The organism is Micromonospora sp. NPDC049836 (genome assembly GCF_044465125.1).
Classification (GTDB): domain Bacteria; phylum Actinomycetota; class Actinomycetes; order Mycobacteriales; family Micromonosporaceae; genus Micromonospora.
Genome location: NZ_JBITLH010000017.1, coordinates 56,665 through 113,452 on the forward strand (window position 1 = coordinate 56,665; position 56,788 = coordinate 113,452).

Consider the following 56,788-nt stretch of genomic DNA (forward strand, 5'->3'; position numbering starts at 1 on the left):
GTGGGCGGCCGTGCCGGTGGCCAGGCAGATCATCCGGCCCTCCGCGGTCGCCCGGTCGACGATCCGGTCCAGCAGCGTGAAGTCGTAGACGTCCGGGGCGGGCTGGGTCTGCGCCCAGGCGAAGACGCCCAGGGTGACCAGGTCGATCCGGGCCCGGTCGAAGAGCCGGTAGTCCTGCTGCCACACCGGTTCGGGCCACTGCTCGGGGTTGTAGTCCCCACCGAAGGGCACCTTGCCGGTGCGGGGCAGCCTCACGCCGTGAAGTCCTTCCGGATCAGGGCGATCATCGGCTCGCTGCCGCGCAGCAGCGCGAAGACCAGCACCGCGCCCAGGGCGGCGAGCACCGCCTCGGAGGTCACCAGCACCAGGGCGGTCGCCGCGGCCAGCAGGCCCGCCGTGCCCAGCGTGCCGACCGGGGTGCGCACGACGAAGAACCGGGCCAGCCGCAGCACGTCGCGGAGGCGGAAGCTGAACAACGAGGTGATCACCAGCGCGTTCACCCCGATCAGGGTGACCCCCGCGCCGACCAGGACCAACGGCACCGCCCACCAGCCGGACAGGCCCGTGGCCGACAGGTGGGCGAGGTTTATCGCGATGACGGTCAGCCAGACCAGCAACGGCACCCAGACCAGCAGGGCGTCGCGCAGGTTGGTCCGGTAGCCGCGCCAGAAGACCCGCGCCGGGTGCAGGTCGGTCAGGTCGGGGCGCTGGTGGTGCAGCGCGTAGCAGGCGGCGGAGAACGCCGGGCCGAGCGGGATCGCACACGCCGCGGCCAACGGAAGGTTGCTGATGTCCCGGTCCAGCAGGGTGAGCGCGACGAGGCCGGGCGCGGCGGCGACCAGCAGCAGCAGCTCGACCACGAGCAGGGTGTAGATCAGCGCCGCGGCGCGGGACAGCGGCCCCTCGCCGAACTGGCGGTGGACGCCGGCGTCGCTCATGCGGGTTCCTCTCCGGTGGGCTGGCCGAGCAGCCGCTCGTCGTGCCACCACGGCGGGGTCTCGTCGGCGACCGCGGTGAGCTCGACCAGGGTGACCTCGTGCCGGGACAGGTGCAAGTCGAGCGCGACGCGGCCGGCCACGACGGGCAGGCTGGTGTGCCGCCGGACCGGCTCGGCGGCCTCCCGCAGGGCGTCCAGCTGGCGGGCGTGCGGGGAGGCGGGCCGGCCCATCTCGCCCCACGCCCGCCACGCGTTGCCCGCCTCCTCGCTGACCGACGAGCGCAGCAGGAAGGCGGTGCTCGCCCCGGGCGACGCCAGGGGCAGGGACAGCTGCACGGTGTGCCGGTCGGGGACCGGCTCGCGACCGGTGACGTCCACCGGCGCCCAGGCCAGCACGGTGATCCGGCCGGTGCCGTCCCGGGTGACCAGGTGGTCCGCGCCGCGGGCGAGGACCTGGTCACCGAGGCGGGCCAGGAAGGCGTACAGATGGTAGGTCGGCTTCTTGATCTGGCGGTGGGTGAGCAGGCCGAAGCCGCCGTGGAACAGCGTGGTGGGCACCCCCTCCTCCTCGAACATGTCGCTGAAGGTCCAGTAGGAGAAGGAGTCGACCAGGTCGCCGCCGCCGGCCACCACGGGAGCCAGGTACGCGGCGTGGAAGGCGGTGTCGTGGATCGGGTTGTCGGGCCGGTAGGACGAGTTGAACTCGGTGATGTGCACCGGCAGCCCGGCCAGGGCGGTGTCCCGCAGCAGTGCGGCCGGGGTGGCGAACTGCGCCAGCAGCCCGGCCGCCGGGGTCAGCGTCTGGTGTACGCCGAACGGCACGTGCTGGGCCGGCCCGGAGGAGTAGGCGTGCTTGCTGACGAAGTCGACCGGCACCGACCGGGCGGCGACGAAGTCGGCGAAGCGGGGCAGCCAGTCGTCGGCGCCGGGGGAGAGGGCCGGGCCGCCGACCTGCAACCCGGCGTCGACCTCCTTCACGGCGTGCGCGGTGACCTCGTAGAGCCGGTGGTAGGCGGCCTCGTCCGCGCCCTGCCAGAAGTTGGTGAGGTTCGGTTCGTTCCACACCTCGATCGGCCAGCCGCGCACCTCGTCTAGGCCGTACCGGTCGACGAGGTGGGCGACGGTGGCCCGGACCAGGTCGGCCCATTCGGTCCAGGACGCGGGCGGGGTGACGTTGCCGCGCCACCAGAACACCGTCTGGTCGCCGGAGGCGAGGGCCGCGGGCATGAAGCCCAGCTCCACGAACGGGCGGATGCCGAGGTCGAGGTAGGCGTCGATCACCTGGTCGACGTAGGTGAAGGCGTGCCGGACGTGGCGCGAGCCCCGGTACTCGTAGGGCCGGTGCACGCCGACGCCGTCGCTGAGCAGCCCGTGCCCGCGGATGTGCCGGAAGCCGATCTCCCGCTGGATCAGGGCCAGCGAGTCCTGGTAGTCGCGTCGCAGCGCCAGTTCGAACCGGCCGGTGCCGACGCAGGCGCGCCACGCCTCGGTCAGCCGGCCGGTGGCCTGCTCCGGTACGACGACCCGCATGTCAGTCCTCTCCTCTGCCCTACGCCTGGCGGCCCGCAGCGGCGCCGCCGGACGGAGGGCCGCCCGAGGGCGTGCCGGCCGGGCGCCGCGTGCGGGCCCGGCCGGCGGCCTCCGGTCAGCCGTGGTTCTTCTGGTACCGGTCGTAGGCCTTGTTGATGACGTCCAGGTAGGAGCTCATGTGCTTGCCGTTGAGCTCGTTCACGTAGGCGTCCCACTCGCTGAGGTTGCGCTGGCCCAGGATGAACTTCAGCGTGTTCCCGTAGACGAAGTCCTTCAGCGGCGTCTCCCAGAGGGTCACCTGCTCGCGCTCGGCGTCGCTGAGCGGGTGCGGCGGCGCGACCGGGACGGGCGGCCGGGCGTTGAGCACCTTCTGGAACTCCACCTCCTCCGGCGAGAAGAACGCCTGCACCAGCTCCGGCTTGCCGCCGTAGGCGAAGATGCCGTTGTAGAAGCCGAAGTCCTTCTGCAGATGCTTCGTGCCCTTCGGGTTCAGCCCGAGGACGTCGACGTCGGGGGCGAGGGTGTGCTTGCCGGACGAGTCCTTGGTGTAGGTGACCCCCTCGACACCCCACTTGGCGAACTCCTTGCCGGCCTCCGAGTACCAGAGCCAGTCGATGAACTGCATCATCGCCACGAAGTTCTTGCTGTCCCGAGCCTTCGTGGAGATCATGACGCCGTTCTCGAGCCGGGGCGCCGGGTTCATCGGTCCGGCCGGCCCGATCGGGAAGGGGATCTTCGCCATCCGCGCGTTCGGCAACGTCTTCGCCATGTCGGGCCGGTAGTCGTTGACCAGGCTCTGCGCATTGGCGCTGATCACGAAGGACTTGCCGCTGGCGAGCTTCTGGCGGGCCTGGTCGTCGGTCTGGGTGAAGGTCTCCGGGTCGAGCAGCCCCTCGGCGACCAGCTTGTGCAGGTACTCCAGGATCGCCTTGTACTGCTCCGACGAGCCGTTGTAGATGAACTTCTTGGCGTTCGCGTCCCAGCTGGTGTGCTGGAAGTTCCAGCCGGCCCCCGACAGCCCGTACGACACGGCCAGCATGTTCAGCAGGTTGCCGGCCGGGTTGGGCTTGCCGAACCGGTCGGAGAGCGGGTAGACGTTCGGGTACTTCGCCTTCATTGCCTTGAGCATGGTGTACACGTCGTCCCAGGTCTGCGGGACCGGGATCTTGAGCTCCTCGAGGATGTCCATCCGGACCGCGAGGGTGTAGTCCTGCCAGGGCTTCTCGTGCAGGCCGGGCAGCAGGTAGAACTTGCCGTCCTCCTGCCGGAGCGCGTCGATCTCCGCCTGCAGGTTCCACTTCTCGATGCTGTCCTTGAAGTTCGGCATCAGGTCGAGGTAGTCGCTGACCGGGAGAATGGCGCCCGAGGAGACGTACGCCTCCTCCTGCGGGTGGTAGGTCTTGGGAATGATGAACGGGGCGTCACCGGCGCCGATCAGGACGCTGCGCTTCTGCTCGTAGTCGCTCAGCGGCACGGCGACCGGCTCGATCTTGACACCGGTCCGCTTGGTCAGCTCCGACCAGAACAGCCAGTCGTTCTTCAGCGGATAGTTCGGGTGGTTGTTGTAGAGCATCGAGAACGACACCGACGTGGTGGCCTTGAACTGGTCGCCGACGCCGTACTTGTCCATGGCGCCGACCCGGTTGTCGGCGAGGTCCTTCTTGTCGGCCGCGTCGTCGCCGCAGCCGGCCACCGACACGACGGCGGCCGCGCCGGCGGCGAACAGCAGATGGCGCCGGGATAGCTGAACCATGGGGATTCCTCTCGGGTGGGGGTGGTGTGCGGGTGGTTGCGCTTGCGGCTATCCCTTGACCGCCCCGAGCATGACGCCGGAGACGAAGTACCGCTGGATGAAGGGGTAGACCGTCAGGATGGGCAGGACCGTGAGCACGATGGTCACGGCCTGGATGGTGGCGGCGGACTGCACGACGTCGGTGGCGCTGCCGAGACCCCCGCCGGTCGAGGTCGCGTCGGTCGCGCCGGCGATGAGATTGCGCAGGTACACCGTCACCGGGAGCAGGTCCATCTGATCCATGTAGAGGAACGCGGAGAACCAGGAGTTCCAGAAGGAGACGGTGTAGAAGAGCAACATCGTGGCGACCACCGCCTTCGACAGCGGCAGCACGATGCGCAGCAGGGTTCCGTACGTGTTCAGCCCGTCGACGGCGGCGGCCTCCTCCAACTCGACCGGCAGGCTCTCGAAGAACGCCTTCATGACGAGGAGGTTGAACACGCTGATCGCGTTGGGCAGCGCGATGGCCCACACGGTGTTCTTCAACCCGAGGCTGGTGACCAGGACGTAGTTGGGGATCAGCCCGCCGCTGAAGAACATGGTGAACACGGCGATCCCGACCAGCGCGTTGCGGCCCTTGAGGTGCTTCTTGGACAGCACGTAGGCGTAGCAGGTGGTCAGCACCAACGAGACAGCCGTGGCGACCGCCGTGTAGAAGATCGTGTTGCGATAGTTCGTCCAGAACAGCGGATCGGACATCACCGCCTTGTACGCGGCGATGTTGAATCCGCGCGGGACCAGGTTCACCTGCCCGGCAACGATGTACGCGTTGTCGCTGAGCGACCGCGCCACGATGTTGACGAAGGGGTACAACGTCACCACCACGATGCCGGTCAGGACGATCGCGTTGACCACCTGGAAGACCCGGAAGCCCCGGCTCGGCCGGATGCCGGTCCGGCCGCTGGCCGCCCGGCGGGACGTGGTCCGGTCGACGATCACCACAGGCTCGCTCCCACCGCTCGCCGGGAGATCGCGTTGGCCGACAGCACCAGCGTCAACCCGATCGCGGACTCGAACAGGCCGATCGCGGCCGCGTAGCTGAAGTTGTTGGAGACGATGCCGACCCGGAACAGGTAGGTGGAGATTACGTCGGCGGTCGGATAGGTCAACGGGTTGTACAACAACAGGATCTTCTCGAACCCGACCGCCATGAAGGTGCCGATGTTGAGGATCAGCAGGGTCACCATCGTCGGCCGGATCCCGGGCAGGGTCACGTGCCAGGTCTGCCGCCACCGGTTGGCCCCGTCGATCCGGGCCGCCTCGTACAGGTCCTCGTCGATGGTGGTCAGCGCGGCCAGGTAGAGGATCGTGCCCCAGCCGACGGTCTGCCAGACCTCCGAGGAGACGTAGATGCTCCGGAACCACCCGGCCTGCTGCAGGAACGGCACCGCCTCGCCGCCGACCGCCCGGACCAGCTGGTTCACCGCCCCGTCGACGGACAACAGCTGCATGACCATGGCCGCCACGATCACGATCGACAGGAAGTGCGGCAGGTACGACACGGACTGGACGAACCGCTTGAGCCGGGTGCTGCGCAGCTCGTTGAGGAGCAGCGCCAGCACGATCGGCAGGGGAAAGCAGAACAGCAGGGTCAGCGCGCCCAGCACCAGGGTGTTGGTGAAGACGTCCCAGAACGTCGGGTCGCTCAGGAACATCCGGATGTACCGCAGGCCCACCCACTGCTCGCCGAAGATGCTGCCGCCCGGCCGGAACCGGCGGAAGGCGATCACGTTGCCGAGCATCGGCAGGTACCGGAAGACCAGGAAGAACAGCAGCGGCAGGACGGCCAGCGAGTAGAGCTGCCAGTCCCGGCGCAGCGCCCGCCGCCAGGTGCGCCGGCGCTTGCGCCGCACCGGCGTGGCACCGGACGGCACCGGCGGCGGGCTCGCTGTCGGTGGTGGGCGCAGGGCTCCGGGGCTGCTCATCGCTACCTCTCCTCGGCGGTGTGCGGCAGGGTGGCGGCCGGCTCGACGCGCACCGACGGCTCGAGCCGCCGGTGTGGGCCGGTGTCCCGTTCGGCGCCCACCAGGCGCAGCGGCAGGGCGGCCACCAGCTCGGCGCTCGACCGGCCGAACCGCAGCTCCACGTCGCCGGGCTCGACGATCCGCCGGCCGTGCCGGCCCGGGAACGACGCGAGGTCGGCGGGGACCGTGAAGCTGACCCGGGCGGCCTCGCCGGCCGCCAGCGGCACCCGGGCGTAACCGATCAGGCGCACCGTCGGGCGGGTGGTCTGCGCGACGGGATCGTGCAGGTAGAGCTGGACGACCTCGGCACCGGCGCGCGACCCGGTGTTGTGGACCGTGATCTCGACGGTCACCTCGCCGTCGACCGCCCAGGGCGCCGGCGCGTCGGGTCGGGCCGCCGCCCCGGACACGGCGGCCGCGCTCCACTCGAACGTGGTGTAGCTGAGCCCGTGGCCGAACGGGAAGGCCGGCGTCGGGTCGACCGAGGACACCTTCGATCGGTGCGTCAGCGTCGGGCCGAGGTAGGTGCCGGGCAGGCCGCCGGCGTCGCGGGGGACGCTGACCGGCAGCCGGCCGGACGGATTCACCAGGCCGGCGAGCACCTCGGCCAGCGCCCGGGACCCGCGCTGGCCGGGGAAGAAGGCCTGCACGACGGCGGCGGCCCGGTCGTATTCCGCCCCGAGGGCGTACGGCCGGCCGGTCAGCAGCACGAGGACGACCGGGGTGCCGGTGTCCAGGACGGCCCGGACCAGGTCGGCCTGCACGCCGGGCAGCCGCAGGTCGACCGCGTCGCAGCCCTCGCCGGAGGTGCCCCGCCCGAACAGCCCGGCCCGGTCGCCGACGGCCAGCACGCAGACGTCCGCGGCCGCCGCGGCCGACACGGCGGCGGCGAAGCCGCTGGTGTCGTCGCCGGTCACCGCGCAGCCCGGCGCGTAGCTGAGCTTCGGGAACAGCCGGTCGAGGGCGGCGCGCAGGGAGGCGATCTCCACCCCGGTCTCGTGGTCGGGGTGGTGGACGCCGACGTGCAGCGGGAACGAGTAGCAGCCGAGCATCGCCATCGGGTCATCGGCGACCGGACCCACCAGGGCGATCCGCTGGTGCACGGTCAGCGGTAGCAGCTCCGCCCGGTTGCGCAGCAGGACGACGCACTCCCGGGCCAGCCGCAGGGCGACGTCCCGGCTGCGCTCGTCGTCGAGGCGTACCTGCTCGACCTGTGGGGGCAGCGGCTGCCAGCCGTCGTCGAGCAGGCCGAGTTCGATCTTCTGGATGAGTACCCGGCGCAGCGCCCGGTCGACCAGCGCCTCGTCGACCGCGCCGGCGCGGACCGCCGCCACCAGTTCGGGGCCGAAGGTGTCCACGGTGGGCAGTTCGACGTCGATGCCGGCGGTCAGGGCGAGCCGGGCCGCGTCCGGCGCCCCGGCGGCGACGCCGTGCAGGGTCTCCAGGAAGCGCACCGCGAAGTAGTCCGCGACGACGGTCCCGGTGAAGCCCCACTCGTCCCGCAACAGTCCGGTCAGCAGGCTCTCGTCGGCGGCCACCGGCACGCCGTCGATCTCGGCGTAGGAGTTCATCACCGAGCGCGCCCCGCCGAGGCGCAGGGCCATCTCGAACGGCGGCAGGATGACCTCGGCCAGCTCCCGGCGCCCCACCTGGGCGGGGGCGAGGTTGCGGCCGCCGCGCGAGGTCGAGTAGCCGGCGAAGTGCTTCAGGGTGGCGACCACGCCGGCCCGTTCCAGACCCCGGACGTACGCGGCGCCGACCGTGCCGACCAGGAAGGGGTCCTCGCCGATCGTCTCCTCGGTGCGGCCCCAGCGGTAGTCCCGGGTCACGTCCAGCACCGGCGCCAGGCCCTGGTGGACGCCGGCGGCCCGCATGGACCGGCCGATCCGTCCGGCCATCTCCTGCACCAGGTCCGGGTCGAAGGTGGCGCCCCAGCTCAGCGGCGCCGGATAGACCGTGGCCCGCCAGGCGGCGAACCCGGTGAGGCACTCCTCGTGCACCTGGGCCGGGATGCCGAACCGGCTCGCCGCCGCGATCTCCGCCTGGGACGCGGCCAGCGACCGGGCGCCGTGCACCGGGTCGACCGGCGCGGTCCCGAACGGGCGGGTCAGCTGGCCGAGGCCGTGCCGGATCACCTCGCCCCACTCGGGCGGGTCGGCCGCCAGGTCGGACTGGTGCGGGGCGACGCCGGCTCCGGACGCGTCGGCGCCGACCCAGACGCCGACGAGCTGGGCGATCTTCTCCTCCAGCGACATCAGCGGGAGCAACGCGTCCGCGCGCCGGTCCGGCGGCAGCGCGGCGTCCCGCCACGGCTGGGCATCGATCACCGGGCCGGGCTGGGCCGTCGGGCCGGGCTGGATTGCCGGGCCGGGCTGGGCCGCCGGTGGCTGGGCCGCCGGGTGGGTGACGGGCAACTGGTCGGTCATGCGCACCTCTCGAATCCGACCAGCAGTCCTCCCGGGGCCGAGCATCGGGAAGCCGCGGTCTCCTCCGAAATTTTCGGCGGCCACGTGGTACTTGTTGCGGGAACTTAGGGGGCCGGCCGGACCATGTCAAGAGGTGGGGGAAAGCGCTGTCCACGCTGGAGGGTATCGACGACGATGAGCCGTGCAGCCGGTTGCCCAGCCCCGACGGGTCATCGTCGACCGGCGACGCCTGTGATAATGTCCGCCGAAATTTTCGGACGCTTGGATGAGGCCCATGACGACGTCCCGCCCCGCCACCCCGCCCGGCGCCGCCACCATCGCGACCATCGCCAACGAGGTCGGCGTCTCCGTGGCCACCGTCTCGAAGGTGCTCAACGGCCGCGCCGACGTCGCCGCCGACACCCGGGCCCGGGTCGAGGCCAGCCTCGAACGGCACGGGTACCGCCGCCGGTCACGCCGCCGGTCGGCCGACGCCGGGCAGGTCCACCTGGTCTTCCACGAGTTCGACAACGAGTGGGCCATGGAGATCATCCGGGGGGTGGAGTCGGTGACCGCGCCGGCCGGGGTCAACGTGGTGCTCTCCCAGCTGGGCGGCGCGCACCGCCCCCCGCAGCAGTGGCTCGACGAGCTGCTCGCCCACCCGCCGCGCGGCGTGCTGTTCGTGCTGTGCCAGCTCGGCGAGGCGCAACAGCGCCAGCTCCAGCGCCGCAAGATCCCCTTCGTGGTGCTGGACACCGACAGCGCGACCTCGGCCTCGGTGCCCACCGTCGGCTCGAACAACTTCAACGGCGGCCTGCTCGCCGCCCGCCACCTGCTCGGCCTCGGCCACCGCCGGATCGGGATCATCTCCGGGCCGCAGGACGTGCTCTGCAGCCGGGCCCGGGCGGCCGGCTTCCGCTCCGCCCACGAGGAGGCGGGCGTCGCGGTGGAACCGGAGCTGGTGCGCTTCGGCAGCTTCTACGTCGACGCCGGCTACACGCACGGGATGGAGCTGCTGACCACGACGCAGCGTCCCACGGCGATCTTCGCGGGCTCCGACATGCAGGCCATGGGCGTGCTCCGGGCGGCGCGCCAGCTCGGCCTGGACGTCCCCGGCGACCTGTCGGTGGTCGGCTACGACAACCTGCCGGTGGCCGCCTGGATCGGCCCCGCCCTGACCACCGTCAACCAGCCGCTGCGCGACATGGCCGGCACGGCCACCCAGATGCTGCTCGACCTGGCCCGCGGGGTGGACCTGCCGGCCAGCCGGGTCGACCTGGTGACCGAGTTGATCGTGCGCGAGACCTCCGCCCCGCCCGCCCGGACCCGCTGAGTCCCGTCCCCACCCGCGAGGAGCCATGGCCCTGTTCGACCTCCCCCTCGACCACCTGCGCCGGTACGCGCCCACGGTGCCGGAGCCGGCCGACTTCGACGCCTTCTGGCGCGCGACACTGGCCGCCGAGGCGCCCCGGCCGGTGCTGCTCGACGTCCGGCCGGAGCCGACCGACCTGCGCCTGGTGCAGACCTGGGACGTGACCTTCGCCGGCTTCGGCGGCGACCCGGTCAGGGCCTGGTACACCCGACCGGCCGGAGTGGACGCACCGCTGCCCGCCGTCGTGGAGTACGTCGGCTACGGGCGCGGGCGCGGCCTGCCGCACGAGCGGTTGACCTGGCCGGTCGCCGGATACGCCCACCTGCTGATGGACGCCCGGGGGTCGGGTCAGTACGGCAGCGGGGACACCGACGACCCGCACGCCGGCCGCGCGGGCGGCCCCTGGCCGGTGACCTGGGGCATCCTCGACCCGGAGCGCTACTACTACCGCCGGCTTATCACCGACGCGGTGCGCGCCGTGCAGGCCGTGCGGGCGCTGCCCGGCGTCGACGCCGCCCGCGTGGTCGCCGCCGGGAACAGCCAGGGCGGCGGTCTCGCCCTCGCCGTGGCGGGACTCGTCCCCGACCTCGCGGCGCTGCTCACCACGGCCCCGTTCCTCTGCCACATCCAGCGGGCCATCGAGATCACCGACGCCGCGCCGTACGGCGAGATCGCGCAGTACGTCGCGGTCAACCGGGAGGCGGAGGCGCGGGTACGGGCCACCCTGTCCTACGTCGACGGCGTCGCCTTCGCCCGCCGGGCCGCCGCGCCCGCGCACTTCGGTGTCGGCCTGCGGGACCGGGTCTGCCCGCCGAGCACCGCGTTCGCCGCCTACAACCAGTACGGCGCCGACCACGGCCGGCTCGACCCCACCGACCGGGAGATCCACGTCTACCCGTTCAACCAGCACGAGGGCGGCGAGGCCGTGCAGGTGCGGCGGCAGCTGCGCTGGCTGGCGCAGCGCGTACCCCTGCCGGGGCCCGCCCCCGCCGGCGGGTGACGAGGGGCGGGGACCTTACCGCCCGGGCGCGCCCGCCGGACGCGAATGGCCGAGCAGGCAACCCGATCGTGGCGGTGTGGCTAGCGTCCGGGGACATGAGAGGCCTGCCCGCGGCGCTCGCCGTCGCCCTGCTCGTACCGGCGCTCAGCCTGCCCGGAGCGGTCCCGGCGAACGCCCGGGCCGGCGGCTCGGCCCGCGGCGGACGCCTGCCGGCCGGCCCGCCGCCCTGCCCGAACGTGCCGGCCCCGGCGACCCGGCCACCGCAGCCACCGCCGCCGGCGGACCCCGCGGCCCGGGCGATCGGCGGGGCCGCGCTGGCGACCGCCGGTCTCGTGGTGCCCGCCTCGTCGCCGGCCCCGCCACCGGTCACCGCGACCTCCTGGCTGGTCGCCGACCTGGACAGCGGCGCCGTGCTGGGTGGCTGCGGCCCGCACGAGTACGGCGTGCCGGCGAGCGTGCAGAAGCTGCTGCTGGCCGCCACCATGCTGCCCAAGCTGGACCCGGAGCGCGAGGTCACGGTGACCGCCGGGGATGTGGCCATCGAGCCGGGCAGCTCGGCGGTGGGACTGGTCGAGGACGGCCGGTACCGGATCGAGACGATCTGGCTGGGCCTGCTGCTCAAGTCCGGCAACGAGGCGGCCAACGCCCTCGCCCGCCTCGGCGGCGGCCCGGACGGGCTGGCCGGGGGCGTCCGGGCGATGAACGAGCAGGCGCGCTGGCTGGGGGCGCGGCAGACGCACGCGGTGACCTCGTCGGGCCTCGACGGACCCGGCCAGTTCACCAGCGCGTACGACCTCGCGTTGATCGCCCGGGCCTGCTTCGCCCAGCCCGCCTTCCGCCGGTACACCGCGACCCGTACCGCGGTGGTGCCCGGCCAGCCGGCGCTGCGGGTGAAGCCGTTCGAGATCCAGAACGACAACCAGTTGCTGGCGCAGTATCCGGGTGCCCTGGGCGGCAAGACGGGCTTCACCGACCTGGCCCGGCACACCTACGTCGGGGCCGCCGAGCGCGGCGGACGCCGGCTCGTGGTCACCCTGCTCGGCGCCGAGATCCCGACCCAGCGCGGCTGGCAGCAGGGCGCGGCCCTGCTCGACTGGGGGTTCGCGCTGCCCCGGGACGCGGCGGTGGGACGGCTGGTCGGGCCCGGCGAACTCAGCTCGGCCAGCCCGTCCCCGTCGGCCGGCGGGTCGGCCCTCGCCGCCGGCCGGGCCGTGGGCGCTCCCGCCGCCACGCACGCCGGCGGTTGGCCGGGCACCCGGTCGTCGGTGGCCGTCGGGGCGCTGCTGGTGGCCGGCGGCGCGGTGCTGCTGCGCCGCCGGCGCCGGCACCCGGCCGCCCTCGTCGCGCCGGCCGGGTCACCGCGCCCGCCGGACGACGGCGACCGTGGCTAGCGGGACAGGTCCGCCGGGACCCGCTCGGCGTCGTACCGGACCGAACTGTCCCGCACGACCAGCTCGGTGGCCAGCTCGACCCGCGGCGACTCGATCTCCTCGCCCTGGGACAGGCGCAGCACCGTGCGCGCGGCGAGCCGCCCCATCTCGACCAGCGGCTGCCGGACCGTGGTCAGCGGCGGCGACGCCCAGCGTGCCTCGGGCAGGTCGTCGAAGCCGACCACGCTGACGTCGTCGCCGACCCGCAGCCCGCGGCGGCGCACCGCCTCGTAGACCCCGAAGGCCATCTGGTCGCTGGCCGCGAAGACCGCGGTGGGCGGGTCGTCGAGCTCCAGCAGGGCCGTCCCCGCCGCGAAGCCGGAGGCGTGGTAGAAGTCGCCGGGCTGCACGAGCCGGTCGTCCAGCGGTATGCCGGCCCGCTCCAGGGCGGCCCGGTAGCCGTCGAGCCGGGCCCGGCTGCACAGCAGGTGCGGCGGGCCGGCGACCAGACCGATCCGGCGGTGCCCCAGCGCGAGCAGGTGCTCGGTCGCGGCGAGCCCGCCGGACCAGTTGGTGGCGCCGATAGTGGGCACGTCGGTGGCGGGCGCCCCGGCCGGGTCGACGACCACGACCGGCACGTTGAGCCGGCGCAGCTGCGCGTGCACCGGCGAGGTGAGGTGCGAGGTCACCAGGATGACGCCGTCCGAGGCGCGGGCGCGCAGGTTCTGCAGCCACTGCCGGGTCGAGGTGGACTCGCGGTGGATCGCCGAGACCACGGTGCCCACCCCGGCGGCGTGCCCGACGTCCTCCACACCGCGGATGATCTCCAGGGCCCACGGGCTGTCCAGGTCGGGGAAGAGCAGGTCGAGCAGACCCGCCCGGTGCGCGGCGCGGGTGCCGCGCCGCCGGTAGCCGTGGTGACGCAGCAGCTCCTCGACCCGTTCCCGGGTCTCCGGCGCAACGTCCGAACGCCCGTTGAGCACGCGGGAGACGGTGGGCACGGAGACCCCGGCCTCCCGCGCGATCACGGTGATGGTCACCCTGCGCTCGCCGTCCGTGCTCACCCGCGTCTCCTTCACCCGGCCGGAACACCGACGGCAACGGTGCCGACGGCGCTCGGAACGGCCTGCCGCCCCCGATCATCTTGCCGTACGGCCCGGGGGTTGACGACAACCCGGGGTCGCCCTAGCGTTCCGGGAGATCATCGCCAGGTTTCGGAAATTTCCCGGTCGGCCAGCGGAGGAGCGGCTCTTGTACACCGACCTGCCCGAGGCGGACCTGCGCGGCTACCGCAGCGCGCTCCGCGAGCCGGACGACTTCGACGCCTTCTGGGCCGAGACCCTCGCCGAGGCGCGCGAGTGCGGCGGCGACCTCGAGGTGACCCCGGTGAGCACGCCGCTGACCAGCCTCGACGTCTTCGACGTGACCTTCCCCGGCTTCGCCGGCCAGCCGGTCCGGGCGTGGCTGCGGGTGCCGCGCGGCGCCACCGGACCGCTGCCCACCGTGGTGCAGTACGTCGGCTACGGCGGCGGCCGGGGGCACGCGCTGGAGAACCTGCTCTGGGCCGCGGCCGGCTACGCGCACCTGCAGATGGACACCCGGGGCCAGGGTTCCGGGTGGAGCCGGGGCGACACCCCCGACCTGGCCGGCGCCGGCCCGCAGGCGCCCGGCGTCACCACCCGAGGCATCGAGGACCCACGCCGCTACTACTACCGGCGTTTCCTCACCGACGCGGTCCGGGCCGTCGACGCCGCCCGCCGGCTGCCGGCCGTCGACCCGGACCGGGTGGCGGTGCTCGGGCACAGCCAGGGCGGCGCCGCCGCGCTGGCCACCGCCGCGCTGGTGCCCGACCTGCGCGCGGCCGTGTCGTACGTGCCGTTCCTCTGCGACATCCCGCGCGCGGTGACCATCACCGACGCCCACCCCTACCGGGAGATCCGGGACTACCTGGCGGTGCACCGGGACCGGGAGGACGCCGCACTGCACACCCTCGGCTACGTCGACGGGGTCGCCTTCGCCCGGCGGGCCACCGTGCCGGCCCGCTTCTCGGTCGCCCTGATGGACGAGATCGTGCCGCCGTCCACGGTGTTCGCCGCGGTGCACGCCTACCGGGGGCCGGCCGAGCTGGCCGTCTGGCGGTACAACGGCCACGAGGCGGGCGGCATCGACGACGACGCCGCCGCGCTCGACTTCCTCCGGTCCGCCCTCGACGGCTGACGGCGCGCCCCCGGCGCCCACGGTTGCCGGCCCGGCGGGCCCCTGATGCTGGTAGACACGGCGGGGTGAGGACCGGTGTGCGCGTGGCGACCGCGGTGGCCGTGCTGGCCGCGGCGCTGACCGCCGCCTGCCAGCGGCCGGTGCCCGCCCCGCCGCCGACACCGCCCACCGCGCCCACCCCGTCGGCCAGCCCGCCCACCCCGTCGGCCACCCCGACCGGGCCGCGCGCCCCGGCCGACATCGTCGACCTCGCCGCCGTCGACCCCAGCGTGCGCACCGACATCCGGTACGCCGGGGCGTACCGGGGAGAGTCACAGGGGCGTATATTGCCTGGTTGAAAGGCATCAGGGCAGCTAGGGAGGAACCACAGATGAGAGTACTTGCAGCGCTACGGCTGAGCCGACAGAGAGACGAAAGCACTTCTTTCCCTAGGCAAAAAGAAGACATCAACAAAGTCTTGCCTGACTTCTCCGGAACGATTGTCGACACGGCAGAAGACATGGACGTATCAGCCGGAACGGTTGACCCCTTCTCACGTCCTGGTCTTGGACCGTATCTAACCGACCCTGAGTTAATCAGTACCTATGACGCTATTGCCTGGGCAAAGCTTGATAGGGCAATCCGAAACATGATGGACCTAAACCGACTGGCAATGTTTGCAGTCGAGAATAAGAAGGTTCTAATCTTTGCTGCTGGTCCGGGCGGTTCTCTGAAACTGGACTTCCGTAAGCGTGACCCTATCTCTAATCTCATCCTGCAATTCCTAGCTTTTGCTGCTGAGTTGGAATGGTTGGCTATCTCAGACCGGAACAAGGGTAGTTCTGATTACCTTCGGTCTGTTGGCCGATACAAGGGTGGTCCCATCCCGTACGGCTATATGAAGGCTAAGAATCCGAACGGTCCTGGCTTCATCCTGGTGCATGACCCTATTTCCGCTCCTGTAATTCAGGAGGCTGTAAGAAGAGCTATCGATGGTGAGACGTCAGAAGCTATCTGCCGAGACTTCACCGCTAGGGGAATCCACACCCCTAAGCAGCATTCAGCCATGCGGAACGGCAAGCCTGTACCGAAGGTTGGTAGCAACGGCAAGCCTATTGCTTGGGGCGCTTCTGCTCTAACGAATGACATTCTGCGTAGCAGGAACCTTCTAGGCGAGACTGAATACTTTGCCAAGGATGAAGACGGTAAGCACGTAAAGGATGAGAACGGCAAGCGGGTTAGAAGAGTCGTCAGGGACGACAAGGGGATGCCTGTACTCAGAGGAGAACCCCTAATCACCCATGAAGACTTTGACCGCTTGCAAGCTGCCCTAGACCGTAGGGGCGTAGCTACGGCACCTAGGAGGCATGACGCTAATCCCTTGCTAGGAGTTGCTAAGTGCATTAAATGCTCTGCAAACCTCTACCGGCGAGAGTGGAAAGACGACAACGGCAAGGTCTTTGCCTATTACTACTGCTCTACCAAGACCGGTAAAGACAAGTGCACACCTGGGATCAACTCAGAACTTCTAGAGGAAAGAATCTTGCAGGGCATCGTTTCTACCTTCGGTCACCTAGAGGTGATGGAGAAGCGTTACGTACCTGGGGAAGACTTCAGCCAAGAGCTAGGGCAGATTGAGCGCGCTATCTCTGGTGTACGCAGAGAGCGTGATTTGGGTTTCTATGAAGGTGACGAGAAGGGCTATGAAGAGCGCCTAGGCAACTTGATTGCCAGAAGAAAGACCTTGCTTGCTAAGCCTTCTCGTCCGGCAGGATGGGACTACGTTTCTACCGGCAAGACCTACAAGGAACTCTTTACCAACTCTTCTCTCCAAGAAAGAAGGCAACTTCTTATTAAGGCTGAAGTTATCGCTTATGTCGGTAAGCCTAAGGATGATGCAGAGAAGTTCGCCATGCTTTCTAGCGTCAAGATGATCCGTCCGGCATCTAGAGGGATTACCGATATTGCCGGGCCGCTAGCCCTTCATATGTTCTTTGATGAAGAGATTGAAAAGCGTATCCAGCAGCGCTAGATAGCTCTGTCATGCAACCGTCATAGAAGGCTGATAGTTTGCACTGTGTAAGGAGGTTAGGTACATGGCTACGGTGCATGAAGTCAGAGTTAACCGCCCAATGCTGGAAGGATTGCAGAAGCTTCTACGGTCTAAGTTCTGTCCACTCTGCAAGCAGAAGCTAGAACTTCACTCGTCCCTAACACTCACCAAAACGGCAAGGGTTGTGGATTGCTCTAACAACATCGATTGAAGGATCTTCCTAGAGACTGGCCCGGCATAGTCCGGGCCTTCTCTGTGTCTGGATAGCCTCACAGCCTCTCAGCCCATCCAGGGGTACACCTACCCAGGGTCGGCTACTGATCTTGGCTCAGATTGGCTCTCAGAGCCTCTAGCGGCTGTGCCGCCTGGTGAAGCCTCTCCCCTGCCCTGTGTCCTACACCTAACCGTAATTAGGACACTATCTCTTAGGTGAAGGTCCAAAAGATGGAAAGGAGGTGAGAACCCATGAACCACTCTTGTAGCGGTTGCGACAACCTATGGTCTGGTCTAGCTAGAGCACACTGCTCTAAGTGTCATGAGACTTTCGATACCGTAGCCCTGTTCGATAGCCACCGTAAGAACGGCAGATGCCTGAAGCCAGGAAACCTACGCATGACTTGGGACAGCGTATGGAAGGCAGGAGCGTTTCTAGAAGCTTGAAGCGTACGCATCAGAGAGCCTGAGAGCCGTTCTAAGCCACCTAGCTAGTCCTGGGGCTACTTGGGTATGGGTAGGCAGCTTCTAGGGGCTCTGACGTTATAGGGCAGCTAACCCAGGGAAAGTTTTAGCCCACAACCACATTTGAATAAGCACCGCCGGCCACGAGTCTAGGAATCATTCCTTGGCTCTTTTTTTGCGCGATTTTTAAGGAGAAACGATCATGGATGAAAAGATTATCGAATCAGCAAAGCAGAGACTTGCAGAGCTAAAAGCATCACGGAACAAGTCTTCTAGCGTCTTCAAGCCCGCTAGTTATTGGGCTTCCCTAGATGATGAGAACCCTAAGCGGTCAAAGAATCCAATCAGGGAATCAGTAAAGAAGAACCCTTGTCCCGTGTGCTTAGCCGAGCCTGGTAAACCATGCACCGGTTCTAGGGGTCAGGAAAGAAAGTCAAACCATAGAGCACGGTACGGGGGCTGAGTGAAATGAACTACGTAGTTGCTGAATGGAGGTTCCCTAAGTATTTCGATACCGGGGTTAGAACCAACACTTATCCAGAAGCAGAAAAAGAAACGGCAAGACTTCACAGAGAGAACGGCATTAACTCACGCTTCCTCCCCTTCTCGGTAGATAGAGCCAATGGGTTAGGCATTATCGGCAGGGGAAGATGATTTATGGGAAAGAAAGAAACGTATTGGGAGTCAGGAGAACAATTTACGATGCTTGGCACTGATCTTTGTCTAGAGATTGGTACGGACACCAGCATTAAGCCGTTGCATGTAAGGCTGATGTTCATTGCGTTTGCTCGGGTTAACTCAGTCAACCATGCAGAGTTTGCGCCAGGAGAGCTAGAGAGAGCGTTAGGGGACGTTGGTCCGGAGGGTGAGGTTATCCCTGCTAGCCGTTCCAGCGTCACTACGGCAATCAGAAAGCTAGCAGACATGGGGATTGTTCTTCCCAGCGTGGCTGATGAGTACGGGGTTATGAAGAGTGGTGAGCGTTGTCTGATCCTTCATCCGAAGATTAAGCACGGGAAGACCACCGACTTCTGTACTTGGCACAAGCTGAACACCGACAAGCGCCGTAAGCGTCAGAGCCTAGAACCCCATAACCCTGCTGCTGTCTGGTCTGTACGTACAAATTGCTGATTTTGTACGGTCTGCACGTACAACTGATGTACGGAAGTACGGGGAAATTGGACAACCCAACTCTCTGACCTGCAACATTGCCTCTTGCTCTGGATCTACTCTCTTAGGGCACACCTAAAGGTGTGCAGGGTACGGCAAGAAGAATTAGGAGGGGTTTTGATTGTTTAAGAAACCCCGACCAACCCTCGCCTTAAGGGCGAGATATTCGGTATGAAAATTAGTTGATAGTTATTTGATGATAATTGCGCCGCGGAGCGCCTAGATAATTCTTTTAGTTAGAAGATTATTTCCCCTCGCAAGCTCGGATAACCGCTGTCTTGCGACCGCCGGCCGCAACCATTTTTAAGGAGAAATGAATCATGAAGTTATGTGGATTCCATGAATGTACTAAAGAACCAACGGCCGTACGTTACGGCCTAGATGTATGTGATGAACATACTTCCAATATCTACAACCGATTAAAAGACACCTTCTTTAACCGCAAATTAGCAACCATGTTTGAAAAGGGAGAGTTAACCTCTCACTCCGTAGGAGTGACCTACCTAGTAGAGCTACCTAACGGCAATGTCAAAATCGGCTATAGCCGGGACCATGAAACCCTAGCTATCAGGCTTACAAGCCTCTCTAGCCAGTTCTCAGGCAAGGTGCATCTTCTAGCTACCGTAGCTGCCGGTGAAACCTATGAAGCCGTTCTTCACGCAAGGTTCTCTGACTATAGACACTGGAACGCTCCTTTAGAGCAGTTCTATGGGGTTGATGAGCTTTACGACTATGCGGAAGAGATCGGTCTAGAGGCTAACGGCATTCTTGCCAAGAAGGCTTTTGAAGGCGATATCTACCCTAGGTTCCTGGCAACTCCTAATGCCGAACTACCCACCTGGGTTAGCTGCCCTACGTGCAGCGCTTCTAAGGGTGCTGAATGCACTTGGAGAGTTAGAGCTACCGGCAGGTTTCATAAGAACAGGGTTAGGTCTTGTAAGTCTCTCTTCCCTAGCTATCAGACTGATTAGGAATCTTTCTGAGGCTCCGTATCCTGATTCCCTATCAAGGCTGCTATTAGATATATGAGAGACAGAAAAATCCCACCACTTCCCCTAACACAGACTCCCAGCAGGGTTGAGTAGAAATAGATTGTCTTGGGGAAGCGATCAGCCTTTACTCCCCTGCTGGGTTTATTCCCCAAGCGGGCTGAAAGCCCTTATGACGTATGTCAGGAGATTCCCCATGAACGAAAAGCGTTGGAACATCTATGAACTAGTTTGCCTATTCCGCATTGCTTTTGCCGAACTAGAGCACGCTTTAGATGATGCCATTAAGACAACCCACCACACTTAAACCCAGGAGGTGACCATGCCAGCAGGAAGACCAAGAGCCTATGTTCCTGAGCCTGGTCAGATGTTCGGCATGTCCAAGTTCATTTCTGAAGAGCTTCAGCCGTACAACGATACGACCAACCCAGGTCACGCAAACGTCCGTTACGCCGTGCTGGAATGCTTCTGTGGTAATACCTACAGGGCTCAGATTAGACGGCTGTATCGGGGTTTAAGTACCGACTGCGGTTGCGTCCGTAGGACCGAAAGAGCTAAGCGCCTTAAGTCTCAGCTAGACGCAATCAAGGAACAGGGTGTACTACCCGACTCCATCTAGCGCTTTGCTCTCTTAGGGCTTTTAGCCCGTCTAGGTTCCTCTCCCTTGCCGGTAGAGGTTTGCTGATTCATTTCTCCTACGAACATGGCACATGGGAGGTGGGGCTATTAGTGGCTAGTCCTACCTCCCCCACAGTCCCCTAGCTCTGGTAGCTGGGTTTTTGGATTAGTTGGTTCCTCCATCTTGCTAGCTAATTCCTTCCTCTGGTTTCACCTCGTAATGGGGTCGGTTGCTCATGCTTCCGGCCCCCACAAGTTTCCCTAGCAAGCGCTAGCGGGTTTGTCTTCTGGCTATTAGCACCAGTCAGAAGTTATGTCATTAGTTGGCATATACCTTTCAAAGAAGTTGGTATCGGGGATTGGGGTTAGGTTACCTTGAGGACGTATGTCCTCAGATTCACTCATTGCCTAGCCCCTTTTCCTAACAAACTCCCGACTCCCCTAAGGAGAAATTATGAATAGCCGTAAGAAGAGCTTTGATCTAGCAAGACTTCCCGGTGAAGGAAACTGGAATTACCTCTTTTTTGTGGACCTAGGTAATGCCACTACCGAAATCACCCACAATAACAATCCCCGAGCGCTGTATCACCGCTACCTGACTACCGAAGAAAGCTGTGCAGGTATTTGGTCGTCTAGACCTTTCGGTAGGGGGGTTCAGAAGGGAAACACCGATTCTCCGTTCATCGGATATGAGGCAGAGGATTGGGAAATGAGCTATCACTCTTGTCTTGAGTTCGCCAACCGTACTGCCGTAGGCAAGCTATCCGAAATCCGTTTCCAGGTCTTACCAATCAAGGTAATGATTGCCTGGGGAATCTACATCGGGCTTGGTCCCGGTATTCACAACATCTTTTAAGGAGGTGACCCTATGGGTACCCCGAACTATCCAAGAGACTTAGCTAGTGAATGGCAAAAGCTCAGACGAGACGTTAAAGGCGCTTACACCTCTGCCAACATGAGAACCGGTATGGCAAAGATTGGCGCGAGGGTTATCGAGATTACTGGTGAGCTTATTCTGAATGCCGGTGCGAAGCTTGCTGCGAAGTACGAAAACGGAGTCGAAGCGTTTACCGTTAGAAAGGCTTATCTAGGTGAAGAGCCGGTAGGCGAAGTAGTCATCAGACGCTACGACGGTACGGCAGCTCTAGAGGTGTTTGGTGGACCTAATGAACCTGGCTATTTCGCAATCAACGACCAGTCAGGGAACATCATTCTTTCCGATGATGGAGCTACCAGGCAGGGTCTAGCTAGGCCGTATCTTTCTTATACGTTCGCTCGTACTTCCATCCTTACCGTCCCGCAGGATCTAACGACTTCATCTAGCTTCGTTCCTCACGCAACCATCATGAACATCATGCAGCACCCCAAGCTAAGAGTGATGGTTTATGTGACTACGAACGGTTCTGATGTTGCTCAGGTGAGAATCAAGGCTGGAAGTGGTGTTGTAGCTACTAGCGGAAACGTCACTAATGGTTGGTTGGAGCTGACCGGTAGTCATATGAACTACAACTTTGGAGACACCTTCCAATACGACGTTGAAATCCGCAGGGTGTCAGGATCTAGTGCACAGGGGGTTGGGTTCACTCCGGTGTATGCAATGGGAGTCCAGTCATAACCCCTCCTGGTGCTGTTGCTAGTCCTGTAGCTAACCCACCAACCCACCATGCAAGCCTCTCAGAGCCTTTCTAACGGCATAGGGGTTAGGGCTGGTACCTCTGCCTACCCTCGCTACTCCCAGGACGGCAGTGGTTATGGGACAGGAGATCACGCAAGAAGATCACACAAGAACCATCATGCTCTAACAATCATGCAGTCTTTATCTGCTGATGATTATTGTTGATAGTTCTTAGCTTCTGTCTTCTCTCATGTATCTTGGTTGCTTTGGTTGGTAGTTATAAGAAGCAATCATCATTCTTTGAATGCATGTATGTGTAGCTGAATATATGTGTGTGTTCTATCTGCCATTCATTTATGTGCATGGGCATAGGGGAGGGACCTCTTCTCGCTTTGGGGTCGCCCGGTGAAGGGGCTGCGGATAACCTTGCGAACGAATTTCCCGTACCCCCAGTTCCCATCCATTCCAAGCCTTATAGGAGGTGAAATATGAGGATTGAAGACCGATTCAAAAGACCAGACGATAAGAAGCTTTACGTTCCTGCCAGAAAGCCTGGTGATCCCCTACCGGGGCCGGAAATCCCAGCAAACGTCAACCTCCACCCTGAGGCTGTGATTTGGTACCAGGCTGTCAGAGAAGAGCCAGTAGCCCAGGCTTTCAGCAAGACTGATTGGATTCAGGTAATCGACATTGCCAAGCTCCGTACGGAAGTAGAGAGCCCTGATCTACCTCACAGAGAGAAGGCTCAGAAGCAGGCTGAGATTAGACAGAGAGAAGACCGGCTGTTCCTGTCACTCTCAACCAGAACCAAGAACGTTGCTGTAGTCGATCCTGCGGAGAATCCGCTACCTAGAACTTCTCCGGTAAACATGTCTGGTGTCGATTACGGGGCATGGTTTAAAGATGCAGAAGAGCCGCCGGCCGGTGATTCCTGATGAAGTATGTAGCCTTCAGGGATGCCGATTCGGGCTATCTCGTTTCCATGGTTCTGATCGATGATGGGAACACCACAGATACGACTCCGGATGGAGTCGGCTACGTAGACATTCTCCAGACTCAGCTAAGACGAGCTAGAGCAGCAGGACTCTTAGACGGAGTTTCCTCAGTACAGGTTGCTGAGGTTGAAGACGTTCTAGCCGACCCTGACGAGTTGGAATGGACTAACCTCTTTTCTTCTTAGACTTCCCGCAATCAAGCGGGTTTTTATGGGTGGCTTGAAGCCGCCCCTTTTTTATGACCTTTTAGCGTCGGGTCTTTTCGGATCAGTCAACCCGCCTCGCTATTTCTGGTCAAACACATGTGCTCAGAGATTGAATCTCGCATGAGCAAATCCCTGGTGGATTCGATGCGCCGTGCGCATTTAGCCGTATGGCGTGTTCTTCATTAATCGAATCTAACTAAGGAACTAATAATGCCTACTTACAATGATATTCTTAGCCGTTCTGATAACGGCGCAATTGAAGTACCGGAGCAGGTTGCACAGCAGATTATCTCAGCCGCTAATGGTGAGTCTGTTGTTCTACAGCTTGCCCGTAAGGTACGTATGCCTAGCAAGTCTTACCGTCAGCCTGTTCTGTCGGTGCTCCCTAATGCTTATTGGGTTAACGGAGATACCGGACTAAAGCAGACTACTAAGGCTCAGTGGGATGACGCGGTTATTACTGCGGAGCCTCTTGCAGCACTGGTAGTTATTCCTGACGACTTCATCGATGACGCAACCGTTCCGATCTGGTCAGAGCTACAGCCGCTTATGTCTCAGGCAATGGGCCGTGCGATCGACAATGCCGCTCTTTGGGGCGTAAACAAGCCTGCCTCTTGGAGTGAGTCTGTTTACCAGCAGGCAGCAGGAGCCGGTAACTTTGTCGAGCTGGGTCAGGGTGGAGCCGGTAAGACTGATATCGAGTTCGACATTGCCCAGATGGGTCTACAGCTTGCCGGTGACGGCTTCCAGCTTCGCCAGATTGCTACTGAGCCTGGTTTCCGTTGGAAGCTTGCTTCTCAGCGTACTTCTGCCGGTGAGCCTGTTTACACCAATCTTGCCGCTTCGACTGGTCTAGAGTTTGTCGAAAGCACTAACGGTGCATGGAACAGCGAAGTAAAGGCGATCGGTGGAGACTGGAACAATGCTGTTGTTGGTATCCGTACCGACATGACCTTTACTCTTCACACCGACGCAGTTATTACCGATGATGCCGGTAACGTTGTATTCAACGCAATGCAGCAGGATGCCAAGATCGGACGTTTCGTAATGCGTGTTGGATTTGTTGTAGCTAACCCGGCTACCCACAACAACACCGTTGCTGCCGCTCGTTCTCCGTTCTCTCTGCTGGTTGACAACGACACTGTTGGTAGCTAAGGGCTATGCCCTTCTAAGGATCTCCGATCCTGCTTAAAGGCTTCTGACTTCTCCTAGATACGACTTCATCGAAGATGAGTCGGCTGGTCAGGAACATTGCAGTACCCAATATAGAAAAAACCCCTCTAGGGTTCCTTGATTCCTAATAGCTAGGTTTCTTGGATTTCCCTAGAGGGGTTTTTTTGTCTAGATCAGTCCCAGCATTCAACCGGCCTCTTTAGGGATGCTCCGAAAACCTCTAGCCAGAACGATTGGAAGTGATCCCAGGAGGACTGAACTACTTCCCTACCGTCATACCGAACGGCAATAACGTTGTCACCGATGATCATTGCATATCCGATAGGTACGTCATCAACAGTCATGACAAGCGCTTTGGGCGCGCTGCTGACAAGGATTGTGTCTAGCTCTTCCACCTCAGTACGAATCATCAGCCGTAGCTCCGTTCGTTGATTGGGTTTCCGTCTTTCCGTAGGTATCTGGTGGCCGGACCGATGTAGAGGGTTGGTTGGTTCTTCTGTCTGCGGACCAGGGCCAGGAGGTTTCGGAGGGCTTTCAAGATCAATCCTTCCTCGCAAGGGTTTACCTCTTGTCTACCCTACTTGCCTACCCCACAAGGGCTACGTCACTTGATAACTAAGACATGCCCACCTAAACCACTCCTAGCCTGTGATCTATGGCTAGAGGGGTTGAGCTTTACGGAGCGGCTGAGATTCAGGAGCGGCTAGGCATCAGCCGACAACGTGCCTACGTCTTGATCAGCCGTCGTGACTTCCCTGCCCCGATTGCCAGCCTGAAGATGGGCAACGTGTGGCTGAAGGATGATGTTGAGCGCTGGATAGCCGAGAAGCGGCCACACCTTCTAGCGCAAGAAGACCTGTGAGATAACCAGGGAAGCCCTAACAGCCTCTCTCCCATATCCCAGGTACCCCAGGGATTTCTAGCCGCTTAGAACGGCTCTCAGCAGGCTAGGGGCTAGGTGATCTTCTGGCACCAACGATCAAGGTGGTTGATGGCTCTCTATCTCGCCTGGTCAGAGCCTTCTAGCTTCACCTGTAAGTCTCAGTTGTGCGGCGGGGCGCACAACTTCGTCGGCCGGCCGATCGCCGGCTACGCCGAGCCGCGCTGCCTGCTCACCCGCCCGGCGGCCGAGGCGCTGCACCGGGTGCAGACCGCCGCACTCGCCCAGGGGCGCAGCCTCAAGGTGTACGACTGCTACCGCCCGCAGCGGGCCGTGGACGACTTCGTCGCCTGGGCGAAGCGCCCCGGCGAGCAGCAGATGAAGGGCGAGTTCTATCCCGCCGAGCCGAAGGACCGGCTCTTCGCCGACGGCTACGTCGGCGCGCCGACCGCGCACAGCCGGGGCAGCACGGTCGACCTCACGCTCGTCCCGGTGCCCACCCCCGACCAGCCCGGGTACGCGCCCGGGCAGCCGCTGGTGGCCTGCACCGCGCCCGCCGGCCGGCGCTTCGCCGACAACTCCGTCGACATGGGCACCGGCTACGACTGCTTCGACCCGCGCGCGCACACCGCCGACGCCCGGATCACCGGGACCGCCCGGGACAACCGGCAGTTGCTCAAGCGGCTGATGACCGCGCAGGGCTTCGAGAACTACCCCCGCGAGTGGTGGCACTACCGCTACCTCGACGAGCCGTACCCGAAGACGTACTTCGACTTTCCGGTGGCCCGGTCGTCGCTGCGGTGAGCGGCGGGGCTGCGGCTAGCGCCGTGACCACAAACGCTCGCCGGGTTGGGTGCCGTCGAGCCGGACGACACCTCCCCGGTGCCGGCCAGTCCCGACGTGACCCCCTCCGCCCACACCGGGCGGCGCGAGGATCAGTTGGCCCGCGGAGGCCCGCCCCCACCAGTCGGTGGCAAGTCGCTCGCCCAGAAGGCGAGGATCCACAACCCCCACCGGACACCCGGTGAACGTTCGTGGGCACCGCACTAGGCTCTCCGGTCGGAACACGGGACGGGCCGGCCGTCGGCCGGTCGGAGGGGAGCGTCGTGGAGACCGAACGGATCGGGCCGCCGCTGGTGGCCGGGGAGCGGGAGATGCTGCGCGCCTTCCTCGACTTCCACCGGGCCACCCTGGCCCTCAAGTGCGAGGGGCTGACCGACGAGCAGTTGCGCCAGCAGTCCTCGCCGCCGTCCACCCTGTCGTTGCTCGGCCTGGTCCGGCACATGGCCGAGGTGGAACGCCAGTGGTTCCGCCGGGTGATCAACGGGGAGGACCTCCCGCTGGTCTGGTCGGACAGCGGCGACTACCAGGAGGCGTACGACGCCAGCACGGCCGACCGGTCGGCGGCGTTCGAGGCGTGGCGGCGCGAGGTCGAGCACGCCCGCCGCATCGAGCGGGAGGCCGAGTCGCTCGACGTCACCGCGTACAACGCCCGCTGGGCGGAGGACGTCTCGTTGCGCCTGGTGATGCTGCACATGATGCACGAGTACGCCCGGCACAACGGCCACGCCGACTTCCTCCGGGAGGCCCTCGACGGAGCCGTCGGCGTCTGACCGGTCCCCGCCGGTACGCCCGCCCCGTCGCCCGCCCGCCGCGCCGCCCGGCCCCCGGCGGCCCCGTCCGGCGTCCGCCCGCGCGGCCGGCCCGTCGCCCGGGGCGGAGGTCCCTCCGGCCGGTCCGTTCGGCCCTGCCCGCCGCCCCGCTGGCGGGGAAGCGTGGCAGGGAGAAACGGCGTGAGGAGGAGCCATGAAGGCACTCGTGTACGGCGGGCCGGGCGACAAGTCCTGGTCCGACATTCCGGACCCCACCATCGCCGGCCCCCGGGACGCGATCGTCCGGGTCGACGCGGTCACCATCTGCGGGACCGACCTGCACATCCTCGGCGGTGACGTGCCCGAGGTGCCGGCCGGCCACGTGCTCGGCCACGAGGCGGTCGGCACCGTCGTCGCGGTCGGCGACGGCGTCGGCAACCTCAAGGAGGGCGACCGGGTCCTCGCCTCCTGCATCTCCGCGTGCGGCGTGTGCCGCTACTGCCGCGAGGGCGCCTACGGGCAGTGCCTCGGCGGTGGCGGCTGGGTCCTCGGCCACACGGTCGACGGCGTGCAGGCCGAGTACGCCCGCATCCCGTTCGCCGACCTGTCCACCTACCACCTGCCCGAGCAGGTCTCCGACGAGGCGGCCGTGCTGCTGGCCGACATCCTGCCCACCTCCTACGAGGTCGGCGTGCTCAACGGACAGGTAAGCCCCGGCGACACCGTGGCGGTGGTGGGCACCGGACCGATCGGGCTGGCCGCCATCCAGACCGCGAAGCTCTACTCGCCGACCCACATCGTGGCCGTCGACAAGGCGCAGAGCCGGCTCGACGCGGCCAAGCGGTTCGGCGCGGACCTGACCGTGCTCGCCGACGACGACCCGCTCGAGGCGGTCCGTTCGGTGACCGGTGGGCTCGGCGCGGACGTGGTGATCGAGGCGGTCGGCACCCCGGCCACCTTCGAGCTCTGCACCACCCTGGTCCGGGCCGGCGGCCGGATCGCCAACATCGGCGTGCACGGCAGTCCGGCGACCCTGCACCTGGAGCGACTGTGGATCCGGAACGTCACCATCACCACCGGCCTGGTCGACACGCGGACCACCCCGACGCTGTTGCGGATGCTGGTCGCCGGCCAGCTCGACACGGCGGACATGGTGACTCACCGGTTCGCGCTGGACCAGATCGTCGAGGCGTACGACGTCTTCTCCCGGCCGGCGGAGACCGGCGCGCTCAAGGTCGTGCTGACCCGCCGCTGACCCGGCGCCCCGCCGCATCCCCGACCCCGGGCCGGGGGTGCGGCCGTCACCGGTCGCGCAGCGGCAGCCAGGCCAGCACGTCCTGGATCTTCGCGTCCCAGTACGCCCAGTCGTGGTCGCCGGGGGAGAAGTCCACGGTCAGCGGCACGTTGCGCCGGCGGGCGGTCTCGACGAAGCGGACGTTGTCCGCGTAGAGGAAGTCCTCGGTGCCGCACCCGACGTAGAGCGCCGGCAGGTCGTCGCCGGCGCGTTCCAGCAGCGCCACCGTGTCGTCGTCGGTGCCGGCCACCGCGCGGTCACCCCAGACGGTGTGCCAGACCGCCGGATCCAGCGGGCGGGTCGGATGGTCGCGCCGGCGGGCGACGTCGAGCACGCCGGAGAGGCTGGCCGCCGCCGCGAACCGGCCCGGCTGCCGCAGCGCCCACTTCAACGCCCCGTAGCCGCCCATCGACAGGCCGGCCACGAAGGTGTCCGCCGGCCGGTCGGAGAGCCGGAAGAAGGACCGGCAGACCACCGGCAGTTCCTCGCTGAGGAAGGTCCAGTACCGGTTGCCGTGCGCCTCGTCGGTGTAGAAACTGCGCTGGACCTGCGGCATCACCACGGCCAGCCCGAGCGGTGCGACGTACCGCTCGATGGCGGTGCGCCGGGTCCAGATCGTGTCGTCGTCGGTCAGCCCGTGCAGCAGGTAGAGCACCGGCGGATCCGCGGTGGCCCCGCTGCCCGTCATCCCGATCTGCGTCGCGGCGCGCTCGGGCAGCAGCACGGTCATCGAGGTGCTCATGCCGAGTGTCTCGGAGAAGAAGTCGCACCGGATCCGGGCCATGGGGCGGGATCGTACCGCCGGTGGTGCCGGCCCGCCACGACGGAGGTCGAACGGACAGTTCCTATTGCCGGAAGGCGGCCGGGAGGGACAGGATGGCGATGCGCGCCGGAAACATTCCCGTAACCCGTGCGCTGCTGGTCTCTGTCACGAGGAAGTGGGAGTCAGGCATGAGCGACGTGTCGTCGGCGCTGGGTGTGCGCCTCTACCCGGACCTGGTCGAACGGGGTGGCCTCGCGGCCGCGCTCGCCGACACCGCCGCCCGGCACCGGCTCGACATCGGGGAGGTCACCGCCCCCGACCACGGGCGGGCCCGGTTCACCTGCGCCGAGCTGGCCTCGGCGCACGGCGTGGTCTGCGTCGGCCTCGGCTCCCAGGCCCGCTACTTCATGATCGACCTTCGGGTGTCCGACGAGGTCCAGGCCCGGGGCGACGCCACCGACCTGCTCCAGGTCGCCCAGGTGGCCGCCGCGTGGCGGGCCGGGACGACGCTGCCCGAGCTGACCGCCGCGTTCCCGTTCATGGAGGAGATGAAGCGGCGCCCGGTCGCGCAGGTCCGGTAGCGAACCCCGGCCCGGCCCCGCCGGGCACGCCCCGCGAGCGGCTGCTCGCGGTCCACCGACGTCCGTACCCCGGCCCACTCCGGCCGGGGTACCCGTCGTGCTCCCCCGATGTCCCGCCCCGCCCCCGTTGCCCGGCGCGGGTGCGCCGCCGCCCGGTCACCCGTGCGGGTTAACCGGTTGCCGCGCCCACCGGCCCGCTGCTGCAATGCCCGTACGACGTCCACCGAGTGAAGGAGCACCACGATGCGAGCCGCGTCCATGTCCCACCAGAAGGGAACGACCGCCTACCCGGAGGACATGACGCTTCGTGGCAACCCTCAACCTCGGCATCCTCGCCCATGTCGACGCCGGTAAGACCAGCCTGACCGAACGGCTGCTGCACAGCGCCGGCGTCATCGACGTGCCCGGCAGCGTGGACGACGGCAGCACCCGTACCGACACCATGGCGCTGGAGCGGCAGCGCGGGATCACCATCCGCTCCGCCGTGGTCTCCTTCACCGTCGCCGGTGTGACGGTCAACCTCATCGACACCCCGGGCCACCCCGACTTCATCGCCGAGGTGGAGCGGGCGCTCGGCGTGCTCGACGGCGCGGTGCTCGTCGTCTCCGCCGTCGAGGGCGTCCAGGCCCAGACCCGGGTGCTCGCCCGCACCCTGCACCGGCTCGGCATCCCCACCCTCATCTTCGTGAACAAGGTGGACCGGGCCGGCGCCGACCCGGACCGGGTGCTGCGCCAGATCACCGACCGGCTCACCCCGTCCGCGGTCGCCCTCGGCCGGGTCGAGGCCGCCGGCACCCCGGCGGCCCGCTGGCGCCCGTACCCGATCGACGACCCCGACCACACCACCCGGCTGGTCGACCTGCTCACCGCGCACGACGACGCGCTGCTCGACGCGTACCTCGCCGACGAGCGTGCGGTGACCGGCGCCCGGCTGCGGGCGGCGCTCGCCGCGCAGACCGCCCGGGCCCGGGTGCACCCCGTGCACGCCGGCTCCGCGATCACCGGCGCCGGGGTCGACGACCTGATCGGCGCCATCGCCGAGCTGCTGCCGGCCGGCGAGGGCGACGACGGGGCGCCGCTGTCCGGCACGGTGTTCAAGGTCGAACGCGGCCCGGCCGGCGAGAAGGTCGCGTACGCCCGGATCTTCGCCGGCACCCTGCGGGTCCGCGACCGGATCCGGTACCGCGGCGACCAGGAGGCCAAGGTGACCGCCCTGGCCGTCTTCGACGGCGGCGACGCGGCACCGGCCGGCTCGGTCGGCGCCGGCCGGATCGCCCGCCTGCACGGCCTCACCGACGTCCGCGTCGGCGACCCGCTCGGCGTCGCACCCGAACGCCCCGGCGGCCGGCACCACTTCTCCCCGCCCACCCTGGAGACCGTCGTCGAGCCCGCGCGGGCCACCGACCGGCCCGCGCTGCACGCCGCGCTCGCCCAGCTCGCCGAGCAGGACCCGCTGATCAATCTGCGCCAGGACGACCTGCGCCGGGAGATCGCCGTCTCCCTCTACGGCGAGGTGCAGAAGGAGGTCATCCAGGCCACCCTCGCCGACGAGTACGGCGTCCCGGTCACCTTCCGGGAGACCACCACCGTCTGCGTCGAACGGCCCATCGGCGCCGGTGCCGCGGTGGAACGGATCGGCCGGGACCCGAACCCGTTCCTCGGCACGGTCGGGCTCCGGATCGAGCCCGGGCCGGTCGACAGCGGGGTGGCCTTCCGGCTCGGCATCGAACTCGGCTCGATGCCGCCGGCCTTCCTCAAGGCCATCGAGGACACCGTGCGGGAGACCCTGCACCAGGGGCTGCACGGCTGGTCGGTGCTCGACTGCGTGGTCACCCTCACCCACGGCGGCTACTGGGCCCGGCAGAGCCACGCGCACGCCGTGTTCGACAAGAGCATGTCCAGCACCGCCGGCGACTTCCGCAACCTCACTCCGCTGGTGCTGATGGCCGCGCTGCGCCAGGCCGGCACCCGCGTCCACGAGCCGGTGCACCGGTTCCGTCTGGAGGTGCCGGCCGACCTGTTCGGCGCGGTCCTGCCGGTGCTCGCCGGCCTGGACGCGGTGCCCCGCAGCTCGCTGCTGCGCGGCGGCGCGTACCTGGTGGAGGGGGAGGTGCCGGCCGGCCGGGTGCACGCGCTGGAGCAGCGGCTGCCGTCGCTCACCCGGGGCGAGGGCAGCCTGGAGGCCGAGTTCGACCACTACCGGCCGGTGCGCGGCCCGGCACCGAGCCGACCCCGCTGGGACCACGACCCGCTCAACCGCAAGGAGTACCTGCTCGCCGTCGCCCGCCGGGTCACCGCCCGGTCCGAGCGGTGACCGGCCGGGTCCACCGGGCCCGCACCGCGTCCACGCAGGTGTCCCGGGAGGTGGGGCCGCCGAACCGGAGCCGGTCGTAGCCGGTGAACGCCGGCTCCAGCGCGTCCAGCTCGTCGACCAGCGCGTGCAGCCGGTCGAGCCAGTCCGCCGATCCGGCGTCCGGCTCGTCCGGCGCCGCCCGGATCGCCGTGGTCAGCGCGTCCTTGCGGTGGATCGTCTCCGGGCTGACCTCGTGCAGGCAGACGTAGTGCCCGCTGAGGTAGGCGTCCCACTCGGCCGCGCCCTGCGCCGGGTCCGCCCACTGCGCGACGAACCACGCCGGCAGTCGATCCACGCCGCCGGCCCGCTCGGCCAGGGCGAACAGGTCGGCCGGGACCATCTCCGCTCCGTCCGAGCGCAGATAGCCCGGCAGCGGCAGCCGCCGGTCCAGCATCAGGCGGCGTACGTCGTCCGGGTCCCGCCCGGTCGCCGCGCACAGCTCGTCGAGGACGACGAACTGCCCGCTGACGTACGCGTCGTCCGCCGCCGTCATCGGGTGCACCCCGTTGACCTCCCGGAACCGCTCGGCCACCCGCTGCCGCACACTCATCCCCGACCTCCTCGCCCGCGTCCGGTCGACAGATTAGGGGCGGGACGCTTCGGCGCCCGCCGAAACGTCCTCCAGCGGCCGCCTGGCCTGCACGTAGTGCAGGGACGGCCAGCGGTCACCGGAACCCGTCGGCGCGAATCCCGCTCGCCCGACCAGGTCGGCCAGGTCCGCCATCGGGTGGTGCTGGCGCGCGTGTCGGGTCATGCCGCCGAACAGGTTGACCAGGCGCAGGTGGCGCGGCCGGGCGCTGAAGTCGGCCACCAGCAGCCGGCCGCCCGGCCGCAGCACCCGGCGCATCTCGCGGAGCGCGGTGACCCGGTCGTCGGCGGGCAGGTGGTGGATGGCGAGGCTGGAGACCACCGCGTCGAAGGCGGCGTCCGCGTGCGGCAACGCCTGCGCGCCGGCCACCTGGAAGGTGCAGTTCGCCGGCGCCCGGGTCGCGGCGTACCCGATGACCGAGGGCGACGGGTCGATGCCGACGACCGTTCCGCCCGGGCCGACGGCCCGCGCCACCCGGCGGGTGAGGTATCCGGTGCCGCAGCCGATGTCGAGCACCCGGTCGCCGGGGCGGACCCCGCTGAGGGCGACCAGGCCGTCGTACACCTGCCGGCGGCGCCCCAGCATGCCGACCGCCGCGCTCCACTCGTAGCGGCGGGCGCCGCGGACCAGCACCCCGCCCTCGTCGCCGCCGTGCTCGTGCGGCTCGGGTGTCTGCTTCCCGTGTCTCATCGAGTCTCCCTCCGAATTTGCGATACACACTGTCTACCCCAATACGATGCGTCGCGCCAGAGGCGACCTGTATGATGAATGCCGTGCCGAAGCTGTGGAACGAGACGATCGAGGCGCACCGGCGCGCGGTGCACGACGCGATCATGGACGCGACCGTCGAGTTGGCCGGGAAGCATGGCCTGCTGACCGTGACCATGTCGCAGATCGCCGAACAAGCCGGCATCGGTCGCGCCACCCTCTACAAGTACTTCCCGGACGTTCGAGCGATCCTGCTCGCCTGGCACGACCGGCAGGTCGCCGCCCACCTCGCGCAGCTCACCCGGGCCCGCGACGGCAGCGGCGACGCCGGCGCCCGACTCGAGGCGGTGCTCGACACGTACGCCCGGATCCAACGTGAGCGGACCCGGCACCAGCAGCACGCCCGCTTCGGCGCGGAACTCGCCACCCTCCTGCACCGCGACGGGCCCGTCTCCGACGCGCATCGACAGGTCACCGCCCTGCTGACCGACCTGCTGGCCGACGCCGCCCGCGGCGGACAGGTCCGCGCCGACGTACCCCCCGCCGAACTGGCCGCGTACTGTCTGCACGCCCTGCACGCGGCCGCCGCGCTGCCGTCCGCCGCCGCGGCCCGCCGGCTCGTCGCCGTCACCCTGGCCGGGCTGCGCGCCGCCTGATCCAACCCGGCCGAATATCCATTGCGGTATCCCCGGCCGTCCGCCTACCGTTGTCGAAGCATCATCAACCGGCTTCACCACCAGGGAGCACACCGTGTCGCAGCAGAACCGCACCCAGGCCGAGCGGCCCGCGCCGCGCGGCGGTGCCCTGCTGCCGGAAGGCAACCTGGGCCCCTGCCGACGGCAGCGGTGGCAACCGGGGTGGTGGCGCGTCTAGCGCCGGCGCGACATCCGCGCAGCCGCCCGCCCCGCGACCTGGGACCGGGCGGCTTTTTCGTGGCCACCGGCGCCTGCGGGGCTCCGCGCAACGGACGAGACCCGATGCCAGACCCGACGGTTGCGGGTTCGATGCCTGCCGCCCCTGCTCCTCCTGTCCCGGCCCTCCGCCGGCGACGTCGCTCCTTCTCAACTCCACAGTGGACGGCATGAGCACGATCCCGGCCGGCGCCGCGCGCGCCGGGCCGGGCATCCGGGACGAGGGAGCTGGCTGACCCGCTCGCCTTGGGCGCGAGAGACACGCGGTTCGATTCCGCGGTCCCGGACTCCGCGTGGACGGCGCAGCGCCGTCCCGCACGGGCCGTTGGAGCAACAGGAAGCTCACCCGGTTCTCACCCGGGAGGCTGCGGGTTCGAGCCCCGCACGGCCTACGCCGGTCCCAGCCCGGGACCAGCCTCGCGGTTGTAGCGCAGTCAGGCAGCGCGTCACCTCGCCATGGTGAAGATCGCCGGTTCGAATCCGGCCAGCCGCTCGCAGATCCCTCAGGCAAGGAGACGACGATGGGTTTCACCCCGCTGGCCGGTACCCGGGCGCCGGTCCGGGTCTGGACCGACCCGTACACGATCGAGGCGCAGGCGGCCCGGCAGCTGCGCAACATCGGCGCGCTGCCGTGGGTGCAGGGCGTCGCGGTCATGCCCGACGTGCACTTCGGCAAGGGCGCCACCGTCGGCTCGGTCATCGCCATGCGGCAGGCCGTGTCGCCGGCCGCCGTCGGCGTCGACATCGGCTGCGGGATGTCCGCGGTCCGCACCTCGCTCACCGCCGCCGACCTCCCCGACGACCTCGCGGCGCTGCGCGACGCGATCGAGGCGGCCATCCCGGTCGGCTTCGCCAAGCACGACGACCCACTCGACCCGCGCCGGATCCGCGGCCTGGAGCAGGGCGGCTGGGCCGACTTCTGGCGGCGCTTCGGCACCCTCGACCGGAAGGTGGCGCAGCTGGAGACCCGGGCCCAGCGGCAGCTCGGCACCCTCGGCGGCGGCAACCACTTCATCGAGGTCTGCCTCGAGCAGGGCGGGCCCGACGACGGCCGGGTCTGGCTGATGCTGCACTCCGGCTCGCGCAACATCGGCAAGGAACTGGCCGAGCGGCACATGGCGGTGGCCCGGCGGCTGCCGCACAACGTCGACCTGCCCGACCGGGACCTCGCGGTGTTCCTCACCGGCACGCCGGAGATGGACGCCTACCGCCGGGACCTCTGGTGGGCGCAGGAGTACGCGGCGAAACCGGGTCGTCATGCTGGCCCTGCTTTACGGCGTAGTTCGCGAGACAATACCTCAGGTGACCTACGACAAGCCCATCTCGTGCTTCTCCGGGGAGACGCTGGTGATGACCGTTGATGGATCTCGGCCGATTCGGGACCTCGCCGGTGGATTGCACACTCTGTTGACTGCGGGTGGTCGGTGGGTGAAGGCGCCTGTCAAGTCCTTTGGTCAACAGCGTCTCTACGAGGTCATTATTGGCCGTTATGGTGAGCAGAAGACTATCCGGGCCACTGCGGAGCATCGGTGGCTCCTCCGACCAAAGGTTGCTCACAACCGCACCGATGCGGTCACCACTGAACTTCGGATAGGCGACCGCCTTGCCTATGCGTACCCTGCCGCAGTCGCAGACCTGGTCCCGTCAGCCAATGGCATCGCACGTGGCTTCGTTTTTGGCGATGGTTCCATCAGTGGGCAAAGCCTCGCTCACGCCAACTTCTATTGCAAGAAGGACGAGTCCCTGCTTCCCTATTTCGCCGAGAGCGGGAGGTTGCGGACGTACTACTACGTGTGCGAGCCGGGTCGGCAGGACCGCAAGCGCTATCTGCAGTTGTCCTCAATCACGGCTGAGTCGTTGGCCAGCGGGAAGGTCAAGAGCCACAAGCGGTTGGGCGGGCTCCCCCGTGAGTGGAAGCGAGACTATCCATCTCTGGACGGTCCTCAGAGCGACCTGTACGGATGGTTGGCTGGCTACTTCGCGGCAGACGGTGATGTCGGTAAGACCGGGCGTCCGTCCCTTTGGTCCGCTGAACCCCGTCATCTCCAGTTTGTTAAGGAAGCCTGCGAGGTGTTGGGGATCTGGACGCTGCCCATCCGAGAGGCGTGCCGGAAGGGGTTCGGTGAAGTTGCGTCGCTGATTTACGTCATGGGGATCTCACGAGCGGATCTGACCCCGGAATTCTTCATCCATGATGAGCACCGCGCTCGCTGGAGCCGCAACCGCAATGCAGTGGAGCGGCGAGGTTGGACCGTACGAGGTGTCCGTGAGACCGACGTGGTGGAAGAGGTTTTCTGCGCGGTAGTCGAGGAGACGCACTCCTTTGCTTTGGACGGGAACATCCTGACCGGGAACTGCCACCACAACTACGTGGCGGAGGAGACGTACGACGGGGTGGACGTGCTGGTGACCCGCAAGGGGGCGATCCGGGCCGGCAAGGGGGACCTGGGCATCATCCCCGGCTCGATGGGCACCGGCTCGTACATCGTGCGCGGCAAGGGCAACCTCGACGCGTACTGCTCGGCCTCGCACGGGGCCGGGCGGCGGATGTCGCGGGGTCAGGCGAAGCGGACGTACAGCACCGCCGACCTGGCCGCGCAGACGGCCGGCGTGGAGTGCCGCAAGGACGCCGGGGTGGTCGACGAGATCCCCGGCGCGTACAAGGACATCGCCCGGGTGATGGCCCAGCAGGAGGACCTGGTCGAGGTGGTCGCCCACCTCAAGCAGGTGGTCTGCGTGAAGGGCTGACACCCTGCGACCGGCGCCCCGGGAGGGGGTGGGGCGCCGGTCGGTACGCCCCGGTGGCGCAGCGGACAGCGCGCCGGCCTACGAAGCCGGATGCCCAGGTTCGAATCCTGGTCGGGGCACGGTCCGCGGTACGCGGATCCCATGCGAGCTGGTGCAACAGGCAGCACGTCCCTCTCTGGAAGGGAAGGTTCGAGGTTCGAGTCCTCGGCTCGCAGCTCACGCCCTCGTAGCCCAACGGCAGAGGCAGCGGTCTGAGGGGCCGCACAGTGCGCGTTCGAATCGCGCCGAGGGCACGTGATCAAGCCCGGGTAGCCCAACGGCAGAGGCACCGTCGTCAGGTGGCGGCCAGTGTGCGTTCGAATCGCACCCCGGGTACGGACGGCGGGACGCTTCCCGCCGCGCATGCCCCCGTGGCGCAGCGGAGAGCGCGTCGGATTCCGGATCCGAAGGTCGCTGGTTCGATTCCAGCCGGGGGCACCGCCGCATCCCGACCAGATGCCCGAGTGGTGAGGGAACGGTCCGCAAAACCGTGTACGCGGGTTCGATCCCCGCTCTGGTCTCCACCTGCCGTCCGCTGTGGGGGCAGCTCGACCGCCGGGTCGGGCGGTTACCGCACGGCATGTCAGGTCGAGGTGACCGCGGCCGTCACCTCGACCTCCAGCACCGCACCGTCGAGGAAGAGCCGGCTCACCTCCACCGTGGTGCTGGCCGGCCGGGTGCGCGGGAAGTACCGGCCGCGGACCGCCGCGTAGCCGGCCAGGTCGCCGAGGTCGGTCAGGAACGTCCGGACGTGCAGGACGTCGTCGAAGGTGGCCCCGTGCGCGGCGAGCAGGCCGCCGATCAGCGCGAAGATCCGCTCCGACTGGGCCCGCACATCGCCGGGCTCGACGACCACGCCGTGCTCGTCCACGCCCACCTGACCGGAGAGGACGAGCAGCGCGCCGCCCGGCAGGTCGAGCCGGGCGACGTGGGCGAACCGGTCGCCGAAGGGCGCGGGGACGGTCGCCGGGTTGTCCAGGGTGATGCTCATGCGTGCTCCTTGCCGGGATCGCGGGTGAGGGTGGCGAGGTCGAGGTCGGGATGGGGTGCGGCCGCGAGGACCGTCGCGGCGGCGCGCAGCACGGGCGCGGGCGCGCCGTCCAGGGCGTCCAGGGCGAGCCGGGCGTCCTTGGCGGCGAGGCGCACGGCGAACGCGGCGTCCGTGCTGGTCGCCCGGGCGACCGCGGCGCCGAGCGGTCCGCCGGCGAGGGCGTCGAGCGCGGTACGCCGGTCCAGCCCGACCGCCTCGGCGACCGCCAGCGCGTCGGCGACCGCCGCGACGGCGGTGACCAGGGCGGTGTTGAGCACCAGCTTCCGGGCGGCGCCGCGACCGGGACCGCCGCAACGGCGGACGGTGCCGAGCCGCTCCAGCACCGGGGCGACCCGGTCGAGCGCGGCCTGGTCGCCGCCGGCCAGCACGGTGAGCCGGCCGGCCTCGGCGGCCGGGGCGCTGCCCGCGACGGGCGCGTCGACCAGGTGCACGCCCGGCGGCAGCAGCGCGGCCAGTTCCGGCAGCGCCGCCGGGCCGACGGTGGACATCTCGACCACGTGGGCGCCGGGTCGCAGCGCGGGCCCGGCGGCGCGCAGCACGTCGCGTACGGCGGTGGCGTCGGTGAGCATGGTGATCACCACGTCGGCGTCCCGGACGGCCTCGACCGGGGTGGCGGCGGCGCGGGCGCCCGCCGCGACGAGCGGCGCGGTCCGGGCGGGGGTGCGGTTCCAGACGGTGGGTCGGTGGCCGGCGGCCAGCAGGCGACGGCCGATGGCGGTGCCCATCGTGCCGGTGCCGAGCAGTGCGAGGTCCATGTGCGGCAACGCTAGGAGCCGCGCGACGATGCCACCAGCGAATGTCTGGCATCCCTGCCATGCGTCAGCAGCATGGCAGGATGGTCGGGTGCAGCCCGACGCCCTCCACACCTTCCGTACCGTCGCCGCGCACCGCTCCATCACGGCGGCCGCCCGGAGCCTGCGCTACACCCAGTCCGCGGTGTCCCGGCAGATCGCCGCCCTGGAGGCCGAGGTCGGCGCGCCGCTGTTCGACCGGCTGCCGCGCGGTGTCGCGCTGACCGAGGAGGGCCGCTGCCTGCTCGGCCACGCCGAGGCCGTGCTCGACCGGCTGGACACCGCCCGCCGGGACCTCGCCGCGCTGCGGGACCTGACCGCCGGCCGGCTGAGGGTCGGTGCGTTCCCGACGGCGGTGGCCGCACTGGTGCCCCGCGCCCTGGCCGCGTTCCGGTCGGCCCACCCAGCGGTGGCGTTGCACCTGGTCGAAGGGCTGACGCCGCGGCTGATGGACCGCCTGCTCACCGGGGACGCCGACGTGGCCGTGGTGAGCGCGCCGCCCGACCAGCCGCTCGACGGCGAGCGGTTCGACCTGCACCACCTCGTCGACGAGGTGCTGCTGGTGGCGGTGCCCCGCACGCACCGGCTCGCCCACCGCCGCACCGTCCGGCTGCCCGAACTGGCCGACGACGCGTTCATCGCCGGCTCCGCCACCGCCGAGGAGACCCTGCTGCGGGCCACCCTGCCCGCCGGGTTCCGGCCCCGCGTCGACATCGTGGCCGCCGAGTGGACCGGCAAGCTCGGCTGCGTGGCGGCCGGGCTCGGCGTCGCGCTGGTGCCCGCGCTCGCCGTCCGGGCCACCCCGCCCGATCTGGCCCTGCTCCGGCTGCACCCCGACGACGCCTCGGTCCGGCGGGTCTTCGCGGCCACCGTCGCCGGGCGCAGCCGGCCGCCAGCGGTGCGGCGGTTCCTCACCCACCTGGACGAGGCGGCGGCCGGCCTGACCCACCGCGACGACGAGGCGGCGGGCGGCCTGACCCACCGGGACGCGCCGGCGCCCGGCCCGGGCTGACCGGAGCCCGCCAACGCCGCCCGCGCGAGCGCCCGCTTCGTTACGGTCAGAACGTGGCAATCGTGAAGCTGCGCCTGCGCGGCGGGCCGTACGACGGGGTGCCGGTGAACTGGGACGTGCCGGACGCGGAGCATCCACCGCCGACGTACCAGCTCAAACTGCACGGCGCGCACGAGGAGACCGGCGTCGTCGAGTACCGGCGGGCGGAACGGGCGCCGGAGGGCGCGGCGGAGGCGTGGATCTACGAGGCGTCCGACGCCGACGCCCGGTAGGCGCGGTCAGCCGCTGGCGGCCAGCACGACCGGCACGGCCACCGAGTTGATCCGCGATCCGTCCTGCGCCGACACCTCGTACACCTCGATGGTGCCCGGGCCCGGCGCGGCCCGCCGGTAGCGCACGGCGACCCGGTAGTCGCCGCGGCAGCCGGAGCCGCAGGTGGCGAGCGTGAACGCGGTGCCGATCTCCCGGCCGGCGCCGTCGAGCACCCGCACGCTCACCGTGGCCTCGAAGACGTTCGCGGTGCCGGTGACGGTGATCGGGCTGCCGACCCGGTCGCCGACGGCCGGGCCGGTGACCACGATCGGCGGGAGCAGGTCGGCGTAGTCGTCGCGGTCGGCCGGCGCGCTGTCGGTCGCGGCGAAGGCGACCCGCCGCACGGTGGGGAACTGGGTCAGCGTCCAGACCACCTGGGCGCGGCGCAGCCGGGCGGCGCTCGCGCCGCCGCCGTCGAAGCCGGCCGGCGGGACCAGCGTGGCGACCCGGTCGGCGATCCGAGTGACCTGCACGCCGGGTGGGACCAGCGAGGTCATCCCGGCGGCCGTCTCGGCCAGGGTGGGCCCGGCGGCGAGTTCGGTGAGGGCCAGCCGGGAGGTGGCCGGGGTGGCGGGCAGGGTGCGCCGGGTCGGCACCAGCCGGCCGGCGCGGGTGAACCAGAGCTGCACGGTGACGGTGCCCCCGGGCCCCGGCGCGGCGGTGCTGGCCGGCGCGGCCGGCGGCGTCGGGGTGGGCCGGCCGGGCGAGGCGGCGGGGGAGGGGGTGCGGGATGCCGCCGTGGCGGCCGGCGGCGTGCGGGTGGTCGGGGCGATCGGGGCGGGGCCGAGCGTGCCGGAACGGGCCGGCGCGCAGCTGGCGGTGAGCAGCAGCAGCGCCGCGACCGGCGCGATCAGACGTCGCACGGCGCACCTCCGGTGGTGGGCAGGTCGAGGCGGAAGCGGGTGCCCCGGCCGGGTTCGCTGTCGACGGTCAGCCGGCCGCCGAGCAGCCGGGCGTTCTCCTGGGCGATGGCCAGACCGAGGCCGCTGCCGGCGCCGGTGCGGGCCGGGTCGACCTTGTAGAAGCGGTCGAACAGGTGCGGCAGGTGCTCGGCGGGGATGCCCGGTCCCCGATCGGTGACGTCGACGACCAGCGCGCTCCCGGTGTGCCGCACCTCGGCCCGGACCGCGCCGCCGCCGTGCTCGACGGCGTTGGACAGCAGGTTGGCCAGCACCCGTTCCAGCCGGCGCGGGTCGGTGTCCACCGGCGGGGCGGCGCCGGTCACGCTGATCCGGTCGGCCCAGCCGCGCGCCGTGGCGATGCCGCCCAGCAGCGCGACCACGTCGACCGGCCGGACCGTCACCGCCTCCCGCCCGGCGTCCAGGCGGGAGATCTCCATCAGCTCCTCGACCAGCCGGCGCAGCCGGACCACGTCGGTGACCAGGAGTTCGGCGGCCCGGCGGCCGTCGGCGGGGAGGGCGTCGAGCTGGTCGGCCAGCAGCGACGCCGCCGCCACCAGGGCGGTGACCGGGGTACGCAGCTCGTGCGCCACGTCGGCGGTGAAGCGCCGCTCGCGGGCCTGGGCCCGGGACAGCGCCTCGATCTTCGTCTCCAGCGCCTCCGCCATCTCGTTGAAGGAGGCCGCCCAGACGCTGAACTCGTCGCGGCCGTCCACCGGCAGCCGGGTGTCGAGCAGCCCTTCGGCGACCGCCCGGGCGGCCCGGCTGGCCCGGCCGACCGGTTCCAGGGTGCGCCGGGCGAGGGTGTGCCCGACCGCGGCGGCGACCAGCACCACCGCGATCCAGCCGACCGCCAGCGCGGTCCGCAGCTGGTCCAGGTCGTCGACGAGGCCGTCCTCGACGGTCACCACGTACAGCTCCGCGGTGGAGCCGGGAATCCGGCCGCCGACCACCAGCAGGTGCGATCCGGCGGCGCCGGCCGAGCGCTGGAAGCCGAGCTGGCCGGCAGTGACCGCGTCGCGCAGGGCCGGCCCGGGCGCCGGCGCGTAGCGGGGGTCGGACGCCTGGACGTCGCCGGTGACCAGCAGCACCGGCCGCCCGTTCTGCGCGAAGCTGGCCAGCAGGTCCGCCCGGCGGGTGTCGGTCAGCGGCACGAACTGCCCGGCCAGCACGAGCTGGTAGCGGGCGTCGGCGGCGGCGCGTTGCAGGGAACCGTCGAAGCGGGCCTGCCGCAGCATCAGGTACGAGCCGCCGGCGAGCGCCCCGGCGGACACCCCGGCGACCAGGACGAAGGCGACGACGAGCCGCCGCCGCAGCCGCCCGGGGCTGACCCGGCCCGTCGCCACGGCCCTCACCCCGGGGCGAGCTTGTAGCCCGCGCCGCGCACGGTGCGGATCAGCGTGGGCGCCCCCGGGTCGTCCTCCACCTTGGCCCGCAGGCGCTGCACCGCCACGTCGACCAGCCGGGAGTCGCCGAGGTAGTTATGCCCCCACACCCGGTCCAGCAGCAGCTCCCGGGTGAACACCTGCCCGGGGCGGCGGGCCAGCTCCAGCAGCAGCCGGAACTCGGTGGCGGTGAGGGTCAGCTCCCGGCCCGCCTTGCGGGCGACGAACCGGGCCGGGTCGATCTCCAGCGGGCCGGCGGTGACCGTGTGCTGCTCCGGCGGGGCCACCGTCCGGCGCAGCACCGCGCGCACCCGGGCGACGAGTTCCGGCAGGTCGAACGGCTTGCGCAGGTAGTCGTCCGCGCCGCACTCCAGGCCCACGACCACGTCGATGGTGTCGGTGCGGGCGGTGAGCATCAGGATCGGCAGCTGGCTGGTGCGCCGGATCTCCCGGCAGACCTGGAAGCCGTCGAGGCCGGGCAGCATCACGTCCAGCACGATCAGGTCGACGGGGCGGGCCCGCCAGGCCGCCAGCGCGGTCGGTCCGTCCGCCGCGGTGTCCACCCGGAACCCGGCGCGCCGCAGGCCCAGGGCGGTGACCTCCCGAATGGAGGCATCGTCCTCGACGACCAGCACACGGCCCTCCATGACCCGCTCAGGGTAGCCCGGCGCGACGGTGCGCGGACCTGGCGTAACGGCCGGTGCGGGAAGCCGGTCGGCTCCCCGCACCACCGCCGCGGCGGTCACTCCTGCCACTGGTGGGCCACGTCGAGGACGATCCGGCTGTGCGTACCCGGACCGCTGAGCACGAAGACCCGGTACGGCAGTTGGGCGCGGACGCCGACGGCGAAGGTGGTGTAGCCCTCGTAGCTGCCGCCGAACACCACGTCCCGCAGGGTCCGGTAGCCGAGCACGGTGGCGGCGTGCTCACCGGCCCGGTACGGCAGGGTGCCGACGTGGGCCTCGTCGTAGGCGGGCGCGCGCAGCGACACCCGCAGCAGCGCGCCCCCCGCGGTGTACGGGGACAGCGCCAGCCCCTGCCCCTCGGTGTACGTCTCGCCGTAGGCCACCGCGTACCCGTCGGCGGACCCGTCGAACTCGAAGACCACCCGGTCCCAGCAGTCGTGCCGCCCGGTGCGGACCTCGATCAGCGGGGCCGCGCTCAGCGCGCCCCCCGACTTGGCCGTGCTGCCCCAGGTGATCCCGCAGTACGGGGTGGCCGCCGTGGCGCCGCCCGCGCCGGCGACCAGTCCGCCGAGCACGACCACCAGCGCCAGCATCGCTCTGCGCAGTCTCATCGCTGTTCTCCCGTCGAGGTTGCGGACCACCGGACCGGCTCCGGTGCCTCCTTGCCTCGACGGTCGGCCCGGCGTGCCACAGTGGCTTCGCAGCCGGGTAACCGCCGGGTAACAGCCGGGGCGGGGCGGCGGCGGTCAGCGCTCGAGCGCCGGCGGCGCGGCCGGGTCGGCCAGGGTCCGCAGCGGCGAGCGGAACACCGGCAGCCAGGTCAGCGCGACGCCGGCCGCGCCGATCCAGAGCGAGGTCCGTGGGCCGGCGTACTGGCCGAGCAGGCCGGCCAGCCCGGCGCCCACCGCGATCGCGCCGGTGAGCAGGAACCGGAAGGTGGCGTTCATCCGGCCGAGCAGCGCGTCCGGGGTCACCTGTTGGCGCAGGCTGACGCCGATCACGTTGCCGATCCCGGTGCGCCAGGCCAGCGCCAGCCAGCCCAGCCCGGCCAGCCACAGCCATCCGCCCCGGTCGACCAGCGCGACCAGCGCGCCGGCCGGCGCCACCACCGCCCCGGGCAGCCAGAGCATCGGGCCGTGCCCGATCCGCGCGGCCAGCGGCCGGGCCGTCACCGCGCCGAGCAGCGCGCCGGCGCCGCCGGCGGCGAGGAAGAGTCCGAGGACGCCGGCGCCGAGCCCGAGTTCGCGCAGGAAGACCACCGGCAGCATGGTGGTCATCAGGTTGACCGTGAGGTTGATGCCGGCCAGCGACACGGCGAGCGGGCGCAGCAGCGGGTTGCCCAGCACATGCCGGACCCCTTCGCTGAGTTGTCGACCGAAACCGCCGGGTCGGGCGGCGCCGCGGGCCGCACCGCCGGTGGCGGGGGGTACCCGGGTGAGGGCGAGCGCGGAGAGCAGGTGGGTGACCGCGTTCAGGGCGAGCGCGACCGGCGCGCCCAGCCCCTGCACGAGCAGCCCGCCGAGACCGCGCCCGCCGATCTGCACGGTGGCGTTGCTGGTCATCAGCAGGGAGTTCGCCGCCACCAGCCGGTCCCGGCCGACCAGTTCCGGCAGGAAGCTCTGCGCCGCCACGTCGCCGAAGACCGTGGCGACCCCGGCGAGCAGCACCACCGCGTACAACTGCCCGATGGTGAGGCCGCCGGCCCACCAGGCCAGCGGGACGGAGGCGTACAGCGCGCCGCGGACCAGGTCGGCGGCGATCAGCACCGTGCGGCGGGGCGAGCGGTCCACCCACACCCCGGCGGGGAGGCCGACCAGCAGGAACGCGGCGGTGCTCAGCACCGCGAGCAGGCCCACCTGCCCGGGGGTGGCGCCGAGCACGGACACCGCGAGCACGGGTAGCGCCAGGTAGCCCACCTGGTAGCCGATGCTGTCGGCCAGGTTGGCCGCGTAGACGTACCGGAACGGTCGGGGCCAGCGGGCCGGTGGGCGCGCGATGGTGGTCATGGCAGCACCCTGGCCGCCGGACCCGGCCGGGTCGATAAGTTTGAGCTGCGTCGAATCCAATGGAGGTGCCATGCTCAGCGTCGCGCTGGGGGCCCACGACCTCGCCAACATCCGGTTCGCGGTCTCGCCGCTGTGGGAGGCGGTGGCGAGCCTGCGGGTGGTCAAGAGCCCGGAGTTCTTCCCCGCCCACCAGCCGTGGCTGCGGCAGGTCCGGCCGCGGCTGTCCACCCTCGACTGGCGGCTCTTCGCGGACCTGGTGCCCGTGCCGACGACGGTCATCCCGTCCTTCGTCTGCCCACCGCCGTTGACCTCCCAGCCCACGCTGGAGCTGGAACTGGCCGCCCTGGTGGCCACCCCGCCGGAGGTGGTCCGGGTCGGACTGGACGAGCTGCCCGGCCCCCGGCCGGCCCGGCTGGCCGCCCTCTACGACGACCCCGCCGCCGGCCTGGCCCGGCTCGCCGACGTGATCGCCGGGTACGCCGACGCGGCGCTGGCGCCGTACTGGCCGCGGATGCGGACCCTGCTGGAGCGGGAGGTGCTGGTCGGCGCCGGCGTGATGGCCGCCCAGGGCGTGCGCGGCCTGCTCAACCGGATCGACACGTACGTCTCCTGGGAGGACGGCGTGCTGCGCGTCGAGCACCTGACCCGGGCCGGCACGACCGACCTGGCCGGCCGCGGGTTGCTGCTGGTGCCGTCGGTCTTCGCCGGCTCGCGGGTCTGGTCGAACCTGACCGAGCCGGCCACCCAGCCGGTCCTGCGCTACGCCGCCCGGGGCGTCGGCACGCTCTGGGAACGCAGCACCGTCCCGGCCAGCGAGGCGCTCGCCCGGGTGCTGGGACGCACCCGGGCGATCCTGCTGCACGAGCTGGCGGTACCGGCCGCGACCACCGAGTTGGCCCAGCGGTGCGGCCTGAGCGCCGGCACGGTCTCGCACCACCTGACCGCGCTGCGCGACGCCGGCCTGGTCGGCACCCACCGGGTCGGGCGGTTCCTGCGCTACGCCCGGACCAGCTCGGCGGAGGCGTTGCTCGCCGGGGCCGGCCCGGCGTGATCCACCGCCACCCTCAGCCCCGGTGGCTCAGCGCCGGTCGCGGGTGTTCCGGCCGGTACGACAGCGGCGGCGCCTGCCCCGGCCCGACCTCGGTCGACCAGGCCGGCCGGGGTCGCGGAACGCGGCGCGCGTCGGCCGCCGTCGGCCGGTCGGCGGCCGGCGGCGCGGTGCCGGTGAGGGCCGGCGGCGTGGCGGCGAGCGGCTCGTCCGGGGCGGACCGGCCGGCCGGGGTGATGCCCAGCTCGCGCATCCGGTCGGCGTACGCGCGGTAGCGCCGCTCCGCCTCGCCGTGCCGGCCCGCGCCGCGGAGCACCTGCACCAGCTCCAGGTGGGCGTCCTCGTCGTACGGGTCGCGGTGCACCAGCCGCATCAGGTAGACCAGCTTCTGGTCGGTGTCCCCGGCGTGCTGGGCGAGCGCCCGCAGCACGCTGGTGTGCGCGGCCTGCGCCTCCTCGCGCAGCGGCTGCGCCCAGTCGTCGTACGGGTCGTCGGCGAGGAAGTCACCGCCGTACAGCTCGTCGGCGCGGGCCAGCAGCCGGGGCGCGTCGGCGTGCCCGGCCCGCTGCGCGGCCTGCGCCTCCTCGGCGGCGATGAGGAACGCCTCGACGTCCACGTCGACCACGTTCAGGTCGATCGCCACCGAGCTGCGGTCGGCCAGCACCGGGCCGCGCCCGCCGCCCTGCCCGGTGCCGAGCACCCGGCGCAGCGTGGACAGCAGCACGGAGAGCCGGTTGGCGGTGCGCGACGGGGTCTCGTCCGGCCAGAGCAGCTCCATCAGCCGGCTGCGCGGCACCGCCCGGCCCCGGTGCGCGACCAGGATCTTCAGCAGGTCCCGGGCCTTCTTCGACTGCCACTCCCGGTACGGCACGACGGTGCCGGAGCGGAACACCCGGAAGTCGCCGAGGGTGTGCACCGCCACGGCCGGCACCCGCAGCGTGATCGCGGTGAGCCCGTCGGCGACGCCCGGGTCCAGGCGTACCCCGCAGCGACGGAGCTGCTGCTCGGCGCCCTCCGCGCCGCGGCGGGCCCGGCGGCCGCGCAGCCGGGCGGCGATGAGCCGGACGGCCGCCTCCTCGGCCCGGTCGCCCAGTTCCTGGCAGAGGGTCGCGGCGTCGTCCAGCAGTCCGGTGGCGGCCCGCGGGTCGGCCGAGGCCAGCACGGTGAGCTGGAGGGCCTGGACCAGGGTGGCGCGCCGCCGGTCGAGGGTGGCGCCGGTGCGTGCGTCGGCCGCGTCGTGGTGGGCCCGACCGGTGTCGCCGGCCAGCAGCGCCACCCAGCCCCGGGCCAGCAGGGCGGAGGACCGCTCGGCGTCGCCGGCCAGGGTGACCGCCCCCTCGGCCAGGTCCCGGGCGGCGCGCAGGTCGTCGGCGGCGCGGACCCGGGCCAGCTCGGTGAGGACCCAGACCCGCAGGGCGGGCCGGCGCGCGCCGGAGTCGAGGGCGGCGAGGGCCTGCTCCAGGGCCTGCCGGGCCTGTCGCGGCTCCCGCCGACGGCGGTGCACCATGCCGAGCACGGCCAGCCCGAACGCCTCCTCGGTGGAGACGCCGGCCAGCTCCCGCAGCCGCTGCCCGGCGGCGCCGTCGGCGAGCGCGTCCTCCAGCCGGCCCAGCTGGCACTTGGCGGCGGCGGCGAGGCTGAGCGCGTACGGTTCGTGGCCGCTGCCGCCGGTCGCCTCGGCCAGCCGGATCGCCGCCTCGGCGTGCCGCAGCGCCGGGCCGGCGTCGCCGGTGCGCAGTGCCTGGTGGGCCACCTCGAGGTGGAGCATCAACCGGAACAGCCCGAGATCCGCCCGGGGCAGCCCGGCGGCCAGGTCCGGGCCGCCCCGGGTGGGCGCCTCGTCACCGCCGGCGGCGGCCAGCAGCACGCCGAGCCGGGCCACCGCCTGCGCGGCCGCGGGCAGCCGGCAGCCGGCGGCGGCGCGGGCGGCCTCCTCGGCCGCGTACCCGGCGCGTTCCGGCTCGCCGGCGGCCAGGTGGTACGCGGCGGCGAAGCAGTGCACCTGCACGGCGTCGGCGGCGATGCCGCTGATCGGCACGTCGGCCAGCCGGGCGGCCGCCTCGTCGGGGGCGCCGGCGAGGTGCCGGCGCAGCGCGTCCCGCCAGGTGTCGCCGAGCGGGGTGCGGCGTGCCACCGGGCCGAACAGCATCGGCTGGGCCACCAGGCACAGGTGCGCGGCGGTGCGGTCACCGGCGTCGGCGAGCCGGCGCAGCGCGCCGCCCAGCTCCGCGTCACCGGGCAGCCGGGCGTCCGGTGCGCGCGGCGTCCGATGCTCGTCCTTCCTTCCGTTCCGGGCCGGCGTGGAACGCCAGCCCGGCCTGATCTGGTCTCCGGACATCCACCGCTCCTGGGTCTCTTGTGGAGGATCGGGCGTGCGGAGAGCAACCGTGGCGATGCGTGTTCCTCGCCCGGTGTGGCTTCCCCCCGGCCCGATCATCGTCGGCATCGAGCGTTGTCGCCATAACCAAAAGAGTCGGTGTACTTACTGACTGCTATGCGCTATTGGCTTATGCCGACGCTCAGACTTCCGTCAGGGTGGCCGAACGGCACCCGCAGTAGCCGTACAAGCAACCAGCACCCGCGCCGCGCAGAATCCCCGACGTCGCATGTCGCCTGCCGATCGGGGATGAGATCCGATGACCGAACAGCCGCAGGTCCGCGCGTTGCCGGAGCCGCCCGAGCTGCCGTACCCGCCGGCCCCGGCCGGCCCCGGCGTGGCCGTCGTGGCGCTGCCGGCCGGGCCGGACGAGTCACTGGTCGTCGCGCTGACCGGGCTGCTCGCCCTGCTGCGCCGCCGCACCGGCCGGCGGGAGCTGCTGGTCGAGGTGCCGGCCGGGGACGGCTGGCGTCCGCTGCCGCTGCGGCTGTCCGCCGACCCGACCTGGCGCGAGCTGCGCGACCAGGTCCGCGCCGCGACCGCCGACGCCACGAGTGCCGCCGCCCCCACCGGGGACGCCCGCACCGCCGACGCCGCGAGTGTCGACGCCGCGACCGCCGACGCCGCGACCGGGGACGGTCCGGCGCCGGAGCCGGCCGCCGGGGCGTACCGGCCGGTGGTGTCGATCGGGCCCGACCCGCTGCCCGCCGGGGCCCGGGGCGAGCTGCGGCTCACCGTGGCCGCCGACGGGACGCTGACCGTGCGTCACCGGCACGCCGAACCGGTCGCCGCGGAGCTGACCCTGCTCCTGGCCGGCGTCCGGGACCAGCCCGACGGGCGGCTCTCCGACCTGGCCCTGCTGGACGACGAGACCCACCGGCGCAGCGTGCTCGCGGTCAACGCCACCGACACCGGGTACCCGCGGGACCGGTCGGTGCCGGAGCTGTTCGCCGAGTGGGCCGCCCGCCGCCCGGACGCCCCGGCGCTGCGCGACGGCGACCGGGTGCTCAGCTACCGCGAGCTGGACCGGCGCTCGAACCGGCTGGCCGGGCGGCTGCGCGCCCTCGGCGTCGGCGCGGAGTCCCTGGTCGGGCTCTGCTTCGCCGACACCGCCGGCTGGGTGGTGGCCGCCCTGGCCACGCTCAAGGCCGGGGCGGCGTACCTGCCGCTGGACCCGGGCTACCCGGTCGAGCGGCTGGCGTTGATGTGCGCCGACGCCCGCCCGGCGGTGCTGCTGCACCCGGCCGCGCTGGCCGACCGGCTGCCCGCCGACGGCACCCCCCGGCTGGCCGTGGACGGTGCCACCGACGACGGCCCGGACGCGCCGCCTGCGGTCACCGTCCACCCCGACCAGCTCGCCTACGTGATGTACACCTCCGGCTCGACCGGCCGGCCCAAGGGCACCGGGGTCAGCCACCGCAACATCGTCCGGCTGGTCCGCGACACCGACTACGTGGCCGTACGCCCCGACGACGTGATGGGGCAGGCGGCCACGATGTCCTTCGACGCGGCCACCCTGGAGGTGTGGGGCGCGCTGCTCAACGGCGCCTGCCTGGCCGACCTGGACATCGACGACGTCATCGTGCCGGACCGGCTGCGCCGGCGGCTGCGCGAGCAGGGCGTGACGATGATGTTCCTGGCCACCTCGGTGGCACGGCAGCTGGCCACCGAGGCGCCCGACGCGCTGGCCGCCCTGCGCTACCTCACCTTCGGCGGGGAGCAGGCCGACGGCACCGCCGTGCGCCGGCTGCGCGCCGCCTGCCCGGACACCACCCTGGTCAACGGGTACGGCCCGACCGAGGGCACCACCTACACCACCACGTACGACTGCGCCCGGCTCGCCGACGACGACCCGGTGGTGCCGATCGGCGGCCCGGTCGCCAACACCCGGGTGTACGTGCTGGACCACCTGCTCCAGCCGGTCCCGCCGGGGGTGCTCGGCGAACTGTTCATCGGCGGCGACGGGGTCGCCCGCGGCTACCTCGGCCGGCCCGGGCAGACGGCGGAGACGTTCCTGCCCGACCCGTTCGGCCCGCGTCCCGGCGGCCGGCTGTACCGCACCGGCGACCTGGTGCGGCAACGCCCGGACGGGCTGATCGAGTTCGTCGGCCGGGTCGACCACCAGGTGAAGATCCGCGGGTACCGGGTCGAGCCGGGCGAGGTGACCGGGGCGCTGCGCGGCGGCGGGCTGGTCGACGACGCGTACGTCCGGGCCGACCGGGACGCCGCCGGCGACGCCCGGCTGGTCGCGTACGTGGTGCCCGCCGCCGGGGCGGACCTGCCGGCGATCCGCGCCCGGGCCCGCGAGCAGCTCCCCGACCACCTGGTGCCGGCCGTGTTCGTGGCGCTGCCGGCGCTGCCGCTCAACCGCAACGGCAAGGTCGACGCGGCCGCGCTGCCCGACCCCGGGGCGGCCACCGAGCCCGCGTCGTCCGGCCCCGAGGCGTCCGCCGAGCCCGCGCCGGACCTGCCGCTGACCCCGACCGAGCAGGCGGTCGCCGAGATCTGGCAGGACGTGCTCGGGGTGCCGGTCCGCGGCCGCGACGACGACTTCTTCGACCTCGGTGGACGGTCGCTCAAGGCGACCCGGGTCCGGTCCCGGCTGTCGGCCGCGATCGGGGCGGAGGTGCCGCTGCGGCTGGTCTTCGACCACCCGACGGTCGCCGCGCTGGCCGCCGCGGCCGACGAGATCGCCGCCGCGGCGGGCCGGCCGGTCAGCGCGGCCGGGCCGGCCGATCCGCTGCCCGGCGGGCCGCCCGCGGCCGACCTGGCCGGCCTGCTCGACCAGCTCGAACACGGCGCGGGCGCCCGGTGAGCGGCCCGCTGGGCCCGGACGAGCTGCGCCGCCGGGTCGACGCGCTGCCGCCCGAGCGGCGCCGGGCGTTCCTGGCCGCGGTGCGCGCCGACGGCGACCGCTACGGCGTGCACCCGCTCACCGCCGCCCAGGAGTGGATGCTGCTGCTGGCCCAGCTGCGCCCGGACAGCCCCGCCTACCACGTGCCGTACCGGGTGGACCTGCGCGGTGAGCTGGACGTGGCCGCGCTGCGCGCCGCCCTGGACCTGGTGGTGGCCCGGCACGAGGCGCTGCGTACCGTCTTCGTGCCGCTGGACGGGCAGCCGCACCAGCTGGTGCTGCCGCCGGCCGGGCTGCCGGTGCCGGTGGTCGACCTCGCCCCGGACGAGCTCGACGGGTACGCCACCGCCGAGGCGGTCCGCCCGTTCGACCTGGCCCGGGGCCCGCTGGTGCGGGCCACCCTGTGCCGCACCGGCCCGACCGACTGGACGCTGCTGCTCTCCCTGCACCACGTGGTCTGCGACGGCTGGAGCATGGGGCTGCTCTTCGACGAGCTGTCCACCGCCTACGCGGCGCTGCGCGCCGGGCAGGCCCCCGCGCTGCCGCCGGTGCCCCGGGACGTGCCGGCGGCCCTGCGCCAGGACCGGCTGCTCGACCCGGCCGAGCTGGCCCGGCGGCTGGGCTGGTGGCGGGACGCGCTGGCCGGCGCGCCGCCCGGGCTGGACCTGCCCACCGACCGGCCCCGCCCGGCCGAGCTGGAGGACGCCGGCCACGAGATCGAGTTCTGCTGGCCGCCCGCCCTCGCCGACCTGGTCGCCGAGGCCGGCCGGCGCACCGGCGCCACCCCGTACATGATCTTCGCGGCCGGCTGGGCGGCGCTGCTGCACCGGCGCAGCCAGCAGGCCGACCTGCTCATCGCCACCCCGGTGGCGAACCGGCAGACCCTGGACAGCGAGACCGCCGTCGGCTTCTTCGTGAACACCCTGGTGCTGCGCAGCCGGCTCGACGCCGGGCTCACCTTCGCCGGCCTGCTCGACCAGCTCCGGGACCGGGCGCTCAGCGCGCTCACCGACCCGGTGCCGTTCGACGCCCTGGTCCAGGAGCTGCGACCCGAGCGCGACCCCGGCCGGCACCCGCTCGCCCAGGTGATGTTCGCCGTGGAGGACGGCTGGGAGGACCGGCTCGCCCTGCCCGGGCTCACCGTGCTGGCCAGCGGCGAGACGCACACCGGCACCTCCATGTTCGACCTCACGCTGACGGTCATCCCGCACGACGGGCGCATCGACGGCCGGGTCGAGTACCGCACCCGGCTCTTCGACGAGGGCACCGCCCGCGCCCTCGCCGACCAGCTCGACACCCTGCTCACCGCCGCGCTCACCGACCCGGACACCCCGGTCGACCGGCTGCCGCTGCTCGGCCCGGCCGCCGGCCGGTCACTGGTGGACCGCTGGGCCGCCACCGCGCCCCCGGTCGACGACCGGCTCACCCTGCCCGACCTGGTCGCCCGCCGGGCCGCCGGCGCCCCCGACGCGGTCGCCGTGGCGTACCTGGACCGGACGCTGAGCTACGCCGAGCTGGACGCGGCGGCCACCCGGCTGGCCCGCACCCTGCGCGCCCGCGGCGTACGCGACGAGCACACCGTCGGGGTCTGCCTGCCGGCCGGCCCGGAGTGGGTGGTGGCGTTCCTCGCCGTGCTCCGGGCCGGCGGGGTCTACCTGCCGCTGGATCCGCAGCTACCGGCGGCCCGGCTGGCCCACCTGCTCGCCGACGCCGACGCGCGGCTGGTGGTCACCGCCGCCGGGGCCGTCGAGGCGCTGCCCGCCACCGACGCCCCGCTGCTGCGCCTGGACGAGCCGGCCGGGCAGGTCGTCCCGCGCGAAGGACCGGTCGTGGGCGAGCCGGCTCCGGGCACCGCCGCGCTGCCCAGCCCGCATCCGGACGCCGCCGCCTACCTGATCTACACCTCCGGCTCCACCGGCCGTCCGAAGGCCGTCGTCGGCACCCACCGGGGGCTGCGCAACCTGGCCGAGGCGCAGGCGCGGCTGGTCGGCGTCCGCCCCGACGACCGGGTGCTGCAGTTCCACTCGGTCAGCTTCGACGTGTCCCTGTCCGACCTGGTCACCGCGCTCACCGCGGGCGCCACCCTGCGCCTGCTCGGCCCGGACGAGCGCGCCCCCGGTCCCGACCTGGCCGCCGCCCTGGTGCGGCACCGGATCACCGTCGCCGACCTGCCGCCGGTGGTCCTCGACGCGCTCGACCCGGCCGCCGTGCCAGGGCTGCGGGTGCTCACCGTCGGCGGCGAACCCTGCGCCCCGGACGTCGCCGCCGCCTGGTCGCGCGGCCGGCTGCTGATCAACGGGTACGGCCCGACCGAGGCCACCGTAACCGCCACCGCCGCCCGCGGCGGTCCGGACGACGGGGAGCTGCCGATCGGCCGGCCGCTGGCCGGGGTGCGCGCCTACGTGCTCGACGCCGAGCTGCGCCCGGTGCCGCCCGGCGTGCCCGGGGAGCTACACCTGGCCGGCGCGGGGGTGGCCCGCGGCTACCTCGGCGACCCGGCGCTGACCGCGCAGCGGTTCCGGCCCGACCCGTACGTCCCCGGCGAGCGGATGTACGCCACCGGTGACCTGGTCCGCTGGCGGGCCGACGGGCAGCTGGTCTTCCTCGGCCGGGCCGACGACCAGGTCAAGATCAACGGTTACCGGATCGAGCTGGGCGAGGTGGAGGCCCGGCTGCGCGAGTGCGCCGGGGTGCGCCGGGCCGCCGCCGTGGTCCGCACCGACAGCCCCGGCGGCCGCCGGCTGGTCGGCTACCTCGTCGGCGACGGGCTGGACGTGGAGGAGATCCGCCGGGAACTGCTCCGCCAACTGCCCCGCTACCTGGTGCCGGCGGCGCTCGTACCGGTGCCCGACCTGCCGATGACGGCCAGCGGCAAGCTCGATGCCGCCCGGTTGCCGGCGCCCGCCCCGACCCGCCCGGCCGGCGCGTACGTCGCCCCGACCGGGGAGCTGGAACGGGCCGTCGCGGAGATCTGGCGGGAGGTGCTCGGGCTGGCCGAGGTGGGCGCGCACGACAACTTCTTCGACCTCGGCGGCACTTCGCTGCTGCTGGCCCGGGTGCAGACCCGGCTGATCGAACGGCTGGGCCGGCCGGTGCCCGCCGTCGAGCTGTTCCGGCACCCGACCGTCGCGCTGCTGGCCCGCCACCTCGGCGGCGCGGACGCGGCACCGGCGGCCGTACCGGCCGGGGACCCGGACGCCGGCCGGCGCCGGGACGAACGCAAGCAGGCGCTGGCCGACCGGGCCCGGCGGGCCCGGCGGGTGCCGGTGGGGGAGGGACGGCCATGACCGAGCAGGAGACCGGGCTGGAGATCGCCGTCGTCGGGCTGGCCGGGCGTTTCCCGGGCGGCGGCGACGTCGACGAGCTGTGGCGGACCGTGCTGGCGGGCCGGGAGGCGATCACCCGGTTCACCCCGGCGGAGTTGGCCGCCGCCGGGCTCACCGAGGCTGACCGCGCCCACCCCGACCACGTGCCCGCGCACGGCGCGCTGCCCGAGGTGGACCGCTTCGACGCCGCGTTCTTCGGCTACTCGCCCCGCGACGCCCGGCTCATCGACCCGCAGCAGCGGCTCTTCCTGGAGTGCGCCTGGGCGGCGCTGGAACGGTCCGGCCACCTCGCCGCCGACCCGGACCGGCTGGTCGGCGTCTACGCCGCCTGCGCGGCCAGCGGCTACCTGCTGCACCACCTGTTCCGCAACCCGGCGCTGGACACGGTCTCCGAGTACGAGCTGATGCTCGCCAACGACAAGGACTCGCTGCCCACCCGGGTGGCGTACCACCTGGACCTGCGGGGTCCGGCGGTGGCGGTGCAGACCGCCTGCTCCTCCTCGCTGGTCGCGGTGCACCTGGCGGTGCAGGGGCTGCTGGCCCGCGAGTGCGACGTGGCGCTGGCCGGCGGGGCACACGTCCGGCTGCCCGGCGGCACCGGCTACCGGTACGAGCCGGGCGGCGTCATGTCCCGAGACGGGCACTGCCGCCCGTTCGACGCCCGCGCCACCGGTACCGTCGGCGGCGACGGCGCCGCCGTGGTCGTGCTGCGCCGGCTCGCCGACGCCCGCCGCGACGGCGACCCGATCCACGCGGTGATCCGCGGCTCGGCGGTCAACAACGACGGCCGGATGAAGGTGGGCTTCACCGCGCCGGGCGTGGACGGGCAGGTCGCGGTGATCCGCGCCGCCCAGCAGGTCGCCGAGGTGGACCCGGCGACCATCGGGTACGTCGAGGCGCACGGCACCGGCACCGACCTGGGTGACCAGATCGAGCTGCGGGCGCTCGGCGAGGCGTTCCACGGCGTCGCGCCCGGCCGCTGCGCGCTCGGCTCGGTCAAGTCGCTGGTCGGCCACCTCGACGTGGCCGCCGGGGTCACCGGGCTGATCAAGGCGGTGCTGGCGCTGCAGCACCGGGTGGTGCCGCCCAGCCCGTACTGCACCGAACCGCACCCGGGCCTGGCCGACGGGCCGTTCCGGGTCAACATCGCGCCGCTGCCCTGGCCGGACCTCGGCGCGCCGCCACGCGCGGCGGTCAGCTCCTTCGGCATCGGCGGCACCAACGCCCACGTGGTGCTGGAGGCCGCCCCGGCCGTCGCGCCGGCCGCGCCCGCACCGGAGGCGCCGCGGCTGCTCGTCCTCTCCGCCCGGGACGCCGACGCGCTGCACCGGGCCCGGACCCGGCTCGCCGTCCACCTCGCCGAGCAGCCCGACCTGCCGCTCGCCGACGTCGCGTACACCCTGCGCAGCACCCGGCGGGAGTTCCCGCACCGCCTGGTCACCGTCGCCGGCAGCGCCAAGGAGGCCGCCGCCCAGCTCGCCGACCCCGACTGCGCGCTGGTCCGCACCGGCCTGGCCGGTGAACCGGCCGGCGTGGCGCTGCTCTTCCCCGGCCAGGGGGCGCAGTACGCCGGGATGGGCGGCACCCTCTACCGCACCGAGCCGGTCTACCGGGCCGCCCTCGACCGCTGTGCCGAGCTGCTCCGGCCGCACCTCGACCTCGACCTGCGGGCGCTGCTCTGCCCGCCCGGCGACGCACCGCCGGCCACCGGCGAGCTGGACGAGACCCGGCTGACCCAGCCGGCCCTGTTCGCCGTCGAGTACGCCCTCGCCGAGCTGCTGCGGCACCGGGGGCTGCGCCCGGCGGCGCTGGCCGGGCACAGCCTCGGCGAGTACGTGGCCGCCTGCCTGGCCGGCGTCTTCACGCTGCCCGACGCGCTCGCCACGGTCGCCGTACGCGGCCGGCTCATGCAGGCCCAGCCGCCCGGGTCGATGCTCTCCGTCGAGCTGCCCGCCGACGAGGTGGCCGCGCTGCTGCCGCCGCGGGTGTCGGTGGCCGCCGCCAACGCGCCCCGGCTCAGCACCGTCTCCGGCGAGCCGGCGGCGGTCGCCGCGTTCGCCGCCGCGCTGCGCGAGCGCGGGGTCGCCTGCCGGGAGCTGCGCACCTCGCACGCCTTCCACTCGGCCCTGATGGACGGCGCGCTGCCCGCGTTCGCCGCGCATCTGCGTACCGTGCCGCTGCGGGCGCCGGCCCTGCCGGTGGTGTCCAACGTGACCGGCCGCTGGCTCACCGACGCCGAGGCCACCGACCCGGACTACTGGGTGCGGCAGCTGCGCCGGCCGGTGGTCTTCAGCGCCGGGGTGGAACTGCTGCTCGGCCAGCGCTACGCGCTCGCCGAGGTCGGCCCGGGCCGCACCCTGGCCACCCTGGCCCGGCAGCACCCGGCGGCCCGGGGGACCACCGTGGTCACCACCCTCCCGCCCGACCGTTCCCCGGCCGGGGAGGACGTCGCGGTGGCCACCGCGCTGGGCCGGCTCTGGCTGGGCGGCGCGGCGCTGGCCCCGGACGCCGGCGACGGCG

At 70.4% G+C, this 56,788-nt stretch carries 44 protein-coding genes, 9 tRNA genes and 2 pseudogenes (2 of these 55 running past the window's edge); 36 read left to right on the forward strand and 19 right to left on the reverse strand.

The window, feature by feature from the left end; all coding sequences use genetic code 11:
- The 7 genes from ACIBPB_RS30380 to ACIBPB_RS30410 all read right to left on the reverse strand — a co-directional run.
- Positions 1-255 carry the beginning of a beta-galactosidase gene (locus ACIBPB_RS30380; protein ID WP_396842869.1) on the reverse strand. 1,779 nt of this gene lie to the left of the window's left edge, so the window shows 255 of its 2,034 coding nt (coding positions 1-255); it begins with the start codon at positions 253-255; the stop codon falls past the left edge of the window.
- Positions 252-938, reverse strand: coding sequence for a DUF624 domain-containing protein (locus tag ACIBPB_RS30385; RefSeq protein ID WP_396842870.1), 687 nt, complete (start codon positions 936-938; stop codon positions 252-254). Before ACIBPB_RS30385 ends, ACIBPB_RS30380 begins: the two co-directional genes overlap by 4 nt.
- Positions 935-2,467 (reverse strand): xylan 1,4-beta-xylosidase, encoded by a 1,533-nt coding sequence (locus ACIBPB_RS30390; protein WP_396842871.1) that lies wholly within the window; start codon positions 2,465-2,467, stop codon positions 935-937. The genes ACIBPB_RS30385 and ACIBPB_RS30390 overlap by 4 nt, the downstream gene beginning before the upstream one ends.
- A gap of 115 nt (positions 2,468-2,582) precedes the next feature.
- Positions 2,583-4,220, reverse strand: a complete 1,638-nt coding sequence (locus ACIBPB_RS30395; protein WP_396842872.1) for an extracellular solute-binding protein — start codon at positions 4,218-4,220, stop codon at positions 2,583-2,585.
- Positions 4,221-4,268: 48 nt separating this feature from the next.
- On the reverse strand, positions 4,269-5,198 hold the full coding sequence (locus ACIBPB_RS30400) for a carbohydrate ABC transporter permease (RefSeq protein WP_396842873.1): 930 nt from the start codon (positions 5,196-5,198) through the stop codon (positions 4,269-4,271).
- Positions 5,195-6,184, reverse strand: coding sequence for an ABC transporter permease (locus ACIBPB_RS30405; RefSeq protein ID WP_396842874.1), 990 nt, complete (start codon positions 6,182-6,184; stop codon positions 5,195-5,197). The genes ACIBPB_RS30400 and ACIBPB_RS30405 overlap by 4 nt, the downstream gene beginning before the upstream one ends.
- Before the next feature lie 2 nt (positions 6,185-6,186).
- The gene (locus tag ACIBPB_RS30410) at positions 6,187-8,649 is read right to left on the reverse strand and encodes a glycoside hydrolase family 3 N-terminal domain-containing protein (RefSeq protein WP_396842875.1); all 2,463 of its coding nucleotides are present in this window, start codon (positions 8,647-8,649) and stop codon (positions 6,187-6,189) included.
- A gap of 274 nt (positions 8,650-8,923) precedes the next feature.
- Here ACIBPB_RS30410 and ACIBPB_RS30415 point away from each other — a divergent pair, with 274 nt between their 5' ends.
- The 3 genes from ACIBPB_RS30415 (at position 8,924) to ACIBPB_RS30425 (ending at position 12,391) form a co-directional block, all read left to right on the forward strand.
- A complete protein-coding gene (locus ACIBPB_RS30415) occupies positions 8,924-9,961 on the forward strand; it encodes a LacI family DNA-binding transcriptional regulator (RefSeq protein WP_396842876.1) in 1,038 nt (345 codons plus the stop codon).
- 25 nt (positions 9,962-9,986) lie between these two features.
- The gene (locus ACIBPB_RS30420) at positions 9,987-11,000 is read left to right on the forward strand and encodes an acetylxylan esterase (RefSeq protein WP_396842877.1); all 1,014 of its coding nucleotides are present in this window, start codon (positions 9,987-9,989) and stop codon (positions 10,998-11,000) included.
- 95 nt (positions 11,001-11,095) lie between these two features.
- Positions 11,096-12,391 carry a D-alanyl-D-alanine carboxypeptidase family protein gene (locus ACIBPB_RS30425; protein ID WP_396842878.1) on the forward strand — a complete coding sequence of 432 codons (1,296 nt, stop codon included), beginning with the start codon at positions 11,096-11,098 and terminating at the stop codon, positions 12,389-12,391.
- Here ACIBPB_RS30425 and ACIBPB_RS30430 read toward each other — a convergent pair.
- A complete protein-coding gene (locus tag ACIBPB_RS30430) occupies positions 12,388-13,434 on the reverse strand; it encodes a LacI family DNA-binding transcriptional regulator (protein WP_396842879.1) in 1,047 nt (348 codons plus the stop codon). The two genes, ACIBPB_RS30425 and ACIBPB_RS30430, sit on opposite strands and share 4 nt — an antisense overlap.
- A gap of 187 nt (positions 13,435-13,621) precedes the next feature.
- On the opposite strand from ACIBPB_RS30430, the gene ACIBPB_RS30435 reads away from it, so the two are divergent.
- From ACIBPB_RS30435 to ACIBPB_RS30490, 12 genes are all read left to right on the forward strand, one after another.
- Entirely contained in the window at positions 13,622-14,587 is a 966-nt protein-coding gene (locus ACIBPB_RS30435; RefSeq protein WP_396842880.1) for an acetylxylan esterase, read from the forward strand.
- Positions 14,588-14,670: 83 nt separating this feature from the next.
- Positions 14,671-14,925, forward strand: a complete 255-nt coding sequence (locus ACIBPB_RS30440; protein ID WP_396842881.1) for a hypothetical protein — start codon at positions 14,671-14,673, stop codon at positions 14,923-14,925.
- Between the two features lie 32 nt (positions 14,926-14,957).
- Positions 14,958-16,598 (forward strand): recombinase family protein, encoded by a 1,641-nt coding sequence (locus ACIBPB_RS30445; RefSeq protein WP_396842882.1) that lies wholly within the window; start codon positions 14,958-14,960, stop codon positions 16,596-16,598.
- 2,324 nt (positions 16,599-18,922) lie between these two features.
- A complete protein-coding gene (locus ACIBPB_RS30450; protein WP_396842883.1) occupies positions 18,923-19,438 on the forward strand; it encodes a hypothetical protein in 516 nt (171 codons plus the stop codon).
- Positions 19,439-20,528: 1,090 nt separating this feature from the next.
- Entirely contained in the window at positions 20,529-20,930 is a 402-nt protein-coding gene (locus ACIBPB_RS30455) for a hypothetical protein (RefSeq protein ID WP_396842884.1), read from the forward strand.
- A 12-nt stretch (positions 20,931-20,942) separates the two neighbouring features.
- The gene (locus tag ACIBPB_RS30460) at positions 20,943-21,689 is read left to right on the forward strand and encodes a hypothetical protein (protein ID WP_396842885.1); all 747 of its coding nucleotides are present in this window, start codon (positions 20,943-20,945) and stop codon (positions 21,687-21,689) included.
- A 488-nt stretch (positions 21,690-22,177) separates the two neighbouring features.
- Positions 22,178-22,624 (forward strand): hypothetical protein, encoded by a 447-nt coding sequence (locus ACIBPB_RS30465; RefSeq protein ID WP_396842886.1) that lies wholly within the window; start codon positions 22,178-22,180, stop codon positions 22,622-22,624.
- 476 nt (positions 22,625-23,100) lie between these two features.
- Positions 23,101-24,045 carry a phage major capsid protein gene (locus ACIBPB_RS30470; RefSeq protein WP_396842887.1) on the forward strand — a complete coding sequence of 315 codons (945 nt, stop codon included), beginning with the start codon at positions 23,101-23,103 and terminating at the stop codon, positions 24,043-24,045.
- Between the two features lie 673 nt (positions 24,046-24,718).
- Entirely contained in the window at positions 24,719-24,925 is a 207-nt protein-coding gene (locus tag ACIBPB_RS30475) for a helix-turn-helix transcriptional regulator (protein WP_396842888.1), read from the forward strand.
- 129 nt (positions 24,926-25,054) lie between these two features.
- The gene (locus tag ACIBPB_RS30480; RefSeq protein WP_396842889.1) at positions 25,055-25,747 is read left to right on the forward strand and encodes a M15 family metallopeptidase; all 693 of its coding nucleotides are present in this window, start codon (positions 25,055-25,057) and stop codon (positions 25,745-25,747) included.
- Positions 25,748-26,049: 302 nt separating this feature from the next.
- Entirely contained in the window at positions 26,050-26,556 is a 507-nt protein-coding gene (locus ACIBPB_RS30485; protein ID WP_357322123.1) for a DinB family protein, read from the forward strand.
- Positions 26,557-26,749: 193 nt separating this feature from the next.
- Positions 26,750-27,790: a zinc-dependent alcohol dehydrogenase family protein gene (locus ACIBPB_RS30490; protein ID WP_396842890.1), complete on the forward strand. Its 1,041-nt coding sequence runs from the start codon at positions 26,750-26,752 to the stop codon at positions 27,788-27,790.
- Positions 27,791-27,836: 46 nt separating this feature from the next.
- On the opposite strand, the gene ACIBPB_RS30495 is transcribed toward ACIBPB_RS30490, so the two are convergent.
- A complete protein-coding gene (locus ACIBPB_RS30495) occupies positions 27,837-28,613 on the reverse strand; it encodes an alpha/beta hydrolase (protein WP_396842891.1) in 777 nt (258 codons plus the stop codon).
- A gap of 167 nt (positions 28,614-28,780) precedes the next feature.
- Here ACIBPB_RS30495 and ACIBPB_RS30500 point away from each other — a divergent pair, with 167 nt between their 5' ends.
- Together ACIBPB_RS30500 and ACIBPB_RS30505 are read left to right on the forward strand one after the other, a co-directional pair.
- Positions 28,781-29,173 (forward strand): hypothetical protein, encoded by a 393-nt coding sequence (locus tag ACIBPB_RS30500; protein WP_396842892.1) that lies wholly within the window; start codon positions 28,781-28,783, stop codon positions 29,171-29,173.
- Between the two features lie 307 nt (positions 29,174-29,480).
- On the forward strand, positions 29,481-31,487 hold the full coding sequence (locus ACIBPB_RS30505; RefSeq protein WP_396842893.1) for a GTP-binding protein: 2,007 nt from the start codon (positions 29,481-29,483) through the stop codon (positions 31,485-31,487).
- On the opposite strand, the gene ACIBPB_RS30510 is transcribed toward ACIBPB_RS30505, so the two are convergent.
- Positions 31,465-32,076 (reverse strand): DUF6058 family natural product biosynthesis protein, encoded by a 612-nt coding sequence (locus ACIBPB_RS30510; RefSeq protein ID WP_396842894.1) that lies wholly within the window; start codon positions 32,074-32,076, stop codon positions 31,465-31,467. The two genes, ACIBPB_RS30505 and ACIBPB_RS30510, sit on opposite strands and share 23 nt — an antisense overlap.
- A 33-nt stretch (positions 32,077-32,109) precedes the next feature.
- The gene (locus ACIBPB_RS30515; RefSeq protein ID WP_396842895.1) at positions 32,110-32,805 is read right to left on the reverse strand and encodes a class I SAM-dependent methyltransferase; all 696 of its coding nucleotides are present in this window, start codon (positions 32,803-32,805) and stop codon (positions 32,110-32,112) included.
- 83 nt (positions 32,806-32,888) lie between these two features.
- Here ACIBPB_RS30515 and ACIBPB_RS30520 point away from each other — a divergent pair, with 83 nt between their 5' ends.
- The 13 genes and pseudogenes from ACIBPB_RS30520 to ACIBPB_RS30580 all read left to right on the forward strand — a co-directional run bounded on the left by ACIBPB_RS30520 (position 32,889) and on the right by ACIBPB_RS30580 (position 37,045).
- On the forward strand, positions 32,889-33,479 hold the full coding sequence (locus ACIBPB_RS30520) for a TetR/AcrR family transcriptional regulator (protein WP_396842896.1): 591 nt from the start codon (positions 32,889-32,891) through the stop codon (positions 33,477-33,479).
- A gap of 469 nt (positions 33,480-33,948) precedes the next feature.
- Positions 33,949-34,021, forward strand: a tRNA-Pro gene (locus ACIBPB_RS30525).
- 32 nt (positions 34,022-34,053) lie between these two features.
- A tRNA-Glu gene (locus ACIBPB_RS30530) sits at positions 34,054-34,126 on the forward strand.
- Between the two features lie 27 nt (positions 34,127-34,153).
- Positions 34,154-34,227: transfer RNA gene (locus ACIBPB_RS30535), tRNA-Gly, on the forward strand.
- 28 nt (positions 34,228-34,255) lie between these two features.
- Positions 34,256-35,099: pseudogene (locus ACIBPB_RS30540) on the forward strand (RtcB family protein); the annotation flags it as partial.
- Positions 35,085-35,810, forward strand: a pseudogene (locus tag ACIBPB_RS30545) (hypothetical protein); the annotation flags it as partial. The pseudogenes ACIBPB_RS30540 and ACIBPB_RS30545, both read left to right, overlap by 15 nt.
- Before the next feature lie 72 nt (positions 35,811-35,882).
- Positions 35,883-36,482 (forward strand): RtcB family protein, encoded by a 600-nt coding sequence (locus ACIBPB_RS30550; RefSeq protein ID WP_396842920.1) that lies wholly within the window; start codon positions 35,883-35,885, stop codon positions 36,480-36,482.
- Positions 36,483-36,529: 47 nt separating this feature from the next.
- Positions 36,530-36,601: transfer RNA gene (locus ACIBPB_RS30555), tRNA-Arg, on the forward strand.
- 23 nt (positions 36,602-36,624) lie between these two features.
- A tRNA-Gln gene (locus ACIBPB_RS30560) sits at positions 36,625-36,697 on the forward strand.
- Between the two features lie 5 nt (positions 36,698-36,702).
- Positions 36,703-36,775, forward strand: a tRNA-Leu gene (locus tag ACIBPB_RS30565).
- A 9-nt stretch (positions 36,776-36,784) separates the two neighbouring features.
- Positions 36,785-36,857: transfer RNA gene (locus ACIBPB_RS30570), tRNA-Leu, on the forward strand.
- A gap of 29 nt (positions 36,858-36,886) precedes the next feature.
- Positions 36,887-36,959, forward strand: a tRNA-Arg gene (locus ACIBPB_RS30575).
- A gap of 12 nt (positions 36,960-36,971) precedes the next feature.
- A tRNA-Cys gene (locus ACIBPB_RS30580) sits at positions 36,972-37,045 on the forward strand.
- A gap of 59 nt (positions 37,046-37,104) precedes the next feature.
- Here ACIBPB_RS30580 and ACIBPB_RS30585 read toward each other — a convergent pair.
- The gene (locus tag ACIBPB_RS30585) at positions 37,105-37,512 is read right to left on the reverse strand and encodes a RidA family protein (protein WP_396842897.1); all 408 of its coding nucleotides are present in this window, start codon (positions 37,510-37,512) and stop codon (positions 37,105-37,107) included.
- Positions 37,509-38,327, reverse strand: a complete 819-nt coding sequence (locus ACIBPB_RS30590; protein WP_396842898.1) for an NAD(P)-dependent oxidoreductase — start codon at positions 38,325-38,327, stop codon at positions 37,509-37,511. The genes ACIBPB_RS30585 and ACIBPB_RS30590 overlap by 4 nt, the downstream gene beginning before the upstream one ends.
- A gap of 88 nt (positions 38,328-38,415) precedes the next feature.
- On the opposite strand from ACIBPB_RS30590, the gene ACIBPB_RS30595 reads away from it, so the two are divergent.
- Positions 38,416-39,375, forward strand: a complete 960-nt coding sequence (locus ACIBPB_RS30595; protein ID WP_396842899.1) for a LysR family transcriptional regulator — start codon at positions 38,416-38,418, stop codon at positions 39,373-39,375.
- A 53-nt stretch (positions 39,376-39,428) separates the two neighbouring features.
- A complete protein-coding gene (locus ACIBPB_RS30600; RefSeq protein ID WP_396842900.1) occupies positions 39,429-39,647 on the forward strand; it encodes a hypothetical protein in 219 nt (72 codons plus the stop codon).
- Between the two features lie 6 nt (positions 39,648-39,653).
- Here ACIBPB_RS30600 and ACIBPB_RS30605 read toward each other — a convergent pair whose 3' ends face one another.
- The 5 genes from ACIBPB_RS30605 to ACIBPB_RS30625 all read right to left on the reverse strand — a co-directional run bounded on the left by ACIBPB_RS30605 (position 39,654) and on the right by ACIBPB_RS30625 (position 44,663).
- Positions 39,654-40,550, reverse strand: coding sequence for a Gmad2 immunoglobulin-like domain-containing protein (locus tag ACIBPB_RS30605; RefSeq protein WP_396842901.1), 897 nt, complete (start codon positions 40,548-40,550; stop codon positions 39,654-39,656).
- Positions 40,538-41,932, reverse strand: coding sequence for an ATP-binding protein (locus ACIBPB_RS30610; RefSeq protein ID WP_396842902.1), 1,395 nt, complete (start codon positions 41,930-41,932; stop codon positions 40,538-40,540). Before ACIBPB_RS30610 ends, ACIBPB_RS30605 begins: the two co-directional genes overlap by 13 nt.
- Positions 41,933-41,937: 5 nt before the next feature.
- Positions 41,938-42,618, reverse strand: coding sequence for a response regulator transcription factor (locus ACIBPB_RS30615; RefSeq protein ID WP_357322073.1), 681 nt, complete (start codon positions 42,616-42,618; stop codon positions 41,938-41,940).
- A gap of 95 nt (positions 42,619-42,713) precedes the next feature.
- Positions 42,714-43,268, reverse strand: a complete 555-nt coding sequence (locus tag ACIBPB_RS30620; RefSeq protein ID WP_396842903.1) for a hypothetical protein — start codon at positions 43,266-43,268, stop codon at positions 42,714-42,716.
- A gap of 135 nt (positions 43,269-43,403) precedes the next feature.
- Positions 43,404-44,663 (reverse strand): MFS transporter, encoded by a 1,260-nt coding sequence (locus ACIBPB_RS30625; RefSeq protein ID WP_396842904.1) that lies wholly within the window; start codon positions 44,661-44,663, stop codon positions 43,404-43,406.
- Between the two features lie 70 nt (positions 44,664-44,733).
- Between ACIBPB_RS30625 and ACIBPB_RS30630 the strand changes: the two genes are divergently transcribed.
- Entirely contained in the window at positions 44,734-45,714 is a 981-nt protein-coding gene (locus ACIBPB_RS30630) for a DUF5937 family protein (RefSeq protein ID WP_396842905.1), read from the forward strand.
- A 13-nt stretch (positions 45,715-45,727) separates the two neighbouring features.
- Here ACIBPB_RS30630 and ACIBPB_RS30635 read toward each other — a convergent pair whose 3' ends face one another.
- On the reverse strand, positions 45,728-48,049 hold the full coding sequence (locus tag ACIBPB_RS30635) for a BTAD domain-containing putative transcriptional regulator (RefSeq protein ID WP_396842906.1): 2,322 nt from the start codon (positions 48,047-48,049) through the stop codon (positions 45,728-45,730).
- 298 nt (positions 48,050-48,347) lie between these two features.
- On the opposite strand from ACIBPB_RS30635, the gene ACIBPB_RS30640 reads away from it, so the two are divergent.
- The 3 genes in view from ACIBPB_RS30640 to ACIBPB_RS30650 are tightly spaced (each overlapping or abutting the next) and all read left to right on the forward strand, a layout consistent with a single transcriptional unit that may run on beyond the window.
- Positions 48,348-50,903: an amino acid adenylation domain-containing protein gene (locus ACIBPB_RS30640; protein ID WP_396842907.1), complete on the forward strand. Its 2,556-nt coding sequence runs from the start codon at positions 48,348-48,350 to the stop codon at positions 50,901-50,903.
- The gene (locus ACIBPB_RS30645; RefSeq protein ID WP_396842908.1) at positions 50,900-54,229 is read left to right on the forward strand and encodes an amino acid adenylation domain-containing protein; all 3,330 of its coding nucleotides are present in this window, start codon (positions 50,900-50,902) and stop codon (positions 54,227-54,229) included. Before ACIBPB_RS30640 ends, ACIBPB_RS30645 begins: the two co-directional genes overlap by 4 nt.
- On the forward strand, positions 54,226-56,788 hold the 5' portion of the coding sequence (locus ACIBPB_RS30650; protein ID WP_396842909.1) for a type I polyketide synthase. 509 nt of this gene lie beyond the right edge of the window; only the first 2,563 of its 3,072 coding nucleotides appear in the window; the start codon lies at positions 54,226-54,228; its stop codon lies beyond the right edge, outside the window. Before ACIBPB_RS30645 ends, ACIBPB_RS30650 begins: the two co-directional genes overlap by 4 nt.

What these genes read in the sequence shown, in the direction of transcription:
- ACIBPB_RS30385 (WP_396842870.1), bottom strand. Translation starts at nt 938, where the DNA reads ATGAGCGACGCCGGCGTCCACCGCCAGTTCGGCGAGGGGCCGCTGTCC.
- ACIBPB_RS30390 (WP_396842871.1), bottom strand. Translation starts at nt 2,467, where the DNA reads ATGCGGGTCGTCGTACCGGAGCAGGCCACCGGCCGGCTGACCGAGGCG.
- ACIBPB_RS30395 (WP_396842872.1), bottom strand. Translation starts at nt 4,220, where the DNA reads ATGGTTCAGCTATCCCGGCGCCATCTGCTGTTCGCCGCCGGCGCGGCC.
- ACIBPB_RS30405 (WP_396842874.1), bottom strand. Translation starts at nt 6,184, where the DNA reads ATGAGCAGCCCCGGAGCCCTGCGCCCACCACCGACAGCGAGCCCGCCG.
- ACIBPB_RS30410 (WP_396842875.1), bottom strand. Translation starts at nt 8,649, where the DNA reads ATGACCGACCAGTTGCCCGTCACCCACCCGGCGGCCCAGCCACCGGCG.
- ACIBPB_RS30415 (WP_396842876.1), top strand. Translation starts at nt 8,924, where the DNA reads ATGACGACGTCCCGCCCCGCCACCCCGCCCGGCGCCGCCACCATCGCG.
- ACIBPB_RS30420 (WP_396842877.1), top strand. Translation starts at nt 9,987, where the DNA reads ATGGCCCTGTTCGACCTCCCCCTCGACCACCTGCGCCGGTACGCGCCC.
- ACIBPB_RS30425 (WP_396842878.1), top strand. Translation starts at nt 11,096, where the DNA reads ATGAGAGGCCTGCCCGCGGCGCTCGCCGTCGCCCTGCTCGTACCGGCG.
- ACIBPB_RS30445 (WP_396842882.1), top strand. Translation starts at nt 14,958, where the DNA reads ATGAGAGTACTTGCAGCGCTACGGCTGAGCCGACAGAGAGACGAAAGC.
- ACIBPB_RS30450 (WP_396842883.1), top strand. Translation starts at nt 18,923, where the DNA reads ATGTTTGAAAAGGGAGAGTTAACCTCTCACTCCGTAGGAGTGACCTAC.
- ACIBPB_RS30455 (WP_396842884.1), top strand. Translation starts at nt 20,529, where the DNA reads ATGAATAGCCGTAAGAAGAGCTTTGATCTAGCAAGACTTCCCGGTGAA.
- ACIBPB_RS30460 (WP_396842885.1), top strand. Translation starts at nt 20,943, where the DNA reads ATGGGTACCCCGAACTATCCAAGAGACTTAGCTAGTGAATGGCAAAAG.
- ACIBPB_RS30465 (WP_396842886.1), top strand. Translation starts at nt 22,178, where the DNA reads ATGAGGATTGAAGACCGATTCAAAAGACCAGACGATAAGAAGCTTTAC.
- ACIBPB_RS30470 (WP_396842887.1), top strand. Translation starts at nt 23,101, where the DNA reads ATGCCTACTTACAATGATATTCTTAGCCGTTCTGATAACGGCGCAATT.
- ACIBPB_RS30475 (WP_396842888.1), top strand. Translation starts at nt 24,719, where the DNA reads ATGGCTAGAGGGGTTGAGCTTTACGGAGCGGCTGAGATTCAGGAGCGG.
- ACIBPB_RS30480 (WP_396842889.1), top strand. Translation starts at nt 25,055, where the DNA reads ATGGCTCTCTATCTCGCCTGGTCAGAGCCTTCTAGCTTCACCTGTAAG.
- ACIBPB_RS30490 (WP_396842890.1), top strand. Translation starts at nt 26,750, where the DNA reads ATGAAGGCACTCGTGTACGGCGGGCCGGGCGACAAGTCCTGGTCCGAC.
- ACIBPB_RS30495 (WP_396842891.1), bottom strand. Translation starts at nt 28,613, where the DNA reads ATGGCCCGGATCCGGTGCGACTTCTTCTCCGAGACACTCGGCATGAGC.
- ACIBPB_RS30500 (WP_396842892.1), top strand. Translation starts at nt 28,781, where the DNA reads ATGAGCGACGTGTCGTCGGCGCTGGGTGTGCGCCTCTACCCGGACCTG.
- ACIBPB_RS30510 (WP_396842894.1), bottom strand. Translation starts at nt 32,076, where the DNA reads ATGAGTGTGCGGCAGCGGGTGGCCGAGCGGTTCCGGGAGGTCAACGGG.
- ACIBPB_RS30515 (WP_396842895.1), bottom strand. Translation starts at nt 32,805, where the DNA reads ATGAGACACGGGAAGCAGACACCCGAGCCGCACGAGCACGGCGGCGAC.
- ACIBPB_RS30550 (WP_396842920.1), top strand. Translation starts at nt 35,883, where the DNA reads ATGGGGATCTCACGAGCGGATCTGACCCCGGAATTCTTCATCCATGAT.
- ACIBPB_RS30585 (WP_396842897.1), bottom strand. Translation starts at nt 37,512, where the DNA reads ATGAGCATCACCCTGGACAACCCGGCGACCGTCCCCGCGCCCTTCGGC.
- ACIBPB_RS30590 (WP_396842898.1), bottom strand. Translation starts at nt 38,327, where the DNA reads ATGGACCTCGCACTGCTCGGCACCGGCACGATGGGCACCGCCATCGGC.
- ACIBPB_RS30615 (WP_357322073.1), bottom strand. Translation starts at nt 42,618, where the DNA reads ATGGAGGGCCGTGTGCTGGTCGTCGAGGACGATGCCTCCATTCGGGAG.
- ACIBPB_RS30620 (WP_396842903.1), bottom strand. Translation starts at nt 43,268, where the DNA reads ATGAGACTGCGCAGAGCGATGCTGGCGCTGGTGGTCGTGCTCGGCGGA.
- ACIBPB_RS30625 (WP_396842904.1), bottom strand. Translation starts at nt 44,663, where the DNA reads ATGACCACCATCGCGCGCCCACCGGCCCGCTGGCCCCGACCGTTCCGG.
- ACIBPB_RS30630 (WP_396842905.1), top strand. Translation starts at nt 44,734, where the DNA reads ATGCTCAGCGTCGCGCTGGGGGCCCACGACCTCGCCAACATCCGGTTC.
- ACIBPB_RS30635 (WP_396842906.1), bottom strand. Translation starts at nt 48,049, where the DNA reads ATGTCCGGAGACCAGATCAGGCCGGGCTGGCGTTCCACGCCGGCCCGG.
- ACIBPB_RS30640 (WP_396842907.1), top strand. Translation starts at nt 48,348, where the DNA reads ATGACCGAACAGCCGCAGGTCCGCGCGTTGCCGGAGCCGCCCGAGCTG.